This window comes from Sulfurimonas sp., assembly GCF_029027405.1.
Lineage (GTDB): Bacteria > Campylobacterota > Campylobacteria > Campylobacterales > Sulfurimonadaceae > Sulfurimonas.
Genome location: NZ_CP093396.1, coordinates 1,614,449 through 1,672,119 on the forward strand (window position 1 = coordinate 1,614,449; position 57,671 = coordinate 1,672,119).

Here is a 57,671-nt window from a genome sequence, read left to right on the forward strand (position 1 = left end):
TGCCCTCTCAAATTCAATCACATTAGTTCCTATATTTGATACTAATGGAAACATTGAAGCCAAACTATTTAGCTCAATTGAAGCTAGATATTCTAAGCAACTGCAAAATCTTTGTAGTAGTTTGATTTAGGATAGCTATATCTTTAATCTTAACTGATTTTAACTTTGATTTTCTTAAGCTATCATATCCTTGATAATTAATTTTTATTTAAGTTTATCTACTTATAAGTTTATTTTCGATATGTTACATTTAAATTTTACTAGATAAGGCAATTTATGCAAAATTCAGTTTTTATGACAATAAAAGGTACTACACAGGGCTTGATTTCAGAAGGTGCTTTTACCCCTGATTCAGTAGGGAATATTTATCAAAATGGACATGAAGATGAAATTTCAATTCAAAAATTTAATTATGGCTCTACTGTTCCTATAAATTTATCAACTGGTCAACCTATGGGTCAAAGAACACATTCTCCATTTACGATAGTTAAATTACTAGATAAAAGTTCACCTTTATTGTTTGAAGCAGCTAATAAGGGTGAAACTTTAAATAATGTTGATTTAAAAGTTTATAGAACCTCTTATTTGGGAAAGCAAGAGCATTTTTATACAATAGCTTTAGAAGATACAACTATTATCGATATTGGTGTTTCCAATTCTGAGGATGGACCTGTAGAACATGTGAGCTTTTCTTATAGAAAAATCGAGCTTAGACATGTTATTGCAAGCACATCTAGTTCAGATGATATTAGAACAGGTGTTGGTGCTTAAAGGAAATATATGGGCAATTTACCTCTTTGGGAAGTGTTGAGCTTTCATTATCCTGCACAAGAAGCTGGTTCAGTTTTTCAAGGTATTGGTGGAAAAGTTGAATTGAATTATGATATTGGCGTATTTAATAATGCTTGTGCAACTCGAGTATCAAAAGCATTAAATGGTTCATCAGGGACACATCTTATTCAATACTTTAAGGATATTGGCTCAAGTGGGAAAATGGAATCGCAGGTTTCATCTGGAAAAAATAAACATTGGTATATCTTTCGTGTGCAAATGCTAATTAAATATTTAACAAAAAGATATGCTAGACCGATAGAATTAGCTCCATCTAGTTATAAAGAAAAACTAAAAGGCAAAAAAGGCATTATTATATTTCAAGTACTTGGTTGGAATGATGCAACAGGACACGCCGATTTATGGGATGGTTCTCGTTGTCTTTGGAAAGGCTATGGTGGACTTTCTAACAAAGTTTTATTTTGGGAGGCATCGTAAATGCAAAAAATAAAATTATTAATTTTATTGTTAAGTATATTATCTATAACTGGATGTGTAAATAAAGAACCTTTAGCTAATAAGCAAAAAAAAGATGAATTATTACAGTTTGCTCAAGCAAACTGCATGCTATGGTATTTTAAAAAGAAAGGTTACGATACACAAGATATTAGAGCTATTTCAGGCGGAATTGTGGAACTGGGTTCTTACTCTGCAGAAAAATATCAGAATGTAGCTTTTTTAGTAAAAAAATATTCACCAAATCTTCATAGTAAAAATAATATAGATGTAGCCTTATGGAAATGTTATAAACTAGACTCTGACAAGTTGTTTTTAGAAAAGCTAGATAATATAAAAAAGTAACAACACGTTTTTTATATTTTTTGTAAATTAACGGCGAAGCTGAGCTCCTTTAATGAGTATATCAGAAAATTTGCTTGAGATTTTCTAGGATACACTTTGATGTGGGACTCCTGCCATTTGTTGTATGTGGAGTGGTAACCTAAATTCATACAAAGAATTAACAATTCTAAGTTAAAATAAAATGAATAAAGGCAAACCATGAGAAGAAGTAAATATAGTCAAGAATTGCGCGAAGCCTGCCCTTGGGGTATAAAGATTCAACCGTCCAGTTAATCATCAATAATAATGAAAGTGTTGTAAAAGTAGCCGAGGATTTAAATCTGAATCCCAAGACCTTATATCTCTGGGTAACAACATATAAAAAAGCTCATAATATTCCAACTAGATCATTAAATATTTTATCTTCCACTGAAACCTTAGATGAAGAGAATAAACGACTCCGCCGTGAGAACAAGTTACTCAAACAAGAGCGTGACATATTATACCCCAAGGGCAGGCTTCGCGCAAAAAGGCAACAGCGTACTTCACAATTATAGGTATGTGCCAAATTATGGATGTAGATATGTCTAGTTACTATCGTTGGGTAAGGAATGGTGCGGTAATTAATAAAGTAGATAAACAACTAAATGAAATTATAGAAGCTATATTTATTCAAGGCAGAAGTAAATATGGAACTCGTAGAATACAAGATAAACTAAAAGAGTTATATGGTCTTATTCTATCACGGAAGTGTATCTCAAGCATTATGAAAGACCTAAACTTAAAAGTTAAAATGAAAAGAAGATATAAAAATACTACAGATTCTAATCATAATTTACCAATAGCACCGAATATTCTTAATAGAGATTTTTATGCATCAGGTCCTGATGAAAAATATGTTGGCGATATTACGTATATTCGCACAGGTGAAGGTTGGTTATATCTGGCAACTGTAATTGATTTATACTCAAGAAAAGTTGTAGGCTGGTCTATGGATGACATAATGAAGGTATCACTTGTAAACGATGCTTTAAATATGGCAATAAGTCATAGAAATCCACCTAAAGGATTATTGTGGCACACAGATAGAGGATGATATGCTACGAAAAGAAACAAATATTATAAAAAGTTAAAAATGAAGTTTTAGTTTTTAAAAATTATTATCCTCAGTATAAGCTGAGGATAATGAAGGGAAAAAAGTTAATTTATTTAAGTAGAGATTTTGCTATACTTCTAGCAGCCTCTCGTCCATCGTAAGCAGCTGTTACAACTAAGTCTGCACCTCTATAACAATCACCACCAGCATAGATGCCAGAAGTAGTTGTTTCGTGAGTATCTTCATTTATAATTACTCCACCCCAACTATTTGTTTCTATACCATTTTCAGCTAAGAAAGCAGGCACTTCAGGGTTAAAACCTAAAGACATAATAACTATATCAGCTTGAATTCTAGTTTCACTGCCTTTTAGCTCTTCCATCCTTTGGCGACCACTTTCATCTTTCGCTCCAAGAGTTGTTTTTATAACTTCCACTGCGATAACATTAGAATTTTCATCTAAAATTATCTCTTTTGGAGATACAAAAAAAGTAAAGTCAACACCTTCTTCCATAGCATTTTTATACTCTTTTTTACTACCTGGCATATTATGTGCATCTCTACGATATAGACAGTTTACACTTTTTGCTTCTTCTCTTTTAGCAGTTCTAAGACAGTCCATAGCAGTATCACCACCACCTATAACAACAATATTTAAGTCCTTAAAATCAAACTTTTTGTCATATTCAAGTTTAAAGTTTTTTCTTTGCATTGCTGTTAAGTATTCCATAGCATCATAAACTGTTTTTGATTTTTCTCCTACCAAAGAAGCACTTTTAGCCTTTGTAGCACCAACTCCAATAAACATAGCATCATGAGAGTTTGCTAGCTCTTCAAAAGCAATATCTCTTCCAACTTCACAATTTAAAACTAGTTTTAAACCAGCTTCTTTAAGTAGTTTAACACGACGCTCTACTATCTTTTTATCTAGTTTAAAATTTGGAATACCATAAGTTAAAAGTCCACCTGCTCTATCGCTTCTCTCATACATAGTTACAGCAATTCCTGAACGAAGAAGGTAAGTTGCAACAGATAGTCCTGCTGGACCACTTCCTATAACAGCAACACTTTTATTTGTTATGATTCCTGGAAATTCTGGTTTATATCCAGCTTTAAAACCTTCTTCTGTTATGTGAGTTTCGATAGAACCTATGGTTATAGCACCATGACCATCATTTAAAGTACAATCCCCCTCGCAAAGCTTATCGTGAGGACAAACTCTTCCCATTACTTCTGGAAAAGGTGAAGGCTCATTTGAAAGCTTAAAAGCAAACTCTAAATCTTTTTGAGCAATAGATTTTAGCCATTGAGGAATATAATTATGAAGAGGACACTTATTTAAACAAAAAGGGTCTCCACATTGGATACATCTCTCACTTTGTGTCGAAGCATCATCACGATCAAATACTTCATAAATTTCACCAAAATCTTTTGTTCTTTCTACCACTAATCTTTTAGTAGGATTAAGTCTTTCAGTTGCTAAATATTCTCTCATTATTAATCTCCATTCTCTAGGTTTAAAGGCAGTTTAGTTAAATTTTTAGGTTTAACTAACCAAAAGTTTCTTACTTCTACTCTAAAGTTATCAAGTAATTCTTTTGCTTTTTTACTCTCTGTTTCAACTACATAGTCTTTCAATAATTTTTTTAGTAAATGTCTAGCATCTGCACTTTCATCAGTATCTATACGAACAGCATCTACTAATTCACGATTTACATTTTCAACAAAACTGTGATCAGCATCATATACGAAACTAATTCCACCTGTCATACCAGCACCAAAATTGATTCCTGTGCGACCAAGGATAACTACAATACCGCCTGTCATATATTCACAAGCATTATCTCCAGAACCTTCAACAATAGCCAATGCACCAGAGTTACGAACAGCAAATCTCTCCCCAACTGAACCAGAAATATAAAGTTTACCACCAGTAGCACCATAAAGACAAGTGTTACCACCAGCACTAAAAATTTCACCTTCATTTTTTGAAGCAATTATAATTTTACCGCCATGCATACCTTTACCAATATAATCATTTGCAACACCTTCTAAGTATATAGAAACACCGGGGATTAAAAATGCTCCTAGTGCTTGACCTGCTATACCTTTTAGCTTAATCTTGATAGTGTCTGCTTTAAGACCTTTATCTCCATAATATTGCGCAATTTCACCAGAAACTAATGCACCAAAGCTTCTATTTACATTGTTTATTTCTCTATTTATACGGATAGGATGCTCTGGATGTTTAATAGCTGTCATAGCTTCTCTTAAAACATCTTTTTCAAATGAGTTGTCATCAAAAGGATGATTAAATTTTTGTTTATGAGTGTTAACACCTTTTTCTTGATGTAGTATTGAAGAAAAATCAAATTTTTTCACAAACTCATCATTTTTAGGAACAAGAATATTTACTTGCCCTATCATCTCTTCCATAGTTGAATAACCCAGCTCAGCCATGATAGAACGAACATCTTCGGCTAAAAGAGTAAAGTAGTTGATGACTTGATCAACATGTCCTTTAAAAAATTCTTCACGAAGTTTGTCATTTTGAGTTGCAATACCAACTGAACATTTATTTACATGACAAATACGAAGCATTTTACAACCAACAATTGTAAGAACACCTGTACCAAAGGCATAAGACTCAGCACCTAGAAGTGCAGCTTTTACAACATCTAAGCCTGACTTAAGACCACCATCTGTTTGAAGTTCAACCAGTCCACGCAGATTGTTGGCCTTTAAAGCATTGTGAGCTTCACTTAAGCCAATTTCCCATGGATTACCAGCAAACTTGATAGATGTAAGTGGAGCAGCACCAGTACCACCATCACCACCAGAGATAATAATTTTGTCAGCGTATGCTTTTGTAACACCGGCGGCAATAGTACCAACACCGATAGTTGAAACAAGTTTAACTGCTACTCTTGCACTAGGATTTACTTGTTTAATATCAAAAATAAGTTGAGATAAATCCTCAATAGAGTAAATATCATGATGTGGAGGAGGAGAAATTAAAGTGACTCCTGGAACTGTATGACGAAGTTTACCGATTAGCGGTGTTACTTTATGCCCTGGAAGTTGTCCACCCTCACCAGGTTTTGCACCCTGAGCGACTTTAATCTGAATTTCTTCAGCACTTCTAAGATATGCAGGCGTAACACCAAATCTACCAGATGCAACTTGTTTGATTTTAGAAACTCTCTCAGTCCCAAATCTTTCCTTATCTTCTCCACCCTCGCCAGAGTTTGATTGAGCGCCGATTCTATTCATTGCGATTGCAATAGTTTCATGTGCTTCTGGAGATATAGAACCAAGACTCATAGCAGCAGATGCAAATCTTTTAAAGATTTCCTCTTTTGACTCTACTTCACTAATATCAATTGCTTTTTTAGGAGATTTTAAATCAAAGAAGTCACGAATAAATTTAAGCCCTCTGTTATTTATTAAATCAGTTAAAGCTTTAAAGTCTTCTTTTTTACCACTATTTGATACTTTATGAATTGCATGAATTACAGCAGGACCATAATCATGATGTTCTTGTTCATTATAAAATTTATAATACCCACCAATATTTAATGGGAAAATTTTCTTAAATCCATCTTCCGTAAATGCTTCTTTATGATATCTTGAAACTCTCTCATCAATATCTTCATAAGTAAGTCCACCCAACTCTGAGTTTGAGCTAAGAAAACAATCACTTACTATTTCATCATTTAAGCCTAGAACATCAAAAAGACCAGCATTTCTATAAGAAGCTATTGTTGCTATTCCCATTTTTGACATTATTTTTAAAAGACCGCTATTAAGTGCTGCGTGAACTGATTTGATACCTTCATTGCACTCCATTTTCAGAACTCTTGAGTTTTGAATTTTATCTATAACCGTTGCAAAAAGTAGATTTGGATAAATTGCACTTACTCCATAACCAATAAGAACGGCCGCACTATGAGAGTCAATAACCTCGCCGGTTACAGCAATCAGAGACGCTAAATGGCGAATTTTTTCTTTAATAAGAGCAAAGTTAATACGACCAACAACCATCGCCATTGGAATAATTTTATTTTTTAAACTAAATTCATAATCATCTAAGATAATAATTCTCGTTCCATTATTTTTAACGGAGTCAACAACTTTCAGAACTAAAGCATCTAGTGCTTCTTTTAAAGAACCTGTATATGCAGTTGAAAAAATAGTGTTATGGTAAAAAACTTGATAACGAGGTGACTTTTTATCTCCAAAAGATTTAAGAACATCTAATTTTTCAAGAGTAATAATAGGAGATATTGATTTAAGCCTATGTGCATGAGATGGAATTTCATCTAACATATTATGAATTTCACCAAAACCTGTGTTTAAACTCATAACAACTTTTTCACGAATTGGGTCAATTGGTGGGTTTGTAACTTGAGCAAACTTTTGCTTAAAATAATCAGTAAAGTTTCTTTGTTTAGAAGAAAATGCTGCCAGTGGAGTATCATCCCCCATACTTCCAACTGCTTCTTTAAAATCAATTATCATCGGTTCTATAACTTGTTCAACAACCTCTTGCGTAACATTGAAAAATCTTTGTCTTTTAACAAAACCATCTTCATCAAATTCACATTGTGTTTCATACTGAACTTCAACATGCTCTTGAAGATAAATCATATGCTCATTTAACCACTTCATATACGGATTAGAGCTTTTTAAATAGTCATTTATCTCATCGTTTTTAAGTAGTTTTCCAAATTTTAAATCAAGCCCTATCATCTCACCAGATTGAAGGCGTCCTCTTTCTTTTATATCTTCTTCTGCAATATCAACAACACCATATTCACTAGCAATTAGAAGGTTATTATCTTTGGTAACTATATATTTGGATGGGCGAAGACCATTCCTATCTAAAACACAGCCGATATAACGGCCATCAGTTACAGAAAAAGCGGCTGGTCCATCCCATGCTTCAAATACAGTTGAGTGATACTCATAATATGCACGAAGTTCAGGGTCCATGTGTGGAGCATTTTGCCAAGCTGATGGAATAACACCACGAACAGCTTTAAAAAAGTCCATACCATTAACTATAAGAAACTCAAAAAAGTTATCAGCAGATGCACTATCTGATGAGTTTAACTGAATGATAGGAAGAATTCTTTCAATCTCCTCAGGAGTAAAAACTTCACTTTTTATAGATTCAGACTTTATCTCTACATTTAAACGATTTCCTTCAACTGAGTTAATTTCTCCATTATGTGCAACAGCACGAAACGGTTGTGCCAATCTCCACTCTGGAAGTGTATTTGTTGAAAATCTTTGATGAAAAAGAGAAAAAGAAATTTTAAATTCTTCGCTTTGAAGGTCAATATAAAATTCTTTAATATGCGTTGGCATAACAAGACCTTTATATGATAGAACTTTTGAACTCATAGATGCTATGTAAAAATCTCTATCTTTTATGAGTTTATGCTCTGTTTCTTTACGAGAAAGATACAAAAGGGCATCAAATCTATTTGTTGCCATTATAGAGTTTGGAGTTATGAAAAGTTGTATAATATTTGGCAAAGATTCCATGGCTTGAGCACCAAGAGCATCTGTATTTATAGGAACTTCACGAGTTAGAACTACTTTTAAGTCATTATTTGCACAAATCTCTTCTAAGGTTTTTAAATGTTCTTTATCTTTTGTAAAGACAGAAGCAACAGCAAACTGTTTAGGAAGTTCTACACTATTTTGTGAAGCTACATTACGAAGAAATTCCTGAGGCATTGAAAGTAGTAAACCACTTCCATCTCCAGTTTTTCCATCTGCTGCAACTGCACCACGGTGCATCATTCTCTCTAGTGCTGTAACTGCGTCATTTAAAACTTTATGAGAAGCTTTATTTTTGATATTTGCTACAAGCCCAAAGCCACAGTTATCCTTAAATGATCTCAATAAATCATGATGTTTTGTCATAATCACTCCAAAATTTGTAAATTTACAACTAAATAATCTAAATTTAATCTCTTTTTAAAGAAACTTAGTATATTTAGAAAAAGTGTTTGAATTATACCGTTTAAAGGTTTAAAAAAGCATTATTATGTAAAAATTATCAAAATATAATTACAAATCGTGTATAAAAGAAGCTAAAAATGCAAGGCTACATCATAAATCTTAACAAAGTAAAAGATGAAGATTTAATAGTTACCATAATATCTAGGGGTAACTTAGATACTCTTTATAGGTTCTATGGAGCTAGGCATGGGACTATAAATATAGGATTTAAAATTGACTATGAAAAAGAAAGCTCAGCGAAATCAACAATTTCTAGACTAAAAGATGTTATTCATATTGGTTTTAAATGGATTAATGATTATAAACTTTTAAAATTATGGCAAGACTTTTTAAAACTTTTTCATAAACACTTACAAGATACAGAAGAACTCGGTGATTTTTATTTTGAACTTTTGGATAATGCTTCAAATATTTGGGGAACTCAAAATCCAAAAAGAGTAGCAATAGAATCTTATACGAAACTTTTAGAACAAGAAGGGAGACTACATAAAGAGATGGTATGCTTTTTATGCTCACAAGAGATACAAGAGAATGAAATATCTATAATTCGCGCTTTTTTGCCAACACATAAGCAATGCTCACACACGCTTGGTATAAATAAGCTGGCATTGCACGAACTATTTTTTAACAAATCCTCTCTTTTTTTAAATGATAAAGAAGTTGATAGACTCTGGTATGTTTTAATGGAAGGCTTATAATAATGGCTATATTATTGAAATATTTATATAACGATGATTACATCTCAGCTTTACTGAACTCACTTGAGTATCCACTTCTTAAGCATGAAGAGTTTAAAAAAAGTATCTTTGATAAAAATTGGGAAGATAGAGAACTAAAGCAAAGAATGCGACATATTAGTTTAACACTTGGTCTATTTTTACCAACAAATTATGTAGATGCTATAAAAATTTTAAAAAAAAGTTTTTTACAACTAAATCATGCATACCGCCTTGAAAATATGATATTTCAAGACTTTGTAGAAGTTTATGGACTAGAAAATTTTAAAGTTTCAATGGATGCTATAGAGTTTTTTACCATAGATTCATCTAGTGAATTTGCCATAAGAAAGTTTATATTAAAATACCCAGATGCTACAATGGCACAGATGCTAATCTGGGCAAAATCTGACAATCTTCATGTTAGAAGATTAGCATCTGAGGGTTGTAGACCTAGACTTCCTTGGGCAATATCACTACCTATATTTAAAAAAGAGCCTAGTAAAGTCTTAGAGATTCTTGAACTGCTAAAAGATGATAAGAGCGAATATGTAAGAAAAAGTGTCGCTAACAATATTAATGACATATCAAAAGACAATAAAAATATAGTAAAAAAGTTAGCATCTCTATGGATAGGAAAAAATTCTAATAGAGACGCTATGGTAAAACATGGATGTAGGACTTTACTAAAAAGTAGTGATAAAGAGGTACTAAGTCTTTTTGGTTTTAATTCCCCAGATGCTATAATTTTGAGTGAATTTAACTTAAATAAAGAAGTTGTGATGGGTGAAAAACTAGCATTTTCATTTAACCTAAATTCAAAAAAAGAACTAGGAAAATTAAGGATTGAATATATTATAGAATTTATAAGAAAAAATAAAAAATACAATGCAAAAGTTTTTAAAATTTCAGAGGGAGTTTTTCAACAAAAGAAAAAAAATATTCTTAGACAACACTCTTTTAAACCGATAAGTACGAGAGTTTATTACAAAGGACTGCATAAACTCTCTATCATCATAAATGGTAAAAATTTAATAAAAAAAGAATTCTTTTTAATTTAGTTTTTTTGAGCAACTATAGATGCTATTTTAACTCTTTCCCCTCTCAGGTTTGTATCTATTTTTTCTTCATAGTAAATAACATCTAAACCTATAAAAGAGTGTAAGAGTTCATTTTTACGAAGTAGATAATCTAAGTTCATTGTTGGTAACTTAAAGTCACCATGAGCGATTATGAAAGTCTCAAACATAACTACTCCACCCTGCTTTAAACCATCTTTCATTTGAGAAAGTAAACGGCGATTTAAATAGTTTGTATTTAATATCAAATCATACTTATTTGGAGCTATATTATACTTATCTAAATCAGCTTCTATTTTAGTTATTATAGGTGATTTTTTTATTTTACTTAAAGCATAATCTGAAATATCCACTGCATCTATATCAAAACCTTTACTTGCAAGAAAGTGTGTGTTTCTACCCATTCCACAAGCAATGTCAAGTGCTTGACCAATATTCACATTATCTACATACTTCTCAAGAATTTTACTAACATTATCAGGTATCGGGTGTTCTTGATATCTTTCGTTCCATCTTTGTTTATCTTCTAACATAATTTTTCCTAGTATTTTAATCTTTTAAGTATTCTAACAAATGCTCTTTTGTGAGTGGCTTAGAGTAATAATAACCTTGAAATATATCACAATTAGCTTCTTTTAAGTCTTGTACTTGCTTATCACTCTCAACACCCTCTGCTAAAGTTTTCATATTGAAATTTTTACCTATATTTATGATACTTTGAACTAGAGCTTTTTCATTATCATCATATAGTATTTTATCTATAAAACTTTTATCTATCTTTAACTCATCTATTGGTAACTCTCTTAAAATACTCAAAGAAGAGTATCCTGTTCCAAAGTCATCTAATGATATTTTAATATCATGCTCTTTAATATCATAAAGAATATTCAAAATATCATCCAGCTTTTCCATTGATACACTTTCTGTAATTTCTAATGTTATTGACGATTTATCAATCTTTGCTATTTCTATTTGTTTTAAAAAACTTACCAAGAAATTTGCTTCCATCAATTGTACCACTGATATATTTATAGATAAGCTAAAATCTAAGTTTAACTCTTTTTTAACACTAGCAATTTCAGCTAAAGAAGTTTCTATAATATATGCACCAAGTTCTCTTATAATGCCAGTATCTTCAGCTATTGGTATAAATTTATCCGGTCCAACAAATCCAAGTTTTTCATTTTTCCATCTAACAAGAGCCTCTACTCCATATAATTTTCCATCTGCTTTTATTTGTGGTTGATAAACCATCCAAAGTTCATCTTTTTCCACAGCACTACGCAACTCTTGCTCAATATCTGTTTTTACAATATTATTATGCCTCATAGTTTCTGAAAAAAAACAATATGAATTTTTTCGTTTTTTTGCTTCATACATAGCTGTATCTGCTATGCTAAGTAGTTCTTCAATATCTTCTGCATCTGCTGGATATTTAGCAATACCAACACTCACACCAATTCTAAACTCTTTTGTATCTATATGATAAACCTGTGAAATAAGACCTATAAGACTTTGTATCCTTTCCTCATTATTATTAGCATCTACACACTCTTTTAGAATTATAAACTCATCTCCACCTTGCCTAATAAGCATATCACCTTCATTAAAAAACATTCCTAATCTATGTGCAACCTCGATTAATATTTTATCTCCAACAGTATGTCCAAATTTATCATTTATATTTTTAAAATTATCCAAATCTAAATATAGAACGAAATATTCTTTGTTATATTCTATTTTCCATTCTTCTATATGAGCATACATAAAAGTTCTATTAGGAAGTTTTGTTAAACTATCATGTTGAGCTTGAAACACAAGTTCATCTTGTTTTTTTCTATCAGACATAGCTATTCTTTTAAATAAAAAATAAAAAACTATAAAACTAGCAACGAAAAGAGTGAAGTATATAAATAAAGTATTGAAAAATTCACTAATTATTAAAGAATCACTATCTTCTACTAAAATCCATAATTTGTACTCTTTGTTGTATGTAATACCAGCAATTATGTTTTTATTAAATGGTGATTTTAACTTTAGACTAATAGTTCGCTCACTATTCATTAAATCATCTAAAGACAAATCATATTTTTTTTTAAATTCTTTTTTTAAAATTTCTACAAAAATTTCAGGAACATTTGTATTGTAGATAGAGTTACTATGTTCTTTTGGTATTTTACTCATATATTGTCTGTACAGTTTATGTTCAGAGTTATAATCTTTTATAATTAAGATAGTTTTATCTTGGGATACTCCTAGTTCATTGATAATAGTTTTATTTCTTAAACCTATTGTCATAACAGCTATAATTTTTCCATCTTTATTTAAGATAGCTTTTCTTATTGGAATAATCCATTCATTTATATTTTTAAAATAATAGGTTCTACCAACTATCATTTTTTTAGTTTTTAATGCTTTTTTTAAACCATTTACTGTTTTTTTGTTTTCTAAAAAATTAAAATTTTCTGGCGCTTTTATATTTGAGCTTGTTGCCATAAAATTCCCTTCTATGTCTGCAAGACTTAAAGCAACATAATATTGGTTTTGCTCAAGTAATTCATCGAAGAGTTTTATTATTCTCTGTTTATCTTTATAATTATCATTATCTAAAAGTTGATTTCCAATAATAGTGAGTATCATATCATCTTGCAATAACTTAGAATGTATTGCATTTGATATTATTTTTGAGTAGTTTTCAAGCTCTGAATAATGTCTATTCTTTATATCAGAATAGCTAAAAGTCAAAAGAGTTAATATTAAAATAAAAGAGCCAAAAAACATTAAATAAAATGTTGTCCATATATCATTTATAGTTTTCATTTAATTATTATAGCGAAATAGTCTCATGAGAGCCTATTTTTATACTCTTTATATCCAAAGTTCTTTATAATTTTCAACTTATTTTCTTTATTTATTATTGCTAGAGATGGTAGTTTAATACCATTAAAGGTTGTACTTTTTACAAAAGTATAATGAATCTGGTCGAGGAAGATAACCTTATCTCCAATTTTTAAAGCTTCATCAAATGAATAATTACCCATAATATCACCTGCTAAACAAGTATTGCCAGTAAGTCTATAAGTATATTTTTTATCATTCGCTACAGATGCACCATCAACTTCTGCTCGATATGGCATAGCAAGAGTATCTGGCATATGAGCTTCTGCTGATGTATCTAAAATTGCTATCTTCATTTGATTGTCTACAATATCAAGAACACTACTAACTAAAACACCTGTTTGCCAACCAACTGCCTCACCTGGTTCTAAATATACTTCTACATCATATTTAATTTTAAATTTTTTTATAAGTTTTATTAGTTTATCTACATCATAACCTTCTTTAGTTATATGATGACCACCACCAAAATTAATATATTTTAAATTTTTAAAATACTTCGCGAAATTTTCTTCAAAAACTATTAAAACTTCTTCTAATTTGTCTGCACCCTGCTCACATAAAGCATGAAAATTTAGTCCATCTATATGCTCTAAAACTGCCTCATCAAAATTTTTAATAGTCGTACCTAAGCGGCTATAAATTCCACATGGATTATATATCTCTTCTGGGGAGACTGAATGTTCAGGATTGATACGCAAAGATATACTTATATTTGGATTTATATTTTTAACTCTTTGAGCATATTTTAAAAGTTGATTTGGTGAATTAAATACTATATGATTTGAGATTTTTGCTATTTCATCTATCTCTTCATCTTTAAAAGCGAGAGAATAAGTGTGAACTTCTTTTTTAAATTCTTCATGAGCTAGTCTAGCCTCATACAAACCACTAGCTGTACAACCATGAAGATACTTTGATACTAAAGGAAATGTACTCCACATAGCAAAACCCTTAAGTGCCAAAATAATCTTAGCTCCACTTTTTTTTTGAACATAATCTAAGAGTTTCAAATTATTTTCTAAAAGTTCCTCGTAACAAATATAACAAGGAGTTTTTATACTATTTAAGATATGATTTTCTAAGTTCAAGAGTAACTTCTTTAAAATAGTTCGCATCTAACCCAAGAGCTTGAACAAGCTTCATACTCTCTTTTATGGAATTATCTGTAAGTATCTCTTTTAAATTTATACACTTTCTAACAACTTTTATTTTTTCAATATATGCAATAATCTTTGCATCTATTTCTTTTAATTCATCTTGTGTAGCATCTATAAGGTTTAATATTTCTACATATTTTGATTCTAAATTCCAGTGAGAAAAAAGCATCGCAGTAAGCTCATAAGAAGTTCTTGTAATTAGACTTTTTTCATACTCTTGTATATCTTCACACTCGTTAAAACCCTTCCTAAATTCACCACTATAATCACTTCTTACAATCTCTTGTGCAAGAATTAACTTTCCAGATTCCATCATTAGAGCTAAGGGAGTTAAAAACTGTGCATCTTTTAAGTTTATTTTTGAGCACCACTTAAACATTAATCTACCTTGAAGCTGACAAACATCATTAAACTGAGCATTTGTAAATCCATAGATGCTAGGATCAGCTTTTAGTTTTTGACTAATTGCATAGTGAACTACAAGCATATAAATTTGTTGAACTCCCAGAAGTGAAACAGCCTGAGAAATAGAACTTATTTGTTTACTCATTCCATAATAAGGGGAGTTAATCATCTTTAAAATATTTATAGATAGCATTGCATCTGACTCTATAACTCTTACTAATTTAGATATATTTATGTGTTCAATACCACCCGCATATAGAGACTGTACTATATGAGCAGCATTTGATAGTGGAGGCAATGAGTCTATATGATTTATAATTTTCTCAAAAGTCATCTTAAACTCCTAACTCTTTTATTTGCCAAGGTAAGCCCTGCTTATTTAACTCATCCATAAATAAATCTGGGTTAAACTCTTCCATATTGTAAACTCCATTTGCGCTCCATTTTCCCTCAAGCATAAGTTTTGCACCTATCATAGCAGGAACTCCTGTTGTATATGAAACTCCTTGTGAGTTTACCTCTTTAAAACATTTTTCATGGTCACTCACCTGATAAATATAAATTTTTCTTTTTTTGCCATCTTTTAAACCTTCGGCTACTATACCGATATTTGTTTTACCTTTTGTTCTCTCGCCTAGTGTTGAAGGGTCAGGAAGAAGCGTTGCTAAAAACTCCATAGGAACTATTTTCATACCCTTATGCTCAACCTCTTTTATACCTAACAAACCAACATTTTGCAAACATTTCATATGAGTTAAATAACTCTCACCAAAGGTCATAAAAAATCTTATACGCTTAAGTCCTTTTATATTCTTAACTAAACTCTCCATCTCTTCATGGTAAAGTAAGTAAGAATCTTTTTCTCCAACTTCTGGATAATCCCAAACTATTTTAATTTCCATTGGTTTAGTTTCTATCCATTTTCCATTTTCCCAGTATCTTCCATTTGAAGAAACTTCACGAAGGTTTATCTCTGGATTAAAATTTGTTGCAAAAGCATAACCATGGTCACCATCATTACAATCAAGTATATCAATAGTGTGAATCTCATCAAAATAATGTTTCTTAGCATAAGCACAAAACACATTTGTCACACCAGGATCAAAACCACTTCCAAGAAGTCCCATAATTCCTGCTTCTTTAAACTCTTTATCTTTTGCCCACTGAAGTTTATACTCAAATTTTGCCTCATCTGGATGCTCGTAGTTTGCAGTATCAAGATAAGGTGTAGAAGTAGCTATACAAGCATCCATAATTGTTAAATCTTGATAAGGAAGTGCTACATTTATAAGTATATTCGGTTTATATTTGTTTATTAATTTTACTAATTCATCAGTATTATCAGCATCTATAGACGCCACTTCAATATTTGCATCTGGGAGTTCATTTTTTATATTTTGACATCTTTTTATAGTTCTACTGGCTAAAATTATGCGTCCAAAAGTATCCGCATTTTGTACACACTTATGCACAACTACTCGACTGACTCCACCTGCACCAATGATTAAAGTTGTTTTCAAAATTTTTCTCCTAAATATAAATAAAATGATTGCTCTCCATCTTGAGCAAAACCAAAGGCCAAATAAACTGGACCTAAAAAAGTATCTGCTGCACCATAAAAAGTACCAGATTTTTTGAAACTACTTAGTGTTTCTTTATCTCCATCATTCCAAGCATCTCCTATTTCTAAACTAAAACCAGCATAAAGTGGTGCGTTTAAAGAACCAAAAAATCCACCATCTTTTATGCGGTATCTATATTTTAAAACCCCTAAAGCCATATGATTTCCAATAAGAGAGTATGGTCGGTATCCCGACATATTAAACAAACCTCCTAAAACGAACTTATCATTTAACATCAATTTATCGCTATCATTATTATTTTTATAGACTGTACCTACTTGTAAGTATGCTGTAAAATTGTTATTATAAAAAGTAAGAGGTTTTTCTATGTCAAAGTAAATTTTTTCATGTTCATAATCACTTCCAAGCCCTTTCATCTCTTTTGTCCACTTTAAAGTTGACTTTACTCCAGTGTTTGGAAAGTTTAAATTGTCTAAGTTATCAACTAAAACAGAGGCATAAATAGGTCTAGCAGCATACTCATTGCTTGCACCATCTATAAGAGAAATATCTAAAAAATCCTTATACGCTGCAATACCAAGTTCAAATTCATAATTAGTTGTAAAATGAGCGCCAACAGCGAAAGAAGCGCCATATCTTTTACTCTCAAGTTCAATAGCAGAGTCATTCTTAAAAGGAAGTAAATCAATAATATTTTCATATAAAAATGCTGATTTCACATAATATCTTTGCATAGTATCAAGAGGCTGAAAAAACTCCGTATAAGCTCTTTGTCTTCTACCAATTTCAAAATCATTTTTCCACTCGGCACCTAACTTATTTATGCCAAAGTTTATAAATCCCACTTTAAGTGAATATGAGGAATGCCCTGTAAAATCATCTTCTATACCAAAAGCAAAATTCATCTCTCCATGGTTATTCCAACTAGGAGTTGTGATTATTATTAAAATATTTTTACCATCAACTTCTTTTAAAGCATACTCAACACTATCAAAAATTGTCATATTATAAATATGCATTAAGTTCTTTCTTAAAAGATTTTCATCAAGTCTATCGCCAACTTTAATTTTTATTCTTTTTAGTATAGACTCATCGCTAAGGTAGGTTGGATTAACTATTTCTATGGCATCTATGATTGGTGCTTCAAACTTTTTTAAAACTCTTTGTTGTTGCTTATACTTTTCATAATCTTGATCACTGATACTTAGATGCTTTAATTTTTTTTCATATATTTTGCTAGTTGCCTCTGCCCCTTTGCTAATTATTTGAGCATATTTATCAGCATCTAAGCCTCCAAAACCATTTAAATCAGGAGTTATTAAAATATCTGTATCGTTTAATTTTAAGATAGACTCATCAGCATTTTTTCTCATTAAGATATTTACCATTTGACCTAAAACAACAAAATATGAATTTACATCTATCGTATCTTCAAATTTTTCACTAACATCAACAGCTATAATAATATCTGCACCCATATCTTTAGCTAATTGTATCGGTAAATTATCACTAACTCCACCATCTACCCAGTCAATTCCATCTATGTTTATAGGCTGTAATCCACCAGGGATGGAACTAGATGCATATATAACTTTTGCTAAAGAACCTGACTTTAAAACAACAGCTTCCCCATTTAGTATATTTGTTGCAACTGCTCTAAAAGGTATAGGTAAGTTATCAAAATCTTTAATATTTTGAGAATTTTGAGTTTCTTGCATAAACTTCATAAGCAATGGTTGTCTTTTAAGGACACCTGTTGGAAGAACGATTTTGTTGTCTTTATTTACTCCTATCCCTAATCGACCTTGGTAAATATACTCAACTTCTTTAACTCGCATAGGAGTATCTTTTCTATCAAAATCAGTTCGTATATGCTTTTTCCAGTCAGTTGTTACTAACATCTCTTTTATGTCATCTGCTGAGACTCCAGATGCATATAAACCTCCAACAAAAGAACCCATACTTGTTCCAATTATCATGTCTATTGGTATCTTTTTTTCTTCTAAAACTTTAAGAACACCCACATGCGCGCCACCTCTAGCCCCACCACCGCTCAATACTAATGCTATTTTGACTCGTTTTGATGCAAAAGAAAAACTAAATGCTAAAAGTAAAATCAGTAATATTTTCATTATAACCCTAGACTAGCTCAAAGGCAACTGCTAAAACACTCAGCCAAATAAGGGAAGTTACTATAAGACTTAAAAGAACCATAGTTGCACCTACATCTTTTGCTTGTTTTGCAAGTATGTGGTAATCCGTAGTAACCAAATCAACAACTCTCTCTATCGCAGAGTTTGCCACTTCTGCTAAAACAGGAATAAAAAGAGATAAAAAAAGTATGCTTGAATGTGAAAAACTAATAGGAAGATTCCAAGCCACTATGCCCATAACAAAAAGCATAAGAAGTTGCCATTTAAAAGATGTTTCATTTTTTACAATATCTATAAAACCCTCCAGAGCATATCCACCATTACGAAATAGTGAGTGTTTCGGTTTATTTAGTTTCATATCTATCCTTTAGTTCTTGAATTATACTCTTTAAGTCATCGGCTTTTGTATCGTTTGGTATAGGTGGAGCAAAATAAACAGTTATTTCTCGTCTTTTAAAAAAACTTTTTTTATTTTTATTTTTATATTTTGAAAAGGAGCTTCCAAATACCCCATCTATAAAGTAAGGGACTATAACTCCTTTGTAATCACTTGAAATAAGCTCGTAGCCTCTATAAAATTTTCCTAATTTTCCATCTATACTAATTTCACCTTCTGGAAATATTCCTACTACTTTTGCATCTAAAAGTCGTTTATATGCTTCCTTAAAAGCATCTTTAGAAGCCTTAGGGGATACTGGGATAGCTTCACCTTTTTTAAAAAATGCATGAAAAAATTTCCAGTGGTATATATCTTTATCCATTAAAAAATTAATACGCCGACTAAGAGGAAGCTGAACAATAACCCAATCTAGCCAACTCACATGATTTCCTAAGAGAAGTACAGCACCTTTAGATGGTATATTTTGTAAACCAACATAAGTATATGAATGTCTAAAACTAGAAATCAACTCCATAAAAGCCCAAAAAGTCATAACAATATATCTTTTTAAAAGTAAAAAACTAAGCATAAGTCCAACAATTGCCATTGCATAAATGAGGATTCCACCACTAATGGAATGATAAGCAAAAATAGTTGTTAAAACTAAAAATGAAAACATAAAAATATTTTGTATAAAATTATTTCCAGCTAAGATAGTTCCAAGATGTACTCGAGGAGATAAAAACTGAATTTGTGCATTTAAAGGTACCATCAAAAAACCACTAAAAATCCCAAAAAGCATAAAAATTATTCCTAACTGAGTTAAAGAAGTTGAAGTTGGGATGAAAAAAACGACTAAGGTTAAACCAACAGCACCAAGAGCAGATAAGCCTGTATTTATAAAGTACTTTGAAAATTTTGCCGCCATTATAGAGCCTATAACTATACCTATTCCAGCTAGTGCCATCACACCTTGAACAAAAATAGTATTTGTAACTCCTAGTTTACTCTTTGCATATTCTCCAAAGACTGCTAGAACAACTTGAGATATAGACCAAAAAAGACTAAGAGCAAGTATAGCTTCAAAAATTTCTTTTTTTCTTTTTATAATTTTCATATTTTTATGCAGATAAGCACCTGTTAAATAACGCTTAACATTAAAACTTTTTTTACTACTTTCTATCATTTTATTTGGAAGTTTAGATGCTAAGAACCACTCAACAATAGAACCTATAACTAAAAGCCAACCAAGTGGAGCAACTATTTTTAATATATCTTCTTTTGTTTGGAAGCTATCACCAAGCATTCCCTCAAACAAAACTGTATAGAAAATAATTCCACCTAAAATAGCAACAGTTGTAACTGCTTGAATCGCTCCATTTCCTGCACTAATAAACTTTATGCCAACTAACTCCTTTATATAGCCATATTTTGCTGGCCCATAAATAGCACTTTGAAAAGCAATCATAAAAGTCATACCAAAAGCAGTATAAAAATGTCCATGATAGTAAGAATATGTTATCCCTAAAGTAATAAAAATGGCAAAAATAGAAGAATACTCCATAATTTTATTTTTAGGAAATCTATCTGCTAAGAAACCAGAAGGAGAGAAAATCAAGATAAAAGGTAAAAGAATCAGAGCATTTACAATGGCAGTTAAAACTATAAGTGTATCGCCATCATATATTTTAAATATAGTATTTTGTATGATTATCTTATGACCTAAGTCTGTAAAAGCATTTAAAAATATAACTATTAAATAGTTAATTAGCCCTACGATACCAAAAAGAGTATCTTTTTTTTGCATCTATTCTTCGTCCTTGTTTATTAATAGCGTACTCCAGCCTTCATAATAACCATTATCTATTTTTACTTTTTCAAATAGTGTATTAACTACTTTTTGCACTTCTTTCTCTGTAACATTATGATTTTTTACAAGAGCTACACCATGCTCAAAATCTTCAGTACTAATTTCATCTTTAAAACTAAAACCTTCTAAATCTAAAGTATTTACAAATCTATTTTTCCCAGTTGGAGTTTCAAAAGAAACATAATGCTCAACATCTCTTGGTATAGTCAAATCTTCGCCTTCTTCAGCAAGCAAAAAAATAATTTTTGCACTTTGGATATGACATAGTTCAAGTTCTGTAGGCTCTAGCTGTAACTCATAAAAGTCCCACTTTGTATCTCTTACGATATTGCTTTCATATATATATTCCGATGGTACTAAAATATTTTTTACAATTACATCTATCCTTTTTGAATCATAAGAATAAAAATAAAACTCACTCCAACCATCAACAAGCCTACTTCCTACATAAACAGCTCTTTGATTATGTTCTAGTGCAATAATTAAAGCTTCTTTAGTCTCTAAAAACTCTTCATAAGACTCTTCATTTGCTTCCATAGTATCACTTTTTATAAACACACTAAGTAACCAAGGGTTCATTTCTTTTGACTCTAAAGCTTCCAAGTTTACTTCTATATTTATCTCATCTATTTTTTCTAGGCAATCTTTGCTATAGCTTGCTTCACTCTGTAATCTAGTAAATATCTCTCTCATTAATTCTCTTATTTTTTATTTATTATATCAAATTTATGATTAAGCCTTAAATCTTGATAATGAAGATTGACAAAACATATATAATAATATACAATCTTCTAAATTTAACAAAAGAATTTTGATGAAAAAAACACTATTAACTCTACTTATAATTTTAGTACTTCCATTAAGTGCTAAAATTCTCATATCACCCATAGATGCAATGAAGCAAAGCTTTGGAGCTAGTGCAAAAATAGTTAAAAAAAACATAGTTCTTAAAAATAAAGAAGTAAAAATCATTCAAAAGACATCAAAAGTAAAACTAAAAACTAAAATTTTCAGAACTTATAAAGCCAGTAAAAATGGGAAAAATTTAGGTTATGGTATTCTAATAAATAAAAAAGTTCGTTCTAAAAATGGTGTAATTCTTTATATAATTTCAAAAAATAATATTTTAAAAAGTATAGAAATAATTGCCTTTAATGAACCACATGAATATATACCTTCTAAGAAGTGGATTTCTCAATTTAAAGATATTAAAACAGATGAACAACTTCGTGTAGGAAGACAAATTCCAACTATTACAGGGGCCACAATGAGTGCCAGAAGCATCACCGATGGCTCAAGAGTTGCTTTTGCTATATACCATGAGTTGTTGAAAAAGTGAAATTTACCCTTATAAAAAGTATCCAAAAAGATAAGGCTATGAGCCTTATCTTAAAAGGATTTTTAAGTTTTATACTACTCTTTCTAATTTCTGATATTTTAGTTAAATACTTTAGTTTTGGAATAACCCCAGATGCTATATATATAACACTATTTGGAAATGAAGAAGAGTTCATAGACCCCATAACAAAAAGTTATTTTCTAGAGTTTTGGCATACTGAAATATTTTTTATCATGATGAATTTACTAACTCTAAGTGCTATATTTATTCGTCTTTCAAACAAAAGTAAAATAGCTATGACAAATATTCTTATGATAAGTGCAATTATCTCACTTATTTCACTTCCTATGTCCTTTTTCATTTCATCAGACTTTGTATATATATATCTTTTAACATTTTTCATCTGGCATCTAAGTGCTATATATATGATACTTTATTCATTTTGGAAGTTAAATGACAAAAGCATATAAACTTTCTATACTTTATTATTTAGCTTTTTCTATACTCCTTATTTTGAGTGCTTATATGCTTTTTGAGCATAAAATTGGTTTTAGTTATCAGGGCGTTGTTGAGTACTATACAGGTAATGAAGACAAATTTATAATAGCAAAAAGTTTTAGTGGAATTTTAAAAATAGTCTTACCGCATATCTTTGTCTTTGGACTTTTATCTATGGTTTTGCTTCATTTTTTAGTTTTTACAAAACTTAGATATAAAAAAAGCACTCTTGTACTTATTTATCTAACCTTTTTCACTGCATTTACAGAGATTTTTTCTCCATTTTTAATCATTAGCGGTTTAGAGTTTTTTGCCTACTTGAAGCTTTTATCTTTTTTTGTCTTTAGTGCTTTAATTTTATATATATCATGGTTACTTCTTAAGAGCATAATCAGAGATATTTGAGCTAACTTTTAACTTCCCATCACTTTGTAAAATAACATAAGCCAATTCTAGGGAGTCTAAAAACTCATAAGCCTTTTTCATTGGCATTACACTTGAAGCAGTAGTATAAGCATCTAAAGCACTACTACTTAGCTCCGAAATCAAAGTGATTGACACAAATATCGTTTGTGATTTTTTTGTCTTAGGATTGATTAAATGATTGTTAGCTTTTGATTTTACAAATCTTACATAATTTCCACTGGTACTTATACCTAAATCTTTTTTTGTAGTTATAAATGAAGCCAAAGCACCATCACCAAATGGATTTCGAATATCAAAAGTACAAACATCTAAACACCGAATATCTCCACTCGCAGAGATTGTGGCTTCTACACTATTTGCTCTAAAATAAGCTGCTGCTTTGTCAACTCCAAAGCCTTTGCCCATTCCTCCAAGGTCTACTTTTATGCTTTTGCCCAACTTTGCTTCATCTTTTGTGAAATAAACTTCATCAAAATCAATTCTTGCCTCTTTAAGCTCATCCCTAGATGCAACTCTATCATCTTCACCAAAATGGTATAAATCCTTAGTAATCGAGCCAATACTAATGTTAAAGTAAGAATCTGTATCTTTATAAAACTTTTTACTTTGCACAAAAGCTTCATAAGTATAGTTATTTATCTTCGATTTTTTATCTCGGTTTAATCTATATATGGGGGAGTTTTTATTATAAGAGGAGAGCGAAAAATCTATATCTTTAAATATTTTAAATCCATGTTCAATGAAATCTTTATCTTTTTGTTGGACAGAAATTGTAATAAAAGTTGACATTATAACTTGAGTTCGAGAGAAAGTTTGAGCCTTTAAAACAAGACTCAAAAGTAGAAAAAAAGTTAATTTATATATTTATAATCTCTTTAACTTCTAATCCAAAACCACCAAGCCCTACAAAAGAAGTTTGCTTTATAGATGTTATAAGATTCATTTTTGATACACCTAAAGTTTGTAAAATCTGAGCTCCTGTTCCTATCTCTTTTATAGCTGCATTATCTTGGTGATTTGTCTTATTTATAAAAACTAATACACCACTATTTTGCTTTAAATACTCTATGGAATTTATAAGGTTGTTGTATTTTTTTTGATTTAAAAGAAGTTCTATATCTGGAATAACATTGTGAACCCTAACATTTGCAACTTCACCAGCACTATAAAATACAATTGCAGTATGTTTTATGCCGTCATGATCTTCAAAAGTATGCTCATTAACTTTTACACCAAAAAAATCTATCTCTTTGACCTCTATTTCATTTACAAGTCTTTCATTCGCTAAACGATACTCAACGATATCAGATATAAAAACAGTTTTTAGGCCATGCTCTTTTGCAAAAATATCTAAATCATCTCGTCTTGCCATGCTTCCATCTTCTTTAATGATTTCACAAATAACACCTGCCTCGCTAAGACCTGCTAAACGACATATATCAACGGAACCTTCTGTATGACCTGTTCTAACTAGCGTTCCACCATCTTTTGCTATTAAAGGAAAAATATGCCCTGGTTTAACAAGTTCTGTTTCATGAGAGATAGGATTTGCTAAGATTTTTATAGTATCATCTCTCTCCCCTGCTGATATACCAGTAAGAGCATCTTTAGCATCTACTGAAACCGTAAATGCTGTTTCATAAGAAGATGTGTTTGAGTTGACCATAGGATTTAAATCTAATCTTGTTGCAATCTGCTTACTAAGTGCCACACAAATTAAACCACGAGCGTGAGTTGCCATAAAGTTTACATTCTCTGGAGTAGAAAATGCGGCGGCATAAACTAAATCACCCTCATTTTCTCTATCTTCATCATCACACATAATAATCATGCGACCCTTTTTAATCTCTTGGATAGCTTCTAATACTCTTTGTGTAGGTGTCATATATTCTCTTTATATTTTTTTAGTATGAAATTATACATAAAAGTTATTTAAATATAAATTTAACTAAAATTCTTTGCTTAAACACTTGACATTAAAAAACTTTTTGTCTATAATTTCGGCTCACAAACACATTACAGAGTTTGTTTATACCGCGGAATAGAGCAGTTCGGTAGCTCGTCGGGCTCATAACCCGAAGGTCGCAAGTTCAAATCTTGCTTCCGCAACCAATTTTCTAAACTATAAATGATGGGGATTCGCCAAGTGGTAAGGCACTAGCTTTTGGTGCTAGCATTCATAGGTTCGAATCCTATATCCCCATCCACCTTTTTAAATATTTCCAAATAAAGATTTTATCATGAATGACACTTCTGACTTAACAACTTTGACATTCCGTATTGCAATTTTCATCATAATTGCTGGTATATTCTACTTCACATTAAAAAGTAAGAAAAAGAAATAATAATAACACCTCTTTATTTTGCCTTATAATATATACCTTTTTTTGGATTACTAATAACTCCTTTATGACTTATAAATTGTATAGGAATAGATTTTATACTATTTGCATTAACTACTTTATAGACTTGAAAATGCAAATGTGGTCCACTTGAGTAGCCAGTATTACCAGAGTATCCAACTATATCACCTCTGTTTATATTATCGCCAACTCTAACATAAGCACCACCTTTTCTTAAGTGATAGTAGGTTGCAAAAGTTCCATCTTTATGCTCTATTGTTACAAAATTTCCATGTTTTGCAAATTCTTTACTATATCCAACTTTATTTGAATCATCTTTTGTATCAACAACTACACCAGCTCTTGAAGCATATATTTTTGTACCAATATCCATAACAAAATCTATCGCATAAGAATTTATACCTTTATGAGTTGACTTGCCGTGAAATCCTTGTGAAACTACATGTGATGAACCTCTTGCATAGGGAAGTCTATATATGTAACTATCATCATGAACTGCATCCATAGAGCCCATTATCCAACTATAGGAAAAGTTATATGAGTAAGAACCCTTTTGCTTGTACAATTTTATATATTGTTTTGTTGAGTTTGCTGTTATAGAAAAAGTTTGTCTAACATTTCCATGGCTCAAATTTTTATACTTGCCTTTTATGTTTATAGTTATACTAAAAGGATTTTTATTACCAGCAAAAATTATTATATATTTATCATATTTTTTTACAAATATATAAACATTTTTAGTAGATATTTTCTTACTGCTTGAATTATAATTTGATTTGACAATTTTTGTATGAAATTCACTTTGAGTCATTGCTATTAGCTTTTTATGTCTTATCTTCTTATCTAAGACTTTACTTCTTTTTTTAGCTTTCACGCTATTATAGAATTCTATAGACTTCCTTTGTAAAGCCCTGCCTTTTAGAAGTCCATCAAACTCATAAGATATCAGTCTAAAAAACTTGTCATACTTTTTCTCTTTTATAGATACATCAATATTTTTATGTAGTTGATGCAAAAACTTATCATACTTCTTTTGTAGTTTTCTTAACTTAAAAAGATATTCTTTCTTTTTAAAATCATCATTTGAAGCATCTATTAAAAGACCTGTATGCATAGTTGTATTTGCAAATTTAATATAGTCGTCTGATACTACCTTTAAACTATCAATGTCTGATATTTTTGATATAGGTTTTATTGATTTAAAAAGAGGAGTTCCCATCTTTGCAAAAGTAATTGGATATTTGGAAGCATCTACATATGTAAATAATAGAAAAAACGAAAATAAATATCTAAGTAGCATCTATATATTTAGGTATTAAACTTTTTATTCTTTCATATATTATCTGGAAATCAGTAGAGTAAACCCTTGTATGAGCGATAGAAGTTATAAAGTTAGTATCTCTTTCCCATCTAGGCACTAGATGCATGTGTATATGCTCTGCTATCCCTGCTCCACCAGCCTTTCCTAAGTTCATACCAATATTTACACCTTGAGCATTTAAAGCCTCTTTTAAAAGTTTTACACCCTTTTGGGCTAAAGCACTCATATGTATCCAAGCTTCGCTATCTAAATCTTCAAGTTTGTCTGTATGAAAATGAGGGATAATCATAAAATGCCCAGGAGTATATGGATACTTATTCATCACTAAAAAACAATATTTATCTCTATAAAGAACATGCATCTCTTCATCATTACTTTCATTTGTGCTTATATGACAAAAAGTACACCCTTGTATATTTTTATTTGTAACATATTCATCTCTCCAAGGTGCATAAAGTATGTCTTGCATAAGAATCCTTTTATAAAAATTTCTGACTCGTAAAGGCTATCTTTAGTGCCTTAGCGGTTAGCGTAGTAAAATGGGATTTGCTCATTTTGCGTACAACTTACAAAAACGCAAAAACTAAATCTGGAAACAGTATAACCAAACCTAAGCCTAAAAGTTGTAAAAGTATAAAAGGGATGATGCCTTTATATATTTCTATGGTTTTTATACTATCTCCTGCTGCTCCTTTTAGGAAAAACAGAGATAAACCAAAAGGTGGTGTTAAAAAAGAGGCTTGAAGATTTAGAGCTATTAAAACCGCAAACCAGATGGGGTCGATGCCAAAACTTTCCATGATAGGAACTAAGATAGGGACTATGATAAATGAAATCTCTATAAAGTCTATAAAAAAACCAAGTATAAAGATACCAAGCATCGCAAAACCAATAAAAACCCAAACATCTCCTATGTCTTCACTAAAAAACTTTAGTATCAAGTCCGAACCACCAAGTTCGTTAAAAACAAGTGAAAATGCGGTCGCACCGATAAGAATCATAAAAATCATACCTGTAAGTTTTAAACTCTCCATAGAAGCATACTTTAGCATCTGTGTATTTAGTGATTTATTTAACTGACTTAATATTATAGCTCCAACAACACCAAAAGCAGCAGACTCAGTAGGTGATGCGATGCCAGCGAAAATACTTCCTAAAACAAAAAACATAAGAAGTAAAGGAGGGACAATAGAAATGATGATTTCTTTTAATGAAAAGTTTTTTATACCTTCTTTTTCTTGTTGTTTATGAGAATGCAGGGGTGCATCTAGTGGTCTAAAATATGCACGAGTAAGGATATAAGATATATAAAGACCTACTAAAAGAAGTCCTGGTAAAACAGCACCCATAAAAAGTTCGCCTACACTTACACTCATAACATCACCTAATATTATCAAGATAATAGAAGGAGGAATAATCTGACCAAGAGTTCCACTAGCTGCGATAGTTCCAGATGCTAAGCCTTTGTCATATCCAGCTTTTAACATAAGAGGGAGTGCTATAACACTCATCATCACAACAGATGCTGATACTATCCCAGTAGATGCAGCTAGCATCGCACCAACTAAAACAACACTAACAGCTAAACCACCACGAACATCACGAAACAAAGCACTCATAGACACCAACAATCTCTCTGCCATTTTTGACTTTTCTAAAATCAGACCCATTGTTATAAAAAGAGGAACTGCCATAAGAGTTGTGTTACTCATAATGCCATAGATGCGAAATGGTAATACTGCAAAAACATCTAAGCCTAACTCTGGCACTAAAAATGCAAAAGCAATAGCCACACTTCCAAAGACAAAAGCGACAGGAATTCCAACCATCAAAAGTATTAAAACCACCACAAACATAGACAAAGCTATCATAGTGACTTCCATTTTAAAAAATTATCTTTGGCATCTTTAAATGAAACAAGAGCTAAAAAAACAAAAGAGAGCGGTAAAAGTGCTTTTACTAAGTATCTATATTTCAATCCACCTGGATTTGATGACATCTCATTTTGAACAAAACTTAAGTGTACAAAATCAAGGCTTATATAAATGAGGAGAAAAGAAAAAGGTAGTATAAAAAAAAGTGAAGAAATTATGTTTATCAAAGATTTTGTTTTTTCACTATATGATGCATAAAATATATCTACTCTTACATGGGCATTTTCTTTTAAAGTATAAGCAATAGAAAAAAGAATAATAATATCAAATAGATGCCATTCTAGTTCCTGTAAAGCAATAGAACCCGTTGAAAACAGATACCTTGAAGTTGCGTCATACACAACAAGAAGAACTAATATACCAAGAGTTAAAGCTGTAAAATATCCTAAATACTTTATACTTTTATCTATCATCATTACATATCCATAATTTTACTTGAGTTGTGCTTTGAAGATATCTATTATATATCTTTTGAATATCTTTTATATATCTTATTATGCTATAATTAGTGCACTTAAAGTAAAGGTTAACATCATGAAAAAAACTATTGCTAATTCTAATAAGTACTTTTCTAGTGCTAAAAATAAAGAAAAAATGATTGTTAATTCTGTTTACACTTCTGCCAAAGTTGAAGGTTCTAAAATCACAAAGAAAGAACTCAAAGAACATTATAAACTTATTCACTCGTAATTTCCTCTTCTATTTTCATTTTCAACAAATCTTTCATAGGCTCGTAATCACAATCATATCCAGAGTGAACTCTTTGTATATAGTTATCCTCTTTTTTCAGCTTCAATCCTATCATAGGCAAACCATTTTTTGCTAAAATCATATCGCATAAAACTCTACTTATTCGCCCATTACCCTCTCGAAATGGATGTATGAATAAGAAATCACTTATTAGTTTAGATAAATCATGAGCAATGTTATCTATGTCTTCATATCTCTTCTTACTAACTTCTTTTATAAATTCATTTAACTCAGGAATAGCATTTAAAAAATCAACTCTCCAAACCCAAGCTTCTTCAGCATTTCCCTTACTCATATTAACACTTCTAAGTTCACCAGCAAATGGATAGATAGAACTAAAAACTTCTTTATGCCATTTTTTAACAGTGTTAAATCCAAAAGACCTAGATATATCAAAGTTATCTACCAAATAACTATAAAGCTCCAATAACTTCAGATCTTCTTGTTTTTGTATATAGTCATTGTCCGTAGATTTCAAATAATTTATACAAACACCTGCATCTGTAATTATTTTTTGAGTATTATTTGAATCCCATTCATTCCATGGATTTAATATGATATCATCAATACTTACAGCTTTTATTTCATCTATATTTTTATCTAAAATACTTTCAGGAGGTTTTTTAGCTTTAAAGTATTTGTTATCAGTTTCATACCAATAGCTATATTTTTGGTTTTTCTTACATTTAAAAGCATATAAAAGATATTTAGTTCGCGTTTGAGCTTCGTTCATTTAAGTACCTATATAAAATTCGGTGCGTCATTTGCAAATAAAATGATATCTCCAGACGCAGTTTGAGAGGCTAGAACATCTGTAATCTTTGACTTATCAGGTAAGATAATTTTATTTTTTACTTTTATGTTTTTATCAAAAAGTGCCGCATTTAAAGCACCTGTAATTATAACTATATCAAAGGTTTCATTTATAGCGTCGCACAGTTTTAGGTTTAACTCATCACTACTCTCAACTAAACCAGGGGTCACTATGACTTTTCTTCCTTCATGTAAAGAACAAAGTCTAACGCCCTCAAGCATTCCATCTATATTACCGTTATAACCATCATCGAGTATGATTTTCCCACCTGCAACTATCTTTTGAAGTCTATGTTCAACTGGAGTTAGTTTTGCAACTGCTTTTGTAATCTCTTCGCTACTCATATCAAAACTTTTTGCGACATGAACTGCTACTGCAATATTCATAGTTTGAAAAGAGCCTAAAATATTTGTACTTAGATGCATAACTTCACCTGAAATATTTAAATCAAATTTAGTTGACTCTAAAGTAGCATCTATGTTTGAAATATTATCTCCAAAAAAAGTTACTTTTTCATGTGGTTCATCTGTCACAGAGTTATGAATAAAAGCACGCTCTAATCTTGGTGACTGCATGATTTCTAGTTTTGCAGCTATGATATTTTTTAAAGATTTAAAATACTCAATATGTGCCTCTCCAACTTTCCCAACAACAACTGTTTGAGGTTCTAAGAAAGTTGTTATGTCATATATATCTCCGCTTTGCCTAGCCCCTGCTTCACAAATATATATCTGGGCATCACTAGGTAAAGACTCATTAACATCACGCATAATTCCGCCCAATGTATTTACACTTCTTGGAGTTGCATAAACATTGTACTTTTTACTTAGTATTTCATAGACAAAATTTTTGATACTTGTTTTACCGTAGCTTCCAGTTATACATACTATTTGTAAATTTTGGATACTTTGAAGTTTCTTCTTTGCCTCTTTTTTAAATGCTTCAAAAAGAAATTTCTCTATCATCACACTGCCAATATACGCAAGAGCTAAAGGCATAAAAACACCGTAAGTTTCACAAATACCTTTTAAAGTACAAAGTACATCTTGAAACAATACTAAAGAGATAAGAAGAATTAAAAAACGCTTAACACGCCAAGTAAGAACAAGCTTTTTATCTAACTTTTTATGCCAAACAAAAATGGCTGGTAAAACAGCAAAAAAGAAAAAGATAGGGAAAAATTTGCCTGTTGTATGATAAGCGATAAAGGGAATAAAAAAGTATAAAACATGCCATTGAGGTTTATGATGTTTTAAAATTACACGAGATAGTTTATAGTCATACCATTGAAGATTGGTAATTAGGTACCAACCAAGGAGAGTGACAAAAAGTACATTTGTTACAAAGGCTGTGAATATTTCAAAGTCAAACATTATAAGTTTCCTCTATCTCTTTTGAGATTTCTTTTGATTTGGACATAAAAAAATAATGATCGCCATCGTAAACTTTTAAAGTAGAGTTATTTATAAGTTTCTCTATCTTTATTGCTGAACTTAGAGGAGTTGCGGTGTCATCTTTACCCCACAAAAGAAGTGCCTTTCCTTTGTGTGATGCAAATTTTTCACTAAAATCTTCATCAACAACATTTTTAAATGTTTGATACATATGTTCACTCAAACTTTTTGCATCTTCTGCAACAAGTAAAGAGCGAAATTTTGCAAGACCAAACACTTTAAACATTTTAAACAGAGCTATTTTTGCTTTAATTTTAAATGGCTTAGGTATGAAAATCCCTGCACTACCTACTAAAACTAAGACTTTAGGTTTTAGTAAAGTAGCTACCTTACCACCAAAAGAGTGTCCAAGTATTATATCTTTTGAAGCATTTATTTGAGTCATAAAAAGTTCAATGATTTTTGCATAATCTTTTGTATATAAAGCAACATCACAACTGCTTGAACCAAAACCTGGTAAATCAATATAGATATGACGAAAATTATTCATAAATGGAGAAAACGATTTTTTCATAAGGCTTTTATTTGAACCCCAACCATGCAAAACAATCAAATCAACGCTAGCTTGAGGATTTATTATCTCATAGCTAATGTCAAATGTTTGTTGATTATATTGAATGGATTTTATTGCCATTATTTACCTTTTGCTTGGCTAATTGAATGGATATAATCATAAGTTACTTTTGTTCTTTTATTACTTGGTAGATTTGAGCTAAGAAGTTCTAAAGATAAATTAAAATCTTCAAAAAGATAATTTGCCATAGATCCTGGGATAGGATTTATTTCATTTAGTAAAACTTCTCCATCTACAACAAAAAAGTCACATCTAATCAGTGCACCCTCAAACATATTTTTATATATTTTAGTAAAGGTATTTTTTAGTTTTGCTTCTAAGGCTTCATCTATATCTGCTTTTAAAACTTGTTCTGAGCGTGAAAAATCTAAATATTTTTTTTCAAAATCTAAAAATTCATTTTTCTGAGGTTCTTCAACTATTGAAAAATGCATTTCGCCTTTTGCCATAAAACCAGCTAGATTATACTCTTTAACACCTTCTATAAATGGTTCAACTAAAACACTTTTATCATACTCAAAAGCAACATCAAGAGCATAATCAAGTTCACTCTCTTCTTTAACTATACTCACACCAATAGAGCTTCCAAGACGAGAAGGTTTTATAATAACAGGGTAAGAGCTATTTATACGATGATGTTCATCAGATGCTATCGTTTCATAATCAACACATTTAATATTTTTTGCCGCACAAAGCCACTTTGTATATCTCTTATCATAAGAAAATACACTAGCATCTACTCTTGGTCCAATATATTTTATAGAGAAGAAATCAAGCAAAGCTGCGATAGTTCCATCTTCTCCGTCTGCACCATGTATAAGATTTAAAACAGTGTCACTATATTGTGAGGAACTAAACATAGTTTTTTGATAAAATCCGCCATGTGATATACTCAATTCTGGCATATTTCTATGCTCACCTTTAGAAAAAGTCACTGCTTTCATCTTAGAGTCTTCTATCAAGTAAAACTTATGGTCTTGGTCACAAAATATATAATTTATATCAATTCCTAATAGCTTTTCTTTTAAAGTTATCGCACTTACTATACTAATTTCATGCTCAAAACTAGCACCACCAAACAATATTATTAATCTCAAATATAATCCCTTATTTTATAAATATTTTTTCGTATTTTTCTTCATCAAAGCCAACTACTACTTGACTTTCATACTCTACGATTGGTCTTTTAAAAAGCATATTTTCCCTGCAAAGCCACTCTCTTTTTCCACTTGCATCTAGGTTCAACTCTTTTAACTTTAAGATTCTGTACTTAGTTCCACGACTATTAAAAAGTAAGTTCATATCCACCTGTTCTAACCACTCATCAACCTTTTTGCAATCAACAGAAGTTTTTTTAAAGTCAATAAACTCTAAATCTATCTCATTTTCTTTAAAAAATTTTCTAGCTTTTCTAACACTATCACAAGTTGGTATTCCATATAGTTTCATATTATATTTACCTTTTAAATTTAAACACTCTGAAGAAGTTTCAAAGCTTCTTTTACAAGAGAAGCTGTATCGTCACTATTACAACTACTTAATGCTTTTGTAATTTTATCTTTTTTAAAGCCCAATGATTCTAGTGCTTCAGTTGCTTGTGAAAAAGCTATACTTTTTGGTGCATCTGTTGAACTTACTAACTCAACATCAAAACCATTTAATTCTACTAAAATTCGTCCTGCACTCTTAGGTCCGATGCCAGGGACTTTTTTCACACCATTCATATCTTTATTGTTTATCACTGTCGCAAATTGAGATGGCGTGTAAGTTGAGCAAATAGCCATAGCTACTTTTGGTCCAACTCCATTTATTTTTATAAGTCGTGCAAACATCTTTTTTTCACTCATTTCTAAAAAACCAAAAAGTAGTTGTGCATCTTCGCGGATTATTTGAGTTGTAAAAAGCTTTACCTCATCACTACCGATAGATGCAAAACTTTGAAGAGATATAAAAACCTCATACACTATACCCTGAACATCAACATGCACAAAACTTGGCTCTTTATATACTATATGGCCTTTTATTCCTACTATCATCTATAAAATACTTTCACTTATTCTTTCACTGCCTCTATTTTAAACCCGCCATCTACAAGCTCTACAACTGCGAAAATCATATCTATTGAGCCTTCTACAGGTTTATGACTCAACTCAATAGGTGGATCAACCAACTTAAATATTATCTCGTTATAACCTACCCACTTATCTCTATTTATTATTCTTGCATCAAAAATATTATCTTGAAAAGAAGCTGTTTGTGTTGTTAATAATTTTAGTTTATCAAGTTTTATATCATATTCTTGTTTTATTTTTTTTAAATGCTCTTGCATTTTTATAAACTGCTTATATTGTTTAATGAATGAAGAAGGCATTTTAACACCACTTTTTTTATAATGCAATAGTCGTTTTTTAACATCATTATGCGTAGCTAAATTTCCTTTTATAATTTTTGTATATTTTTTTATCTCTAAGTTTATATTATTTACATCCTTTTGTAATTTTTCAATTTTTTCATGATTTTCACCTAGGTCAACTTGTGTAGATTTTTTAAGTACAGGGTCAATGGTAAAAGTATTTTCACTTCCTTGTAACTTCTTAATCTCTATAAACCTTGAAGCAGTAGCTTCGACATGGGAAGTACATAACTCTATAACTATTTCTTTAGCTCTTATATTTCCACCAACAGCTTTAGAAATTTCTACTATATCTCCATCAACTTCTCCATGTTCAAGCCTTGAAATATTAATATTTCTTCCATACGCTACACCCCTGTGGACATTTATCTGTAATTTATCTGCTTTAATAACAGAATCTTTGTGAGTTTGCCCTGATACTGTTGCTTTTAATGCCACTACTTTAGCGTAAGCACCAATATTACCGTCTATGTCTATTTCAGATACTTCAACTTCCATTCCAGAACCAATAGCATCTTTTTGAGCATCTGGTTCTTTTACATTTAAATTTATACCTGAATCTACTCCAGCAGTTATATTACCAGTTGTTTTAAAACTTATTTCTCCTATATCAACTTCTGACTTTATTGTATAGTTTGTTCCCTCTAAGACAATATAACCATTTTCACAAGCACAATATTCTATGCAATCTTCACTATCAATGATTTTAATCGTATCATCTGTACTAAATGTAGGAATATTAGCCTCAATCGGTTCTTTAGGCTCCATAAATTCACCACGACAGTTTCTACCAGCTTTTCCTTCCTTAGGTTTTATATACTCTATAAGAAGTTCATCTTTATAAACATTTTGTATAAAATCTCTACTTGAATAATCGACCTTAGAGCTTTCAGTAATCTCTTCTTTTTTATCATAATGCAAAATAATTTCATCATCGGTAGTTAAAGTTGGCTCATAAGCCTTCGCTATAAGATATGTCTGATTTTTGTCATAAATAACTTCTTCTTCAACTCTAACATGTGCTACAATTTTTGATATAACATCATCTAGCATTTCATCAAAAATATTTATGAGTATATTTGCACGAACTTTACTTTTATTTATAAGAATGGCAAGTTCTTTTTCAAACCTTGGATTATAACTAACACTAGAACCAGCTTTAATACTCAGATAAACTTTACATTTTGTAGCATTTGCACCAATAGCTAAACTAAAATCAACATAATTATCATTTTGTACTTTTGAAAATATTTCTATCTCATACATCTGTTTAATTTGAAAATCTTTATTTAAAAAAGAACCTTTATCTTCTAATTCAGTAAGGTCTTCACTAGATATTTCGTCCCAATCTACCTCTGCCGATTCATTACTCATGCGAGTATATGTTTGAACTTCCAATATATTAAAATCAATTTTATTGACATTAACTTTGTAAAATTTAGCTACATCGATTAACTCCTTGGCAACATTTTGCGTGCGCACAATAGTTGGACGAATTTTTTTTGATGATTTTTTACTCTCTTTACCTGAACCAAATAATGCCATATATTCCTACAATATTTAAATTTTAAAAACTAAACCCTCTATTTTAATCAAATCTTTGTTAAACTTTCGTAAAACGAATAAAGAAGCCGAAAGAAGCCCATGTTTAAAGCTATATTTACCAACAGTTTTGGAATTTTATTTTCAAGAATTTTAGGATTTTTCAGAGATTTACTAACAGCATCTATCCTTGGTGCAAATATATATAGTGATATTTTCTTCATTGCTTTTAAACTACCAAATCTTTTTCGTAGAATCTTTGCAGAAGGTGCTTTTACACAAGTTTTTATGCCAGCTTTTGCAAGGTCAAAACATAAAGGTGTTTTTTCAGCTAATGTTTTTTTGATATTTATATCTATTGTTCTTTTAATAACTTTAATTGTAAATTTATTTCCATCCCTTTGGGCACAAGCCATAGCAGTAGGTTTTGATGAAAAAAGTATAGAGATTGCTGCACCTTTCGTAGCTATAAATTTTTGGTATTTACCACTTATATTTACTATTACTTTTTTAAGTGCTATACTTCAGTATAAACACCATTTTGCAACCTCTGCATTTTCTACTGCACTACTCAATCTTTCACTTATTTTAGCTTTATATTTTTCACAAGATAAATCACAAATTGAGATAGTTTACTATCTTAGTTGGGGTGTAGTTATTGGTGGTATTTTACAACTTTTAGTTCATCTTATTGCCATACAAAGACTAGGACTGCTAAAGCTAATAGTAGGAGGATTTAAATATTTACATAAAAAATCAAAATTTATCAAGAGTGATACTACAAAATTTAGAAACCAATTTTTTCCTGCAATGTGGGGAAATTCAACTGCACAAGTCAGTGCCTTTTTAGACACTTTTTTAGCTTCTTTTTTACTAACTGGTTCTATCTCTTACCTTTACTATGCAAACAGAATTTTTCAGCTTCCTTTAGCACTTTTTGCTATTGCAACTTCTATCGCTCTGTTTCCAAGAATAGCAAGGTACATAAAGAACAAAGATGAAAAAAAAGCTTTAGAATTTTTACAACATGCTTTTTGGTTTTTAGCATTTTTACTCACGGCTAGTGCCATTGGTGGACTTGTACTTTCTCGTGAGATAACTTCTCTTCTTTTCCAACGAGGTGCTTTTAGTGCAGATGATACTCAAAATACAACTCTAGTTCTACAAATGTACATGATAGGATTACTTCCTTTTGGACTTCAAAAATTATTTGTCCTATGGCTATATGCAAAAGAGATGCAAATGAAAGCCGCAAAAATAGCAACCTACTCTCTACTCACTTACATAATTTTTGCCCTATCACTAATATCACCTATGGGAGTAAGCGGTCTAGCCCTAGCATCTACGGTTGGTGGTTTTGTGAGTTTCACTCTAACGATCAGAGTCTTTGGAGTTAAAAACTTCTTTAATATTATTCATTCTAAAAATACTATTTATCTTTTTGTAAGTGCCATTTTATTTACTATTTTACTTTTGATTTTTAAGTTAATATTCTTTACTTTAAGAACAGTTTAAAAAAAAATTATAACTTTTTACAATGCTTTAATATTAATTTATGCTTAGCTTTGCAATAATTGAGATAACTTAAATATTAATTTATAATTATTTAAATAATTAGAATATCAATATTTATAAATACATTATTTGTGAAATATCACTAAATAATGAAAGGAGACTCATGGAATATTTTGATTTTGGTATCAATTTAGCTTTTTTACTCATAATTGTTAGTACTTTGGCAAGTGTTATCTACGGAGTAATAAATTGGAATAAAGATGGATATGTAAAACCACCTGCTCATGTTAAAGAGTGGAACAAAACTGAAAAAAATATAGAGGATGAACTATAATGGGTGCTTTTGAAAATATAATTATCATTCTATACTTAGCTGTTTTGGGCTACTTAGGCTTTAAAGGTTACAAAAACACTAAAAACTCAACTGATTATCTTATAGCTGGACGGGATACGCATCCTTTTATTATGGCGCTTAGTTATGGTGCTACTTTTATATCAACAGCAGCTATTGTTGGTTTTGGTGGAGTTGCAGCTTGGCTTGGCAACTCACTACTTTGGCTTACTGTTTTTAATATCTTTGTAGGTATTTTTATAGCTTTTGTATTTTTAGGAAACCCTACTAGAAAAATGGGTTATCGTTTAAATGCACACACTTTTCCAGAGTTACTTGCAAAAAGATTTGACTCTAAATTTATCCAAATCTTTGGAGCCGTAATCATTTTACTTTTTATGCCTCTTTACGCAACAGCGGTTCTTATTGGTGGAACACAATTTATAGCACTTTATTTTGGAGCAGATTATCATCTGTCTCTTTTAGTATTTTCTGTCATCATAACAGCTTATGTAATTGCAGGTGGTCTAAAAGGAGTTATGCTCACAGATGCTCTTCAAGGTAGCATAATGTTTGTAGCAATGGTAATTTTAATGGTCGTTACTTTTGACTCACTTGGTGGAGTAACTGCTGCATTTACAAAACTAGAGCATGTTTGGCAAGCAACAGTTATAGACCCTCTAGCACAAATTAGCATAAAAACTTTAAAACCTGGTTCACCTGATTTTATGATGAAATTATCCCTTCTTTGGGGATTTGAAGGTTGGAACTCTATGCCTGTATTTATGAGTAAGGGTTGGTTGTTTGTTATCACAACTATTACTATGGGTGTTGGTATTGGTGTTCTTGCTCAGCCTCAACTTATTGTAAGATTTATGACTGTTAAGAGTAAACAAGAGCTAAATCGTGCAGTTCTTATTGGTTCAGTCTTTATAGTTGCTATGACTGGAATTATCTTTGTCGTTGGAGCATTATCAAATGCTTGGTATTATGAGTTTAACGAAGGTAAAAATGCACTTCAAAGTGCTGGTTCTATTGGTAAGGTTATACCTCACTTTATAAACACTGCGATGCCAAAATGGTTCGCTTTTATCTTTTTGTTTGCTCTTGTATCTGCAGCTATGAGTACACTTTCTTCTCAGTTTCACACAATGGGAACAGCAGTCGGTCGTGACCTTTTTGAACAACTAAGCTCTAAAAATCACAACTCCATTACTGTTACAAGATTGGGCGTTGTTATGATGATTATCTTCTCTGTAAGTCTTGCTTATGCCTTTGACAATCAACCAGCGATTATTGCCCGTTCTACGGCTATATTTTTTGCTCTTTGTGCTAGTGTATTTTTACCTAGTTTTGTTGGTGGATTATTTTGGAGAGGAATGACAAAAGCAGGAGCTATTAGCTCTATGTTAGTTGGTTTATCAGTTTCAAGTTTTTGGCTTCTGTTTGTTCACTTTAAAGAAGCAAAATCTCTAGGAGTTAGTAAAGCTATTTTTGGTAAAGATTCACTCTTAAGCGGAGATATTATCTTTGTAGATGCTTTAATGATTGCCTTACCTCTATCTATATTAACCGCAATTATAGTGTCATTAATGACTAAAAAATTAAATAAAGCACATCTAGAGAAGTGCTTTAACGACTAAAAAAAGGAAAATAGATGAAAAAAATAAGTTTAGTATTAGCAACTCTATTAACTGCTAGTGTAAGTGTATCGGCAGATACTATAAAAGAAGCCTTTGAAAATGGAAAGGCAAGTGGTCAGTTAAAAGCTTTTTATATAAATCGTTCATATGACTGGGGAAGCGGCTTTGGTAAAAATCCATCTCAATATACTAGAGACGGTCTCTCAGTTGGTGGACATCTAGGCTATAAAACTGGAAAATATTATGGTTTTGACGCAGGGGCTACTTTTTATACTACAAACAAAGTAGACAAGAAGTCTGAAAATTCCTATGAAAATGATCCTACTCTTTTTGGTCAAGATGGTGGAGGTTATAGCGTATTAGGTGAGGCTTATCTTGGTTACACGGCAGGAAAAACTTCTGTACAGTTTGGGCAGTTAAGTATCAACACTCCTTTTGCCGCTCCAAATAACTTTAGAATGTTACCAAATACTTTTGAAGGTCTAGTTATCAAAAACAATGATATAAAAAGTCTTGGTTTTGAGTTAGGTCATATAAACAAAATCCAAACAAATGGATTTGCTAATTCTGTTCCTGTTGCAAACGGTGTACTTAATCCAAATAGTTCACTTACAAGATTAAGTCTTATTTATGGTTTTGGTTCAGGGTACAAAGTAGGAGAATTTGCAAAAATTAGTGATGTTTACTTAGGAACTACTAGCACAAAAAGCACTATGGGTATGACTTATGCAAACATAAACTACACAGGTGTAAAAGGCTTAACTATCTCTATTTGGGATCAATATATTCATGATATTATGAATATAGTAATGGCAAAAGTTACTTATAAAACTAAACTTGGAAGTGTAAAAACTTTAGCATCTGCTTTTTACACAAAACAAAATAGCGCTGGAGACAATCTTTTAGGAAAATCTTTTGCAGTTGGTGGTGTTTCAAAAGATGTAGATTCCTCGCAATATGGAGCGATACTAAAAGCTGGACTTTCAAATGGACTTGGACTTGATTTGCGTTATGTAAATACTCCTGCTAATGAGGGCACGGTTTTAGATGGTGCAATCATTAATGCTCTAGGTGGAGCAAATCCTTTTATCATCTCTCAGGGTGCATTACATGCCAACTTAGGAGATACGGCTTCTTATATGGTAGGAGTTGATTATCAGCTAAAACAACTAACAGGTTTAGACTTATTAGCAATGGTAAAATATTTTCAATATAACATCGGGAAATATAATGGTTATCAAAGTGGATATTCTTGGAAAACACAAGAAGTAGATTTAGACTTTATATATAAAGTAACTAAAAACTTCAAACTAAGAGCAAGAGCAAACTTTCCAAAAGACTGGCTAAATTTGGGTAACTCAAAAAATATGAGCTTTAGTGAATATCGTTTAATTGCATACTATAGCTTCTAATATTAATATTTTACAATAATTATATAAATTTACTTTGCTTTAAGCATATTTTATACAATTATTGTGTAAATTAACACAAATATATCTTTTATAGATAAATAATTATAAATGGGAAGATTTATGAAACAAACATTAATGGGAAATGATGCAATTGCATGGGGAATTGTCCATGCAAATATTGATATGGTTAGTGGCTATCCAGGAACTCCATCTAGTGAGATTCTAACTGAAGTACAAAAAATAAAACGCAAACTAAACTTAGATATTTATGCTGAGTGGGGAACAAATGAAAAAGTTGGTTTTGAAGTAGCTTATGCTGGAGCAATAGCTGGAAAAAGAACCTGTGCCACAATGAAGCAAGTTGGACTAAATGTAGCTAGTGATCCACTTATGAGTGCTTCATACATAGGAAACCTTGGTGGCTTTTTACTTATAGCTGCTGATGACCCTGGTTTTCACTCTTCACAAACAGAACAAGATTCTCGTGTATTTGCAAAATTTGCGCGTATTCCTGTTTTAGATCCAGCAACTCCTCAAGATGCTTATGACCTTACTAAGTATGGTGTAGAGTTATCAGAAAAATTTCAAATTCCAGTTATGCTTCGTCCTGTTATGCGTGTATGTCATGCTCGTGAAATTATCGAAATGGATGAAGAAACAAATTTTCAACCAAATAAGGGTGAATTTAAAAGAGATGTTCCTCGTTGGGGTGCAGTACCTAGAAAAGACAGACTTCCTCAAGGTATAGAGCAGTTAAATCGCATCGAAGTTATCAAAGAGTATAACTGGGATCATCTTTTAAAACCTGAGTTTGACAAATGTGAAGATAAAAAACTTCTTATCTTAACTGGTGGAACTGGTTATGGTTTTGCACTAGAAACATTAAGTGACCTTGGTTTAGAAGCTGATGTTGTAAAAGTTCTTATGCCGTACCCTCTTCCTGCTGATGAGATGAGAGATAGATTTAAGTCTTACGATAAAGTTTTAGTTGTTGAAGAGCCATACCCATGTATAGAAGAGCAAATTGCATCTCCTAATGTATATGGTAAAAATACAAACTCGATGCACCAAATAGATGAAATGACTAAAGAAGGAATTTTAAAAGCATTCCAAAATATTGGTTTTTATGATGGTGAAAATATCTATGCTACTCCACCTTCACTAAATTTTGATATAGAACCAAGACCACCAGCACTATGTCCAGGCTGTCCACATCGTGATGTTTACTATGCAATAACAAAAGTTTTTAAAAAGAAAAAGACTATCTATCCATCTGATATTGGCTGTTATACCTTAGCTCTAGCTCAAGGTGCTATTGATAGTATTCTTTGTATGGGAGCAAGTATATCTATGGCAAGTGGTTTTTCTATTAGTGACCCAGATAAAACTGTTGTTGCAACCATCGGAGATGGAACATTCTTTCACTCAGGAATACCTCCACTTATAAATGCTGTATATCAAAACCATAAATTTGTTCTTGTCATACTCGATAACTCAACCATCGCAATGACAGGTCGTCAAACTACACCAGCAAGAGCTAACAAAGAAATCGACATTAAAAAGATTGTTGAAGGTATGGGAATAGATTGTCTTGAACATCAGTACTCTTATGAGATGAATGATAATATTGAGTTTTTTAGAAAAGTTAAAGATATTCATAAAGACGCTACTGGGCCTACTGTTGTAATAGTAAGAGAGTTTTGTGTATTAGATAGAGAAAGAGTTGATGATTTTATACCAAATATTTTTGCTAAAGTAGATGCTGATCTTTGTGTAGCATGTGACCAATGTACAACTGTGTATAAATGCCCTCCTATGAAATACAATGATGATGGTGTTATAGAGATAGACCCTTTCCTTTGTGCAGGTTGTGGCGGTTGTTTAGACATCGTTTGTCCAACAGATGCATTTGTTCAAGATTTTGACTATTTAAAAAGAGGTAACTAAGATGAAGTATCAAGTTGTAATAGCTGGTTTTGGTGGTCAAGGGGTTGTATTTTTAGTAAAAGTTTTAGCTATCTGTGCTAGTAATCGTGATATAGCATTTTTAGGAACTGAAAATCATGGTATGAGTCAAAGAGGTGGCGCTGTTTCTTGTGATATTAAAATAGGGGATTTTACTAACCCTGTTATTGATAAAAATCAAGCTGATTTAATGATAGCACTAGAGAAAAATGAAGGTCTTAGAAATGTTGCATTTTTAAAACTAGCTGGTACAATGGTTACAAATGCAAGAAAAAAAGATGAGTACCCTGCTCTACCATTTGCAGGATTCGCAAAGGTAGATGCATTTGTAAAAGCTGAAAACGGGGAATTTCCTATTCAAGGCTTAAATGTATATATGCTTGGTATTGCACTGATGACAGATAAAACTTTCCCTTTTAGCATACAAGAAGTAAAGGATGCCATTGCTCAAATGAACGCTAAAGTTGCAGAGCAAAATATAAAAATACTAAACCAAGCAATGGAAGATGCAAAGGAGCTTTAATGTTATGGAATGAAATTGAAGGTGCTCCAAGAGAAAAAATTGAAGAAGTTCAGCTTTTTAGACTTCAAGAAACTTTAAAAAGAGTTTATGAACTAACCTCTTTTTATAAAGAAAAATTTGATGAACTTGAACTTACCCATAATGACATTACGAGCCTAAAAGATATAGAAAAATTACCATTTACAAAAAAACAAGATTTACGAAATCACTACCCGTTTGGACTTTTCACAGTTCCAATGAGTGAAGTAGTAAGAATCCATAGTTCAAGTGGAACAACAGGAAAACCGACTGTTGTAGGCTATACAAAGCATGATATGGATGTTTGGGATGAAGTAATGGCAAGAGTATATACAATGGCTGGAGCGACTGCTGAGGATGTAGTGCATAATGCTTATGGGTATGGACTCTTTACTGGTGGACTAGGTTTTCATAATGGTGCTGAAACTATTGGTGCTACAACTATACCTGCAAGTAGTGGTTTTACAGATAGACAAATTTTACTAATGAAAGATTTTAATGCGACTATATTAGCCGCGACTCCATCTTTTGCACTTCATATGTATGAAGCGGCTAAAAAAACAGGAAATGATTATCTTAAAGACTTTAAACTTAAGTCTGGAGTCTTTGGTGCAGAACCAACAAGTGATGGACTTAAAGAAGAAGTGAGTCGCGTTTGGGGAATTGACTATCACGAAGTTTATGGACTAAGTGAGATAATTGGGCCAGGGGTTAGTTCAAACTGTAAACATTCTAAACTTTTACATATAAATGAAGACCATTTTTATCCTGAGATTGTAGATCATAAAACAGGCGAAGTTTTAGCAGAAGGAGAGAGAGGTGAATTAGTTATAACTTCTCTTACAAAACAAGCTCTTCCTATCATTAGATATCGTACTGGGGACATTACTTCTCTTCATCGCTCCCCGTGTGAATGTGGAAGGACTTTAATTCGTATGGAGTCTATCGTTGGGCGAGTTGATGATATGATAATTGTAAATGGAGTAAATGTTTACCCTTCTCAAGTTGAACATGTCATAGCAAATGCAGAAGGTGTAACTCTTAACTATCAAATCATTGCCGATAAAAAAGGTCATCTTGATAAGATAGATATTTTAGTAGAAGTTAGTGAAGATGTTATGAGTGACTCAATCCCTGAAATGGAAAAAATAAAAAAAGATATTCAACAATCACTTACAAACAACTTATACATAAATGCAAATGTAAAACTAGTAGAGCCTCGCACAATAGAGCGAAGTATGGGTAAAGCAGTTAGAGTTATAGATAAAAGGGTATAAAATGTCAAAAATAATAAAACAATTATCTATATTTGTAGAAAACAAAAAAGGTGAATTAAGCGATATAACTACGCTTTTAGCTACAAATAATATATCAATTCATTCTATTAACCTTTCAGATGCCAGTGATTTTGGTATACTTAGGCTAATCGTAGATGACAACGAAAAAGCAAAAGCAGTTTTAGAAAAGGATGGGTTTTCTTCTCGTTTCACTGATGTTTTTGCAGTTGAAATAAGTGACCATGTTGGTAGTTTTAACAGTGTTATAAAAGCACTTGCAAAAGAAAACATAAATATTGAGTATACGTATACTTTGTCAAATGCCAAAATAGGTGCATTTATTTTTAAAGTTATAGACAAGGAACTAAACAAAGCTATAACGATACTTGAAAATAATGGTGTCAATCTAATTAACGAGGTATAATGAATACTAAAGACATTGATAAAGAAGAGATAGATTTTTTAAAATATATTGGTGGTGAAGTCCTTGACTTAGGCGAAGGATATGCTCAACTTGGATTTGACATAAAACAACATCATAAACAACATTTTGGAGTAGTCCACGGTGGAGCTATTGCAACTTTAGCTGATCACTGTGGCTGGTATGCTGCTGTTTCTGCTTTAGAAAAAGAACAAACTGCTGTAACGATTGAGCTAAAAATTAACTATTTAAAACCAGCAGATGGACAAATTTTAACTGCTGAAGCAAGAGTTGTTAACAAAAGTAAAAGAACTGTTTTTACAACTATTGAACTATTTGCCAAAGACACACTTGTAGCTTATTGTACTGCCACTTATCATATTTTGATAAAGAAAGACTAGATGCTAAATAACAGAGAAATAAGCCAAAAATTTGAAGTACAAGTAAATACTCTTTATAATTGGCAAAAAAGTAAACCAAATCTTTACTCATATCTAAAGCATGCCGACTACAACAAAGAGAGAAACCAAGAGATAAACTTACTTCTAGATTATTATGCTAAAACAATGTCTAAAGATTTTAGTGTTGAAGAAATTCACTACATAATAAACTCAGATATAAACCCTCATACAATAGAAGATATAGATAATTTTCATAAAATATTTATAACATTAGAGTCAAAAAATCTCTCTATAAAGAGTGACTTTTTATTAAATATATATGATAAGTTTCATACTATGAATATTATAGAAAAATATATTTTTTATAAAAAAGTTTACCGCATTAGAGAAAAAGAAAATTCTTACTCAAAAGATAAAATAGAACTATATTTTAAAAAATTTCTAGCATATAATTAGCACTTTTTTGATATAATCGCGAATAAATAATAATAAGGGGCTAACAAGATGAATATAGTAACAGGTTCTTCAACGGCACTAATTACTCCGTTTAAAAATGGAAAACTAGATGAGCAGTCTTATGCTGCTTTAATTACAAGACAAATAAACAATGGCATGGATGCAGTATGTCCTGTTGGTACGACAGGTGAGAGTGCAACTCTTACAAGTGATGAAGACATAAGATGCATGGAAATTGCGGTTGAAATTTGTAAAGGTACAAATACTAAAGTATTAGCAGGTGCTGGTAGTAATTCAACAGCAGAAGCGGTAACTATGGCAAAACGCGCTCAAAAATGTGGCGTAGATGCTATATTTTCTGTAAGTCCATACTATGTAAAACCATCTCAAGAAGGTCTTTATCAACACTATAAAACCATAGCAAATTCAGTTTCTGACTTACCTTTTATGCTTTATAATGTACCAGGAAGAACTAGTATAGATATATCAGCAGATACAACTATTCGTCTTTTTAATGATGTAAAAAACATTTATGGTGTTAAAGAAGCAACAGGCTCACTAGAGCGTACAGTTGAGCTTCTTTCTCGTTGTCCTGAGCTTAAAGTATTTTCTGGAGATGATGCTATTGACTTTCCTATTTTAGCAAATGGTGGAGCTGGAATCACTTCGGTAACATCAAATCTTATGCCTGATTTAAAAAGTGAGTTAGTAAGACTTGCACTGGCTGGAGATTTTGCAGGAGCAAAAGCGATTAATGATAAGCTATACCCTCTTAACTCTATAATGTTTTGTGAGTCAAATCCTGTTCCTATAAAAGCAGCTATGTACATAGCAGGTCTAATAGATACACTAGAATACAGACTTCCTCTTGTACCTCCAAGTGTTGAAAATATGAAAAGAATAGAAGAAGTTATGAAAAATTATGACATCAAAGGACTATAAAAATGGCTGAAAAAACAATGACAGGAAAAGTTTTATTTATTAGTGGTGGGACTCGTGGTATCGGTAAAGCTATGGTTTACGCCTTTGCAGCAAAAGGCTGTGATGTTGCTTTTACTTACGCATCAAACGCAGATATAGCAAATGAAATAATTGAAGATATTGAAAACAAATACGGTGTAAAATCAAAAGCATATAAGTTAGATATTTTAGAACCTTTAACTTACAAAGATGTTTACAAAGAATTTGATGAAGATTTTGATAGATTAGACTTTTTCATTTCAAATGCTATTATTTCTGGTCGTTCTGTTGTTGGTGGATTTGCTCCTTTTATGCGTCTTAAACCAAAAGGTTTAACAAATATATATACAGCAACTGTTAGTGCCTTTGTTGTTGGTGCGCAAGAAGCTGTAAAAAGAATGGAAAAAACTGGTGGCGGTTCTATAATCTCTATGAGTTCAACTGGTAATCTTGTTTATACTCCAAACTATTCAGGTCACGGAACAAACAAAGCAGCTATAGAAACAATGATAAAATATGCTGCTACTGAACTTGGTGAAAAAGGAATTCGTGTAAATGCTGTTAGTGGTGGTCCAATCGATACAGATGCACTAAAAGCATTTCCAAACTATGAAGAAGTAAAAGCAGAAGTTGTAAAACGCTCTCCACTTAGTCGCATGGGTAACCCAACAGACTTAACAGGTGCTTGTCTTTTTCTATGTAACAACGAAGCTTCTTCTTGGTTGACAGGACAAATCATCGTTGTAGATGGTGGAACTTCTTTTAAATAAACTATAAATTATTTTCACCTTACTTAAGGTGGAAATTTTTCTTTACAAATTACTTTCCGATTTTATCAGCAATTGCATTTATATCAGCTTCTGATAAACCTTTTGAATGTTCAACCATCATTGCTTTCATAGCTCCTCCGTATGTACCGTCTTGATAACCTTTCATAGATGCAACGATATCTGCTTTAGTCATATCTTTAATTACCTTACTTTTACCACCAAGAGCTGCTCTCTCCCCAGATTTACCATGACAAACTACACAGCCTTTATATGCATCTGCCATAAGTACTGAACTTAAAGATAATGCCATTAGAAATAAACTTAATTTTTTCATTTTTTCCCCTAGTATTAATTTATATATCTATTATACAAAAACAAAACTTTATTAATTAAATTTTTGTATAATCTCTAAAAAAGAGATAACTATGAGCGTATTACTAGAATTTTCGATGTTTCCGACTTCAGATGAATGTAGAGATGGTTCTTCTGTCTCTGCTCAAGTTAGCAAAATAATAGATGCTATAGATAAGTCAGGTGTATCTTACCAACTAACACCTATGGGAACTATTGTTGAGACTGACACAATGAAAGAAGCATTATCTATCATAGAACTTGCTTATGAGCAACTAAGTGACTGCGAAAGAGTATACTCTTCACTAAAGTTTGATATTCGCAAAAATACAAAAAACAGACTAAAAACCAAAATAGCATCTGTTGAGAATATTTTGAATCGAAAAATAAACCATTGATAAGCAAAAAAAAGCTAAAATCATATCATAATAAACTTAAGGACTTTTTTTGTTAAACCTTCCAAATGCTTTAGCATCACTTCGTATTCTTTTAGCACCGTTAATGTTTTGGGTTATTTTAAATCCAGAGATCTTCACAGATAATGGTTTTCATATTTCATGGAACTACTACTTTGCAACTCTTTTATTTGTTCTTGCATCTGCAACTGACTTTTTTGACGGTTTTATAGCACGAGAATGGAATCAAATGACAATGATGGGTGCAATACTTGACCCACTTGCAGACAAGATGTTAACTCTTGCCGCATTCTTAGGTCTAATGATGACAGGTGCAGCTTCTGCTTGGGCTATTTACATCATCATTGTTAGAGAATTATTTATAACAGGAATACGAACAGTAGCAGTTAGTGAAGGTTTAGAAGTAAAAGCTTCATGGGCTGGAAAAGTTAAAACTGTTGCACAAATGATAGCCATAGGATTTTTACTTATGCACTGGCCATTTGCAAATGAGCTACTTTGGTTTGCTGTATTTTTAACTCTTTACTCTGGGTTTGAATATCTTTGGGGATTTAAAAAAGCTATCATTAAGGATGAAAACAAATGAGTATATTAGTATCTATTTTAGTCCTTTCAGGACTTATATTTTTTCACGAACTTGGTCATTATGCAGCGGCAAAGTTTATGGGTGTTACTGTTGAAGTTTTTAGTATAGGTTTTGGAAAAAGACTATTTACATTTAGAAAGTGGGATACAGAGTGGAGCATCTCAGCTGTTCCACTTGGTGGATATGTTCGCATGAAAGGTCAAGATGACTCCGACCCAACTAAAAAAAGCCTAGATGCTGATAGCTACAATGTTAAAACTCCTATGCAAAAAATATTTATACTTTTAGCTGGTCCTGTTGCTAACTTTGTTTTAGCCTTTTTCTTATACTTTGGTATTGCTCTTGGTGGTCCAAATATTTTATCTCCTGTAATTGGCGAAGTAGTTAAAGATTTCCCTGCTTTTAAAGCTGGTTTACAAGAAAATGACATCATAAAGTCCATAGATGGAGTAAACATTATTACATGGGAAGAGATGGCAAAAATCATCAGTGATTCGGATGGAAGTTTAAATATAGAGATACAAAGAGATGGTTATTTAGAGTTTAAAACACTCACTCCTAGCATACAAGAAACCACAAATATGTTTAATGAAGTTATACAAAAAAAGATGATTGGCATCGCTAGTGCAGGAGTATTTCATAAGCTTGAGCTATCTCCATCTGACACACTATCTTACGCAACAGAAAAAACTATTTGGGCATCTACTATGATATTTACAGGACTTAAAAAACTCATAGTTGGAGAAGTTCCAGCAAAAGAGTTAGGCGGTGTCATAAGCATAGTAAAACTTACTTCAGATGCCACAGCACAAGGCTGGATGAGCGTTCTGTTTTTCGCAGCTCTTATCTCTGTAAACTTAGGTGTTTTAAACCTACTACCTATCCCCGCACTAGATGGCGGGCATATCATGTTTAATCTTTATGAGTTTATATTTAGACGAGAAGCTAGTGAATCAGTCATCATAAAACTAACAATAGCAGGTTGGGTAATACTCTTTTCACTAATGGGCTTAGGTCTTTTTAACGATATTAATAGATTGATGGGTTAATATATTTATAACTAACTCAATTAACTTACAAACCCTTTACCTATAAGGTTTTGTAAGCTTTATCATTTTTCAACTAACTTCCTTTCGTTAATATTCCATTAAACTTAAATTAATACTTCGTTAAATCTAGTATCTTATACTTTTATTATCAAACAAAAGGAGTTCATTATGAACAAAACAATAATTATAAGTTTAGGTACTTCAGTACTTTTAGTGTCATCTCTTTTAGCAATATCTGCACAATCAAATATGAAACAAGGAAATGGTTTTACTTGTAAACAACATAAGATGATGAAGCAAGGTATGAATCATAAGAGAGGACATGGTTTAGTCAAGATGTTTATGAAACTTGATTTGAGTGATAAACAAAGAACACAAATAAGAAGTATCATAAAAGATAACATGAAAAGTATGCCAAACCCTAAAACAGCATTTAGTAATACTGGTTTTAATAAAGAGCAGTTTGTAAAACTTGCAAATCAAAAACGAGACAATAAGGTTGAGCGTAAAGCAGAACTTATAGAAAAAGTGTACAATGTTCTAAATAGTTCTCAGAAAAAAGATTTTAAAACGATGTTAGATATGCGAGACATTATGAAAAAAAATTATATAATGCAAAAATCTAACAACTAATTATAGATAAAATAATTAAAAGGAAAGTAGTGATAAATATTTTAATGATTGAAGATGACACAGAATTTGCTCAAATACTAATTCAATATCTTAGTCAATTTAATATTTCTATCACAAACTATGAAGATCCTTTTTTAGCTCTTAGTGCTATTTCCTTAAAAACATACGACTTAGTTATTTTGGACTTAACACTACCTGGCATGGATGGTTTAGAGGTCTGTAAAGAGTTGGTTGAAAAACATGATATTCCTATCATCATATCAAGTGCAAGAAGTGATATTACCGATAAGGTTATTGCTTTAGAACTTGGTGCTGATGACTACCTACCAAAACCATACGACCCTAGAGAGTTAGAAGTACGCATAAAAACTATACTTAGACGCTTCAACAAAAGTTTAGAATCTACAAATAAACTAAATACAGAAATTTTTCATTTAAACAAAGAGAAAAAGGAGATTACTAAAAATACAATTCCTTTAGAGTTAACCTTTGCCGAATATCAAATTTTTTCTCTTCTTTGTGAAAATAAAGCCTCTATAATCTCAAGATATGATATTTTAGAGAGCATGGAAGCTGACTCTGATGGAACGGGAGGAAGTATAGCAGTTCTCATAAATAGAATTAGATCCAAAATAGAAGAAAATCCAAAAAAACCTCACTATCTTCTCACGGTCAGAGGAATGGGTTACAAGTTAGTAGAATGAATAAAAGTTCAATATTTTTCTCAATTACCATTACTTTTATCGCCCTTTTTATCTTTATTGTTATCAGCTTTGGTATTTTATATAAAGGAAGTCAAAAAAGAGAAGAACATTTTAATAAAAAAAGAGCTTTTGATATCGCACATAACATAAAAAATGAGATGCGAAGAGAAGGAATTATTACAAAAGATTTAAAAAAATATCTTAAACTTAGAGATTTTAAAATTGTAAAAAATAAATATAAAATCTTAGAAAATAATAACAAGCAGATAAAATGGAAGAAAAAGAGAAAAAATAATCAATTAAGCAGTTTTGAACTTAATTCTAAGAACTACCTTTATATGAAAAATCATAGAACTGATATTTTACTTTTAGATAATTATAAACCTGATAACTTCAAAACAATTATAATTTTTTTATTTATATCTATACTTTTTGCTTTTAGCCTTTTATATTATACCACTATACGAAAACTAAAACCATTAAAAAGATTAAAAGAAAATGTAAAAAACATAGGTGATGAAGATTTTGACATACGATGTTCAACTACAAAAAAAGATGAGATTTCACAACTAGCAAATGAATTTTATAAATCAGCAAAAAAATTAAAAGCTCTTAAAGAATCTAGAAATGTATTTATCCGTAATATTATGCATGAACTTAAAACACCCATTGCTAAAGGACAGTTTTTAACACAGCTTCCAAGCACAGATGAAAATCAAAATAGTATGCAAAAAGTTTTTTATAGACTAGAATCCTTGATAAATGAGTTTGCTTCAATAGAAGAACTTATATCTACAAAAGAAAAAATAGAAAAAAAAGAATATCTTTTATCTGACATTATTGACAATGCGAGTGACTTACTTATGAACGATGAAGAAAATATAAATCAAGAATTTCAAGAGACAACTCTAAAGGTTGATTTTAAACTCTTTAGCATCGCGGTTAAAAATCTGATGGATAATGGTATAAAATATTCTAGCAACAAGCAAGTAACTATAAAAACAGAAAACTCTTCCATAGTTTTTGAAAATATAGGAGAGCAACTAACTTATCCTTTAGATGAGTATTTTAAAGCATTTTTCAAAGCAGATAACACCAGTTCAAACCAAAGCTTTGGACTAGGTCTATATATAGTAAAACATATCTTAGATGCCAATGAACTCACTCTTAAGTATGAATATGTAAATGGTGTAAATAGATTTATTATTTAATTTTATTATTATTCTGATAAAATCATGCCCATAAATTAAAATCCATATAAAGACCTTAGAATGAATAATGAAGAATACAAAATATATATAGATAAAGTTATAAGACGCGTTGAGGCGGCTAGACTTAAAGTTAGTGATTATCATATCGTTAAAATAGTAGCTATTAGCAAATACTCTAAATCCAAAGATATCCAAAAACTATATCAAATCGGGCAAAGAGCTTTTGGAGAAAATAAAGTTCAAGATTTAAAATTAAAGATTAAAGATTTAGATGAGTTACCATTAGAATGGCATTTTGTTGGCAATCTGCAAAAAAATAAAATTAATAATTTAATAGATATGGAACCTACTCTTTTTCATGCTCTTGACTCTTTAGAACTTGCAAATGAACTTCAAAAAAAACTTCTTGCAAAAGACAAAACTCTAGATGCCCTACTTCAAATTAATTCTGCAAAAGAAGAGTCTAAATACGGGGTTATGCCAGAAGATGCAAAAAATATTTATGAGAAAATTTTTGAAAGTTGTCCAAACATAAACTTAAAAGGTGTAATGAGTATAGGTGCTCATAGTGATGATAAAGAAGTTATTAAAAAAAGTTTTGATACAACTTACGAGATTTACAAGTCATTAAATGGAGCAACAGTCTGTTCTATGGGTATGAGTGGAGACTTTGAGTTAGCGATAGAATGTGGGTCTAACTTAGTTAGACTTGGCACAGTTATGTTTGATAAATAATATTTCCAGCTTTAAACAGTAAGTACGAGCACTCTAAAGTTGGCACTTTAGAGTTAATTTATGTCATAAGTAAGAAGCTTACCAGCCTCTTATAATCTTATGACAAGCGATACAGTTTGTTAAAACTTTTCCATACTGTTTTGTAGCATCTGTATAGTTTTCAGATTTTAAAGCTTTTTTAAATGCTTTTAAATCAGCGGTTAAATGCTTATTTATATTATTAGTAACTTGTATTTTAGAATTATTTTTAATAAAAGTAGATACATCAACTTTTGTAAAAATAGAATTTGCACTTTCTATTGTTTTAATTCCCTCAGCAATTGCTTTCTTATCACTGTATAAAAATCCATTTTGCACTTGATTCATACCTTGTGTCATTAAACTCATCGTTGCGTTAACAGTAGTTTCACTTGCAAAAGCGAATACAGAACTTACAGCCAGTGCTAAAATAATTTTTTTCATTCATTTCTTCCTTTTATGTTATCTTATATATTACACTTTTTTTTATTAAAAATCTATAAATTAATTTTTTTTGTTTTGTTATATTTTAGATATTGATTTATTTACCCTATATCTTAGTGACTTTTTTACAAAATCATTCGCCATTTTTTGCTGATACTCGACCATTTTATGAAAGGGGTTTAAAAAAGCACATAAATCCTCTTGTTTTGTACTTTCTATATTCCATTTTGTTAGCAGTTCTAAAACACTCAAAGTAGACTCAATAGTTGAAAGGCAGTAGTCTGCAGGCTGTTCCTTTATTTTAAACTGCGATAGTTTTGTACTATCAAAACTTATATGTTTTAATAGTTTTAAATTTTTAGAATCTCGAAACATTTTTACAGAACAAGACCAAGTGGAATCAATAATAAAAATTGCTATATTATTTTTAGCTTTAATACTTTCATGTGATATGTTTATGGTTTCTTTTGAAGGATAAAGGATATAACTATCATAATCCTTAATAATTTCATTTACGCGTCTATGATTAGTAAAATCAACTCCAATAAATAATTCTGAATTTTTTAAAGATAGATGTGTAAAATGTCCTGTACCATTTTTAACTTTTTTGAACTCTTTGGGATGCATAAGAATAACAAACTTTGTTTTTGTCTTGAAACTTTTTATATACCTACACATACAAGAGCTTTGTGGTCTATAACACTTGTAACATTTCGCTCTTGTGCCAGAAGATGTTTTCAACGCCCAATAACACCACGAAGAGGAGTAATCAAAGGAGTGAAAAAAACTAGAGTATCATTCCAATTACTAGGTGATTTTGATTCTTTAGTAAAAACCATACCTTCATCTTCTAGTTTTAAAATCTTATCTTCTTCTTTAACTTTGATTTTGTTTGCTATATCCATAAATTCTTCATTTGAAAAACCATAAGTAAATGTATAGTTTTGTGTATCACTCGCTTGAATCATAACATTTAGATACCTTTTGTCTTGAAGCCTTAACTGTACAAGTCTCAGGTTATTTATTCTATACACTTCTTCATATTTAACTCTATCATCAAAAACATACATGACAGTATATAAACCACCATACTTAAACTCAAAATTTTGCTCAGTTTGTGCTTTTTCATAAAAAAGAATTCTACCTTGTTCATTTTGAAGTTTGTATATAGTTACAAAAAGGTCTTTAAAGTTTAAAAATCTACTCTCTTTAATCTTGTTTGTTAAAGTAATTTTTTCAGAATTATACTTCAAAACAAGTTCTTCATTTTTATTTAATTTCAAAGAACTAGTTACACATCCACTAAACATAAGCATAGCAAGTAAAATCATTATCATATTTTTCATACTTTAATTATACTAAAATCGAGATATAATACACCTATGAAAAAAAATGAGTATGACCTTATAGTTATCGGTGCTGGAGCGGCAGGAATGATAGCATCTATAAGAGCGGCTAGAGATAAAAAAAGTGTTCTATTACTAGAAAAGTTACCTCAAATTGGTGCAAAATTAAAAGCTACTGGCGGAGGTAGATGCAACCTTACAAATACTCTAGCAAATGAAGATTTTATGAGTCGTTTTGGTAGAGATGGACGCTTTATGCAAGATGCCTTAAAAGATTTTAACCACAATGATTTGATAGAATTTTTTAAAGAGATTGGTGTTGATACTCATGCTCCTGATGGATTTAGAGTTTTTCCAACTTCGCATAGTTCTGTTACAATTATTTCAGCTTTAAAAGAAGAGATGCAAAAACTAAATATTGAAGTTTTAACTTCACAAAGAGTTGAAAAAATTCTTCATAATAAAAAGAATATCCAAGGTGTAAAGACTTCAACTCATACTTTTTTAGCACCAAATGTCATCATATCTACTGGTGGTTTAGGATATCCAACTTTAGGGGCAGAGGGAGATGGCTATTCTTTAGCATCTACACTTAATCATACTACGACTGAACTTCATCCAGCTATGATGCCTTTAAAAACTAAAGAAGATTGGGTTAAAAACTGTCGTGCAGATACCATTGCAAAAGTTGAACTTCGAGTCGATATGAAAAAACATAAAAAACTACGAGCAAAAGGTGATTTGATTTTTACAAAAACTGGCATACGAGGTCCTGTTGTTTTAGACTTTGCAAGAGAGATTACACCTCTTCTTAGCAAGTATAAAGAAGTTCCTATACTGTTAAATCTAACAAAAGGTAAGAATGAAGAACAGATAAATCAACATTTAAAAGAAGAGGTCTTAAAACGAGTAGATGCAACAGTTGTCCAACTTATCTCTACCCTACTTCCACACGCTCTTGCACAAGAGTTATGTTTATTATGTGATATAGATGCAAATTCTACTCTAAAAGTAGTTGTTGGAAAATCAAAAGCAAAACTTATAAATTATTTGGCTTGGATGCCGTTGACAATTACAGGGCATGATGGTTTTAAGATGGCGATGATTACAAGAGGTGGTATAAATCTAAAAGAGATAAATCCTAAAACAATGCAAAGTAAACTTATAAATGGACTATATTTTTGTGGAGAGGTTATGAATTTAGATGGACCATGCGGAGGCTATAACCTCCAATGGTCATTTTCTAGCGGTTACCTTACAGGTAAACTACTTTGAAGATTTTTTAGCTACTTTTCTTGTCGCTTTTTTCTTTTTAGAAACTTTCTTTGCTTTTTGCTTTTTAGCTAACTTTTTTTCAATTTTCTTTTTCTCTGCTTTTTTAGCTGCTTTTTTCTTTTTAGCTTTCTTAGCCTCTTTCTTTTTTAGTAACTTTTTTTCTACTTTTTTTGTAGAAACTTTTTTTTCTTTATCTTTTGCCATTTAGATATCCTTTTGTATTTGAGTTAATACTATTATATAACTTTTAAACTTAATAAAAATACCTAATAGATGCAAAACCATAAACTTTTGTATTTTTGATTTTTTCTATTTGTTTTTGTTCAACTATTCCACCAAGAGCGAAGATATTTATATCGCATTCATTTACTAATTTTTTTAAATCTTCTACACCCTTTGGCTTTCCTTTATTTGGAGAAGTAAATATCGGACTATATGTAACAGCATCTGCTCCTAATTGTTTTGCCTTGAAAACTTCCGCATGAGTATGCGTACTAATAATGACTTCTAAACCTAACTCTTTCGCATATTTTATTTTATCAAACTGCGAAGAAGTAAGATGAACGCCTGTAGCATTTAACTCTTTAGCTAACTCAACATTTTGATGTATAAAACTTTTTATGTTTTCAAACTGCGAACAAACTTCTATAAAATGAGATGCTTGCTTATCATAATTTGGATTTGACTTATCACGATATAAAGCATATGTAGGTAGATGTTCTTTAAATTGTTCATGTAAAATATTACGAAATATTGCTGGAGTATCTGTATAAAACTCTCTAGAAGTTATAAGATAT

Annotated in this window: 61 protein-coding genes and 2 tRNA genes (1 of these 63 cut by a window edge); 33 read left to right on the top strand and 30 right to left on the bottom strand. The window is 31.1% G+C overall.

Features of this window, described 5'->3' with window-relative positions:
• Nucleotides 1-276 precede the first annotated feature (276 nt).
• The 5 genes from MOV42_RS07640 to MOV42_RS07655 all read left to right on the top strand — a co-directional run bounded on the left by MOV42_RS07640 (nt 277) and on the right by MOV42_RS07655 (nt 2,707).
• Nucleotides 277-771 carry an Hcp family type VI secretion system effector gene (locus MOV42_RS07640; RefSeq protein WP_324170599.1) on the top strand — a complete coding sequence of 165 codons (495 nt, stop codon included), beginning with the start codon at nt 277-279 and terminating at the stop codon, nt 769-771.
• 9 nt (nt 772-780) lie between these two features.
• Nucleotides 781-1,269 carry a type VI secretion system amidase effector protein Tae4 gene (locus MOV42_RS07645; protein ID WP_324170600.1) on the top strand — a complete coding sequence of 163 codons (489 nt, stop codon included), beginning with the start codon at nt 781-783 and terminating at the stop codon, nt 1,267-1,269.
• Nucleotides 1,270-1,632 (top strand): hypothetical protein, encoded by a 363-nt coding sequence (locus tag MOV42_RS07650; RefSeq protein WP_324170601.1) that lies wholly within the window; start codon nt 1,270-1,272, stop codon nt 1,630-1,632. It begins immediately after the preceding gene.
• Nucleotides 1,633-1,874: 242 nt separating this feature from the next.
• Complete coding sequence (locus MOV42_RS14010) at nt 1,875-2,168, top strand: transposase (RefSeq protein WP_416385435.1); 294 nt, start codon at nt 1,875-1,877, stop codon at nt 2,166-2,168.
• Nucleotides 2,165-2,707, top strand: a complete 543-nt coding sequence (locus MOV42_RS07655; protein ID WP_324173013.1) for an IS3 family transposase — start codon at nt 2,165-2,167, stop codon at nt 2,705-2,707. The genes MOV42_RS14010 and MOV42_RS07655 overlap by 4 nt, the downstream gene beginning before the upstream one ends.
• A 109-nt stretch (nt 2,708-2,816) precedes the next feature.
• Here MOV42_RS07655 and MOV42_RS07660 read toward each other — a convergent pair whose 3' ends face one another.
• Together MOV42_RS07660 and gltB are read right to left on the bottom strand one after the other, a co-directional pair.
• Complete coding sequence (locus MOV42_RS07660) at nt 2,817-4,202, bottom strand: glutamate synthase subunit beta (protein WP_324170602.1); 1,386 nt, start codon at nt 4,200-4,202, stop codon at nt 2,817-2,819.
• A 2-nt stretch (nt 4,203-4,204) separates the two neighbouring features.
• A complete protein-coding gene (gltB, locus tag MOV42_RS07665) occupies nt 4,205-8,644 on the bottom strand; it encodes a glutamate synthase large subunit (protein ID WP_324170603.1) in 4,440 nt (1,479 codons plus the stop codon).
• Nucleotides 8,645-8,820: 176 nt separating this feature from the next.
• On the opposite strand from gltB, the gene recO reads away from it, so the two are divergent.
• Together recO and MOV42_RS07675 are read left to right on the top strand one after the other, a co-directional pair.
• Nucleotides 8,821-9,441: a recombination protein RecO gene (gene recO, locus MOV42_RS07670; RefSeq protein WP_324170604.1), complete on the top strand. Its 621-nt coding sequence runs from the start codon at nt 8,821-8,823 to the stop codon at nt 9,439-9,441.
• Between the two features lie 2 nt (nt 9,442-9,443).
• Nucleotides 9,444-10,520: a DNA alkylation repair protein gene (locus MOV42_RS07675; RefSeq protein WP_324170605.1), complete on the top strand. Its 1,077-nt coding sequence runs from the start codon at nt 9,444-9,446 to the stop codon at nt 10,518-10,520.
• On the opposite strand, the gene MOV42_RS07680 is transcribed toward MOV42_RS07675, so the two are convergent.
• The 9 genes from MOV42_RS07680 to MOV42_RS07720 are packed head-to-tail and all read right to left on the bottom strand — an operon-like array spanning nt 10,517 to nt 21,679.
• Nucleotides 10,517-11,071 carry a class I SAM-dependent methyltransferase gene (locus MOV42_RS07680; RefSeq protein ID WP_324170606.1) on the bottom strand — a complete coding sequence of 185 codons (555 nt, stop codon included), beginning with the start codon at nt 11,069-11,071 and terminating at the stop codon, nt 10,517-10,519. The genes MOV42_RS07675 and MOV42_RS07680 overlap by 4 nt on opposite strands.
• Before the next feature lie 16 nt (nt 11,072-11,087).
• Nucleotides 11,088-13,358: an EAL domain-containing protein gene (locus tag MOV42_RS07685; RefSeq protein ID WP_324170607.1), complete on the bottom strand. Its 2,271-nt coding sequence runs from the start codon at nt 13,356-13,358 to the stop codon at nt 11,088-11,090.
• A 23-nt stretch (nt 13,359-13,381) separates the two neighbouring features.
• Nucleotides 13,382-14,554, bottom strand: a complete 1,173-nt coding sequence (gene nspC / locus MOV42_RS07690) for a carboxynorspermidine decarboxylase (RefSeq protein WP_324170608.1) — start codon at nt 14,552-14,554, stop codon at nt 13,382-13,384.
• Nucleotides 14,499-15,335, bottom strand: coding sequence for an HDOD domain-containing protein (locus MOV42_RS07695; protein ID WP_324170609.1), 837 nt, complete (start codon nt 15,333-15,335; stop codon nt 14,499-14,501). The genes nspC and MOV42_RS07695 overlap by 56 nt, the downstream gene beginning before the upstream one ends.
• Before the next feature lies 1 nt (nt 15,336).
• Complete coding sequence (locus MOV42_RS07700) at nt 15,337-16,521, bottom strand: saccharopine dehydrogenase family protein (RefSeq protein WP_324170610.1); 1,185 nt, start codon at nt 16,519-16,521, stop codon at nt 15,337-15,339.
• Nucleotides 16,518-18,716 (bottom strand): patatin-like phospholipase family protein, encoded by a 2,199-nt coding sequence (locus MOV42_RS07705; protein WP_324170611.1) that lies wholly within the window; start codon nt 18,714-18,716, stop codon nt 16,518-16,520. Before MOV42_RS07705 ends, MOV42_RS07700 begins: the two co-directional genes overlap by 4 nt.
• Nucleotides 18,717-18,723: 7 nt before the next feature.
• Entirely contained in the window at nt 18,724-19,095 is a 372-nt protein-coding gene (locus tag MOV42_RS07710) for a diacylglycerol kinase (RefSeq protein WP_324170612.1), read from the bottom strand.
• A complete protein-coding gene (locus MOV42_RS07715) occupies nt 19,082-20,923 on the bottom strand; it encodes an MFS transporter (protein ID WP_324170613.1) in 1,842 nt (613 codons plus the stop codon). The genes MOV42_RS07710 and MOV42_RS07715 overlap by 14 nt, the downstream gene beginning before the upstream one ends.
• Nucleotides 20,924-21,679, bottom strand: a complete 756-nt coding sequence (locus tag MOV42_RS07720; protein ID WP_324170614.1) for a DUF695 domain-containing protein — start codon at nt 21,677-21,679, stop codon at nt 20,924-20,926. It lies immediately after the preceding gene.
• A 121-nt stretch (nt 21,680-21,800) separates the two neighbouring features.
• On the opposite strand from MOV42_RS07720, the gene MOV42_RS07725 reads away from it, so the two are divergent.
• Genes MOV42_RS07725 through MOV42_RS07735 form a run of 3 tightly spaced genes read left to right on the top strand, consistent with a single transcriptional unit; the run spans nt 21,801 to nt 23,228 of the window.
• Nucleotides 21,801-22,325: an FMN-binding protein gene (locus MOV42_RS07725; RefSeq protein WP_324170615.1), complete on the top strand. Its 525-nt coding sequence runs from the start codon at nt 21,801-21,803 to the stop codon at nt 22,323-22,325.
• 38 nt (nt 22,326-22,363) lie between these two features.
• Nucleotides 22,364-22,795: a hypothetical protein gene (locus MOV42_RS07730; protein WP_324170616.1), complete on the top strand. Its 432-nt coding sequence runs from the start codon at nt 22,364-22,366 to the stop codon at nt 22,793-22,795.
• Nucleotides 22,779-23,228, top strand: a complete 450-nt coding sequence (locus MOV42_RS07735; RefSeq protein ID WP_324170617.1) for a hypothetical protein — start codon at nt 22,779-22,781, stop codon at nt 23,226-23,228. Before MOV42_RS07730 ends, MOV42_RS07735 begins: the two co-directional genes overlap by 17 nt.
• Here MOV42_RS07735 and MOV42_RS07740 read toward each other — a convergent pair.
• Both MOV42_RS07740 and MOV42_RS07745 read right to left on the bottom strand, forming a co-directional pair.
• Nucleotides 23,196-24,038: an FAD:protein FMN transferase gene (locus MOV42_RS07740; RefSeq protein ID WP_324170618.1), complete on the bottom strand. Its 843-nt coding sequence runs from the start codon at nt 24,036-24,038 to the stop codon at nt 23,196-23,198. The genes MOV42_RS07735 and MOV42_RS07740 overlap by 33 nt on opposite strands.
• 67 nt (nt 24,039-24,105) lie before the next feature.
• Nucleotides 24,106-25,134, bottom strand: coding sequence for a bifunctional 3,4-dihydroxy-2-butanone 4-phosphate synthase/GTP cyclohydrolase II (locus MOV42_RS07745; protein WP_324170619.1), 1,029 nt, complete (start codon nt 25,132-25,134; stop codon nt 24,106-24,108).
• Between the two features lie 150 nt (nt 25,135-25,284).
• Here MOV42_RS07745 and MOV42_RS07750 point away from each other — a divergent pair.
• Nucleotides 25,285-25,361: transfer RNA gene (locus tag MOV42_RS07750), tRNA-Met, on the top strand.
• A 20-nt stretch (nt 25,362-25,381) separates the two neighbouring features.
• Nucleotides 25,382-25,456: transfer RNA gene (locus tag MOV42_RS07755), tRNA-Gln, on the top strand.
• A gap of 151 nt (nt 25,457-25,607) precedes the next feature.
• On the opposite strand, the gene MOV42_RS07760 is transcribed toward MOV42_RS07755, so the two are convergent.
• The 4 genes from MOV42_RS07760 to MOV42_RS07775 form a co-directional block, all read right to left on the bottom strand.
• Nucleotides 25,608-26,912 carry a M23 family metallopeptidase gene (locus MOV42_RS07760; RefSeq protein ID WP_324170620.1) on the bottom strand — a complete coding sequence of 435 codons (1,305 nt, stop codon included), beginning with the start codon at nt 26,910-26,912 and terminating at the stop codon, nt 25,608-25,610.
• Nucleotides 26,902-27,402, bottom strand: coding sequence for an HIT domain-containing protein (locus MOV42_RS07765; protein WP_324170621.1), 501 nt, complete (start codon nt 27,400-27,402; stop codon nt 26,902-26,904). Before MOV42_RS07765 ends, MOV42_RS07760 begins: the two co-directional genes overlap by 11 nt.
• Nucleotides 27,403-27,499: 97 nt before the next feature.
• The gene (locus tag MOV42_RS07770; protein ID WP_324170622.1) at nt 27,500-28,804 is read right to left on the bottom strand and encodes a TRAP transporter large permease subunit; all 1,305 of its coding nucleotides are present in this window, start codon (nt 28,802-28,804) and stop codon (nt 27,500-27,502) included.
• Entirely contained in the window at nt 28,801-29,283 is a 483-nt protein-coding gene (locus MOV42_RS07775) for a TRAP transporter small permease subunit (protein WP_324170623.1), read from the bottom strand. The genes MOV42_RS07770 and MOV42_RS07775 overlap by 4 nt, the downstream gene beginning before the upstream one ends.
• A 118-nt stretch (nt 29,284-29,401) precedes the next feature.
• Between MOV42_RS07775 and MOV42_RS07780 the strand changes: the two genes are divergently transcribed.
• The gene (locus MOV42_RS07780; protein WP_324170624.1) at nt 29,402-29,557 is read left to right on the top strand and encodes a hypothetical protein; all 156 of its coding nucleotides are present in this window, start codon (nt 29,402-29,404) and stop codon (nt 29,555-29,557) included.
• On the opposite strand, the gene MOV42_RS07785 is transcribed toward MOV42_RS07780, so the two are convergent.
• From MOV42_RS07785 to MOV42_RS07815, 7 genes are read right to left on the bottom strand one after another with little or no spacing between them, the layout of a single operon-like run.
• Nucleotides 29,544-30,350 (bottom strand): Fic/DOC family protein, encoded by an 807-nt coding sequence (locus MOV42_RS07785; RefSeq protein ID WP_324170625.1) that lies wholly within the window; start codon nt 30,348-30,350, stop codon nt 29,544-29,546. The two genes, MOV42_RS07780 and MOV42_RS07785, sit on opposite strands and share 14 nt — an antisense overlap.
• Before the next feature lie 8 nt (nt 30,351-30,358).
• Nucleotides 30,359-31,804 carry a UDP-N-acetylmuramoyl-tripeptide--D-alanyl-D-alanine ligase gene (locus MOV42_RS07790; RefSeq protein WP_324170626.1) on the bottom strand — a complete coding sequence of 482 codons (1,446 nt, stop codon included), beginning with the start codon at nt 31,802-31,804 and terminating at the stop codon, nt 30,359-30,361.
• On the bottom strand, nt 31,797-32,519 hold the full coding sequence (locus tag MOV42_RS07795; RefSeq protein ID WP_324170627.1) for an alpha/beta hydrolase: 723 nt from the start codon (nt 32,517-32,519) through the stop codon (nt 31,797-31,799). Before MOV42_RS07795 ends, MOV42_RS07790 begins: the two co-directional genes overlap by 8 nt.
• On the bottom strand, nt 32,519-33,556 hold the full coding sequence (locus MOV42_RS07800) for a D-alanine--D-alanine ligase (RefSeq protein WP_324170628.1): 1,038 nt from the start codon (nt 33,554-33,556) through the stop codon (nt 32,519-32,521). Before MOV42_RS07800 ends, MOV42_RS07795 begins: the two co-directional genes overlap by 1 nt.
• 10 nt (nt 33,557-33,566) lie before the next feature.
• Nucleotides 33,567-33,908, bottom strand: a complete 342-nt coding sequence (locus MOV42_RS07805) for an arsenate reductase family protein (protein ID WP_324170629.1) — start codon at nt 33,906-33,908, stop codon at nt 33,567-33,569.
• A gap of 20 nt (nt 33,909-33,928) precedes the next feature.
• Nucleotides 33,929-34,495 (bottom strand): Holliday junction branch migration protein RuvA, encoded by a 567-nt coding sequence (gene ruvA / locus MOV42_RS07810; protein WP_324170630.1) that lies wholly within the window; start codon nt 34,493-34,495, stop codon nt 33,929-33,931.
• A gap of 17 nt (nt 34,496-34,512) precedes the next feature.
• The gene (locus tag MOV42_RS07815; RefSeq protein WP_324170631.1) at nt 34,513-36,417 is read right to left on the bottom strand and encodes a flagellar assembly protein A; all 1,905 of its coding nucleotides are present in this window, start codon (nt 36,415-36,417) and stop codon (nt 34,513-34,515) included.
• A 99-nt stretch (nt 36,418-36,516) separates the two neighbouring features.
• On the opposite strand from MOV42_RS07815, the gene murJ reads away from it, so the two are divergent.
• From murJ to MOV42_RS07875, 12 genes are all read left to right on the top strand, one after another.
• Nucleotides 36,517-37,929, top strand: a complete 1,413-nt coding sequence (gene murJ / locus MOV42_RS07820) for a murein biosynthesis integral membrane protein MurJ (RefSeq protein ID WP_324170632.1) — start codon at nt 36,517-36,519, stop codon at nt 37,927-37,929.
• 163 nt (nt 37,930-38,092) lie between these two features.
• Nucleotides 38,093-38,263, top strand: coding sequence for a symporter small accessory protein (locus MOV42_RS07825; protein WP_321778138.1), 171 nt, complete (start codon nt 38,093-38,095; stop codon nt 38,261-38,263).
• Entirely contained in the window at nt 38,263-39,903 is a 1,641-nt protein-coding gene (locus MOV42_RS07830) for a sodium:solute symporter family protein (RefSeq protein ID WP_324170633.1), read from the top strand. The genes MOV42_RS07825 and MOV42_RS07830 overlap by 1 nt, the downstream gene beginning before the upstream one ends.
• A gap of 14 nt (nt 39,904-39,917) precedes the next feature.
• Nucleotides 39,918-41,315: an OprD family outer membrane porin gene (locus tag MOV42_RS07835; RefSeq protein ID WP_324170634.1), complete on the top strand. Its 1,398-nt coding sequence runs from the start codon at nt 39,918-39,920 to the stop codon at nt 41,313-41,315.
• A gap of 120 nt (nt 41,316-41,435) precedes the next feature.
• Nucleotides 41,436-43,262, top strand: coding sequence for a thiamine pyrophosphate-dependent enzyme (locus MOV42_RS07840; RefSeq protein WP_324170635.1), 1,827 nt, complete (start codon nt 41,436-41,438; stop codon nt 43,260-43,262).
• 1 nt (nt 43,263) lies between these two features.
• Nucleotides 43,264-43,803, top strand: coding sequence for a 2-oxoacid:acceptor oxidoreductase family protein (locus MOV42_RS07845; RefSeq protein ID WP_324170636.1), 540 nt, complete (start codon nt 43,264-43,266; stop codon nt 43,801-43,803).
• On the top strand, nt 43,803-45,098 hold the full coding sequence (locus MOV42_RS07850) for a phenylacetate--CoA ligase (protein WP_324170637.1): 1,296 nt from the start codon (nt 43,803-43,805) through the stop codon (nt 45,096-45,098). The genes MOV42_RS07845 and MOV42_RS07850 overlap by 1 nt, the downstream gene beginning before the upstream one ends.
• Before the next feature lies 1 nt (nt 45,099).
• A complete protein-coding gene (locus MOV42_RS07855) occupies nt 45,100-45,522 on the top strand; it encodes an ACT domain-containing protein (protein WP_324170638.1) in 423 nt (140 codons plus the stop codon).
• Nucleotides 45,522-45,920, top strand: a complete 399-nt coding sequence (locus MOV42_RS07860; protein ID WP_324170639.1) for a PaaI family thioesterase — start codon at nt 45,522-45,524, stop codon at nt 45,918-45,920. Before MOV42_RS07855 ends, MOV42_RS07860 begins: the two co-directional genes overlap by 1 nt.
• A complete protein-coding gene (locus tag MOV42_RS07865; RefSeq protein ID WP_324170640.1) occupies nt 45,921-46,376 on the top strand; it encodes a hypothetical protein in 456 nt (151 codons plus the stop codon). It begins immediately after the preceding gene.
• Between the two features lie 48 nt (nt 46,377-46,424).
• Entirely contained in the window at nt 46,425-47,318 is an 894-nt protein-coding gene (dapA, locus tag MOV42_RS07870; protein WP_324170641.1) for a 4-hydroxy-tetrahydrodipicolinate synthase, read from the top strand.
• 2 nt (nt 47,319-47,320) lie between these two features.
• The gene (locus MOV42_RS07875; protein WP_324170642.1) at nt 47,321-48,106 is read left to right on the top strand and encodes an enoyl-ACP reductase; all 786 of its coding nucleotides are present in this window, start codon (nt 47,321-47,323) and stop codon (nt 48,104-48,106) included.
• A gap of 49 nt (nt 48,107-48,155) precedes the next feature.
• On the opposite strand, the gene MOV42_RS07880 is transcribed toward MOV42_RS07875, so the two are convergent.
• Nucleotides 48,156-48,440 carry a c-type cytochrome gene (locus MOV42_RS07880; RefSeq protein WP_324170643.1) on the bottom strand — a complete coding sequence of 95 codons (285 nt, stop codon included), beginning with the start codon at nt 48,438-48,440 and terminating at the stop codon, nt 48,156-48,158.
• A gap of 91 nt (nt 48,441-48,531) precedes the next feature.
• Between MOV42_RS07880 and MOV42_RS07885 the strand changes: the two genes are divergently transcribed.
• The 7 genes from MOV42_RS07885 to MOV42_RS07915 all read left to right on the top strand — a co-directional run bounded on the left by MOV42_RS07885 (nt 48,532) and on the right by MOV42_RS07915 (nt 53,791).
• Nucleotides 48,532-48,855 carry an MTH1187 family thiamine-binding protein gene (locus tag MOV42_RS07885; RefSeq protein ID WP_324170644.1) on the top strand — a complete coding sequence of 108 codons (324 nt, stop codon included), beginning with the start codon at nt 48,532-48,534 and terminating at the stop codon, nt 48,853-48,855.
• Nucleotides 48,856-48,904: 49 nt separating this feature from the next.
• Nucleotides 48,905-49,459 carry a CDP-diacylglycerol--glycerol-3-phosphate 3-phosphatidyltransferase gene (gene pgsA, locus MOV42_RS07890; protein ID WP_324170645.1) on the top strand — a complete coding sequence of 185 codons (555 nt, stop codon included), beginning with the start codon at nt 48,905-48,907 and terminating at the stop codon, nt 49,457-49,459.
• On the top strand, nt 49,456-50,508 hold the full coding sequence (gene rseP, locus MOV42_RS07895; RefSeq protein ID WP_324170646.1) for an RIP metalloprotease RseP: 1,053 nt from the start codon (nt 49,456-49,458) through the stop codon (nt 50,506-50,508). The genes pgsA and rseP overlap by 4 nt, the downstream gene beginning before the upstream one ends.
• A 168-nt stretch (nt 50,509-50,676) precedes the next feature.
• A complete protein-coding gene (locus MOV42_RS07900; protein ID WP_324170647.1) occupies nt 50,677-51,141 on the top strand; it encodes a Spy/CpxP family protein refolding chaperone in 465 nt (154 codons plus the stop codon).
• Between the two features lie 29 nt (nt 51,142-51,170).
• The gene (locus MOV42_RS07905; protein ID WP_324170648.1) at nt 51,171-51,845 is read left to right on the top strand and encodes a response regulator transcription factor; all 675 of its coding nucleotides are present in this window, start codon (nt 51,171-51,173) and stop codon (nt 51,843-51,845) included.
• Nucleotides 51,842-53,056, top strand: coding sequence for an ArsS family sensor histidine kinase (locus tag MOV42_RS07910; RefSeq protein WP_324170649.1), 1,215 nt, complete (start codon nt 51,842-51,844; stop codon nt 53,054-53,056). The genes MOV42_RS07905 and MOV42_RS07910 overlap by 4 nt, the downstream gene beginning before the upstream one ends.
• A gap of 60 nt (nt 53,057-53,116) precedes the next feature.
• The gene (locus MOV42_RS07915; protein WP_324170650.1) at nt 53,117-53,791 is read left to right on the top strand and encodes a YggS family pyridoxal phosphate-dependent enzyme; all 675 of its coding nucleotides are present in this window, start codon (nt 53,117-53,119) and stop codon (nt 53,789-53,791) included.
• A gap of 78 nt (nt 53,792-53,869) precedes the next feature.
• Here the strand turns inward: MOV42_RS07915 and MOV42_RS07920 are convergent, their stop codons facing one another.
• From MOV42_RS07920 to MOV42_RS07930, 3 genes are all read right to left on the bottom strand, one after another.
• Nucleotides 53,870-54,253, bottom strand: a complete 384-nt coding sequence (locus MOV42_RS07920) for a cytochrome C (RefSeq protein WP_324170651.1) — start codon at nt 54,251-54,253, stop codon at nt 53,870-53,872.
• A gap of 78 nt (nt 54,254-54,331) precedes the next feature.
• The gene (locus tag MOV42_RS07925) at nt 54,332-54,994 is read right to left on the bottom strand and encodes a tRNA-uridine aminocarboxypropyltransferase (protein ID WP_324170652.1); all 663 of its coding nucleotides are present in this window, start codon (nt 54,992-54,994) and stop codon (nt 54,332-54,334) included.
• A complete protein-coding gene (locus MOV42_RS07930) occupies nt 54,991-55,599 on the bottom strand; it encodes a hypothetical protein (RefSeq protein WP_324170653.1) in 609 nt (202 codons plus the stop codon). The genes MOV42_RS07925 and MOV42_RS07930 overlap by 4 nt, the downstream gene beginning before the upstream one ends.
• 36 nt (nt 55,600-55,635) lie before the next feature.
• Between MOV42_RS07930 and MOV42_RS07935 the strand changes: the two genes are divergently transcribed.
• A complete protein-coding gene (locus tag MOV42_RS07935; RefSeq protein ID WP_324170654.1) occupies nt 55,636-56,874 on the top strand; it encodes an NAD(P)/FAD-dependent oxidoreductase in 1,239 nt (412 codons plus the stop codon).
• Here the strand turns inward: MOV42_RS07935 and MOV42_RS07940 are convergent.
• Nucleotides 56,866-57,078, bottom strand: a complete 213-nt coding sequence (locus MOV42_RS07940; protein ID WP_324170655.1) for a hypothetical protein — start codon at nt 57,076-57,078, stop codon at nt 56,866-56,868. The genes MOV42_RS07935 and MOV42_RS07940 overlap by 9 nt on opposite strands.
• A 49-nt stretch (nt 57,079-57,127) precedes the next feature.
• Nucleotides 57,128-57,671 carry the 3' portion of a thiamine phosphate synthase gene (locus tag MOV42_RS07945; RefSeq protein ID WP_324170656.1) on the bottom strand. It continues 8 nt past the right edge of the window, so the window shows 544 of its 552 coding nt (coding positions 9-552); its start codon lies off the right edge, out of view — the gene reads right to left on this strand; its stop codon occupies nt 57,128-57,130.

Bases quoted from the DNA above. Each gene is read 5' to 3' on its own strand.
- MOV42_RS07650 (WP_324170601.1), top strand. From the start codon at position 1,270: ATGCAAAAAATAAAATTATTAATTTTATTGTTAAGTATATTATCTATA.
- MOV42_RS07940 (WP_324170655.1), bottom strand. From the start codon at position 57,078: ATGGCAAAAGATAAAGAAAAAAAAGTTTCTACAAAAAAAGTAGAAAAA.
- MOV42_RS07845 (WP_324170636.1), top strand. From the start codon at position 43,264: ATGAAGTATCAAGTTGTAATAGCTGGTTTTGGTGGTCAAGGGGTTGTA.
- MOV42_RS07695 (WP_324170609.1), bottom strand. From the start codon at position 15,335: ATGACTTTTGAGAAAATTATAAATCATATAGACTCATTGCCTCCACTA.
- MOV42_RS07830 (WP_324170633.1), top strand. From the start codon at position 38,263: ATGGGTGCTTTTGAAAATATAATTATCATTCTATACTTAGCTGTTTTG.
- MOV42_RS07740 (WP_324170618.1), bottom strand. From the start codon at position 24,038: ATGTCAACTTTTATTACAATTTCTGTCCAACAAAAAGATAAAGATTTC.
- MOV42_RS07885 (WP_324170644.1), top strand. From the start codon at position 48,532: ATGAGCGTATTACTAGAATTTTCGATGTTTCCGACTTCAGATGAATGT.
- MOV42_RS07910 (WP_324170649.1), top strand. From the start codon at position 51,842: ATGAATAAAAGTTCAATATTTTTCTCAATTACCATTACTTTTATCGCC.
- MOV42_RS07920 (WP_324170651.1), bottom strand. From the start codon at position 54,253: ATGAAAAAAATTATTTTAGCACTGGCTGTAAGTTCTGTATTCGCTTTT.
- MOV42_RS07680 (WP_324170606.1), bottom strand. From the start codon at position 11,071: ATGTTAGAAGATAAACAAAGATGGAACGAAAGATATCAAGAACACCCG.
- gltB (WP_324170603.1), bottom strand. From the start codon at position 8,644: ATGACAAAACATCATGATTTATTGAGATCATTTAAGGATAACTGTGGC.
- MOV42_RS07860 (WP_324170639.1), top strand. From the start codon at position 45,522: ATGAATACTAAAGACATTGATAAAGAAGAGATAGATTTTTTAAAATAT.
- MOV42_RS07645 (WP_324170600.1), top strand. From the start codon at position 781: ATGGGCAATTTACCTCTTTGGGAAGTGTTGAGCTTTCATTATCCTGCA.
- recO (WP_324170604.1), top strand. From the start codon at position 8,821: ATGCAAGGCTACATCATAAATCTTAACAAAGTAAAAGATGAAGATTTA.
- MOV42_RS07785 (WP_324170625.1), bottom strand. From the start codon at position 30,350: ATGAACGAAGCTCAAACGCGAACTAAATATCTTTTATATGCTTTTAAA.
- MOV42_RS07815 (WP_324170631.1), bottom strand. From the start codon at position 36,417: ATGGCATTATTTGGTTCAGGTAAAGAGAGTAAAAAATCATCAAAAAAA.
- MOV42_RS07720 (WP_324170614.1), bottom strand. From the start codon at position 21,679: ATGAGAGAGATATTTACTAGATTACAGAGTGAAGCAAGCTATAGCAAA.
- MOV42_RS07775 (WP_324170623.1), bottom strand. From the start codon at position 29,283: ATGATGATAGATAAAAGTATAAAGTATTTAGGATATTTTACAGCTTTA.
- MOV42_RS07745 (WP_324170619.1), bottom strand. From the start codon at position 25,134: ATGACACCTACACAAAGAGTATTAGAAGCTATCCAAGAGATTAAAAAG.
- MOV42_RS07935 (WP_324170654.1), top strand. From the start codon at position 55,636: ATGAAAAAAAATGAGTATGACCTTATAGTTATCGGTGCTGGAGCGGCA.
- MOV42_RS07640 (WP_324170599.1), top strand. From the start codon at position 277: ATGCAAAATTCAGTTTTTATGACAATAAAAGGTACTACACAGGGCTTG.
- MOV42_RS07930 (WP_324170653.1), bottom strand. From the start codon at position 55,599: ATGAAAAATATGATAATGATTTTACTTGCTATGCTTATGTTTAGTGGA.
- MOV42_RS07880 (WP_324170643.1), bottom strand. From the start codon at position 48,440: ATGAAAAAATTAAGTTTATTTCTAATGGCATTATCTTTAAGTTCAGTA.
- MOV42_RS07705 (WP_324170611.1), bottom strand. From the start codon at position 18,716: ATGAAAATATTACTGATTTTACTTTTAGCATTTAGTTTTTCTTTTGCA.
- MOV42_RS07730 (WP_324170616.1), top strand. From the start codon at position 22,364: ATGAGCCTTATCTTAAAAGGATTTTTAAGTTTTATACTACTCTTTCTA.
- MOV42_RS07685 (WP_324170607.1), bottom strand. From the start codon at position 13,358: ATGAAAACTATAAATGATATATGGACAACATTTTATTTAATGTTTTTT.
- rseP (WP_324170646.1), top strand. From the start codon at position 49,456: ATGAGTATATTAGTATCTATTTTAGTCCTTTCAGGACTTATATTTTTT.
- MOV42_RS07710 (WP_324170612.1), bottom strand. From the start codon at position 19,095: ATGAAACTAAATAAACCGAAACACTCACTATTTCGTAATGGTGGATAT.
- MOV42_RS07805 (WP_324170629.1), bottom strand. From the start codon at position 33,908: ATGAAACTATATGGAATACCAACTTGTGATAGTGTTAGAAAAGCTAGA.
- MOV42_RS07715 (WP_324170613.1), bottom strand. From the start codon at position 20,923: ATGCAAAAAAAAGATACTCTTTTTGGTATCGTAGGGCTAATTAACTAT.
- nspC (WP_324170608.1), bottom strand. From the start codon at position 14,554: ATGCGAACTATTTTAAAGAAGTTACTCTTGAACTTAGAAAATCATATC.
- MOV42_RS07840 (WP_324170635.1), top strand. From the start codon at position 41,436: ATGAAACAAACATTAATGGGAAATGATGCAATTGCATGGGGAATTGTC.
- MOV42_RS07660 (WP_324170602.1), bottom strand. From the start codon at position 4,202: ATGAGAGAATATTTAGCAACTGAAAGACTTAATCCTACTAAAAGATTA.
- MOV42_RS07875 (WP_324170642.1), top strand. From the start codon at position 47,321: ATGGCTGAAAAAACAATGACAGGAAAAGTTTTATTTATTAGTGGTGGG.
- ruvA (WP_324170630.1), bottom strand. From the start codon at position 34,495: ATGATAGTAGGAATAAAAGGCCATATAGTATATAAAGAGCCAAGTTTT.
- MOV42_RS07850 (WP_324170637.1), top strand. From the start codon at position 43,803: ATGTTATGGAATGAAATTGAAGGTGCTCCAAGAGAAAAAATTGAAGAA.
- MOV42_RS07675 (WP_324170605.1), top strand. From the start codon at position 9,444: ATGGCTATATTATTGAAATATTTATATAACGATGATTACATCTCAGCT.
- dapA (WP_324170641.1), top strand. From the start codon at position 46,425: ATGAATATAGTAACAGGTTCTTCAACGGCACTAATTACTCCGTTTAAA.
- MOV42_RS07900 (WP_324170647.1), top strand. From the start codon at position 50,677: ATGAACAAAACAATAATTATAAGTTTAGGTACTTCAGTACTTTTAGTG.
- MOV42_RS07770 (WP_324170622.1), bottom strand. From the start codon at position 28,804: ATGATAGCTTTGTCTATGTTTGTGGTGGTTTTAATACTTTTGATGGTT.
- MOV42_RS07760 (WP_324170620.1), bottom strand. From the start codon at position 26,912: ATGCTACTTAGATATTTATTTTCGTTTTTTCTATTATTTACATATGTA.
- MOV42_RS07790 (WP_324170626.1), bottom strand. From the start codon at position 31,804: ATGTTTGACTTTGAAATATTCACAGCCTTTGTAACAAATGTACTTTTT.
- MOV42_RS07825 (WP_321778138.1), top strand. From the start codon at position 38,093: ATGGAATATTTTGATTTTGGTATCAATTTAGCTTTTTTACTCATAATT.
- MOV42_RS07855 (WP_324170638.1), top strand. From the start codon at position 45,100: ATGTCAAAAATAATAAAACAATTATCTATATTTGTAGAAAACAAAAAA.
- MOV42_RS07915 (WP_324170650.1), top strand. From the start codon at position 53,117: ATGAATAATGAAGAATACAAAATATATATAGATAAAGTTATAAGACGC.
- MOV42_RS07865 (WP_324170640.1), top strand. From the start codon at position 45,921: ATGCTAAATAACAGAGAAATAAGCCAAAAATTTGAAGTACAAGTAAAT.
- murJ (WP_324170632.1), top strand. From the start codon at position 36,517: ATGTTTAAAGCTATATTTACCAACAGTTTTGGAATTTTATTTTCAAGA.
- MOV42_RS07765 (WP_324170621.1), bottom strand. From the start codon at position 27,402: ATGCAAGACATACTTTATGCACCTTGGAGAGATGAATATGTTACAAAT.
- MOV42_RS07735 (WP_324170617.1), top strand. From the start codon at position 22,779: ATGACAAAAGCATATAAACTTTCTATACTTTATTATTTAGCTTTTTCT.
- MOV42_RS07725 (WP_324170615.1), top strand. From the start codon at position 21,801: ATGAAAAAAACACTATTAACTCTACTTATAATTTTAGTACTTCCATTA.
- MOV42_RS07780 (WP_324170624.1), top strand. From the start codon at position 29,402: ATGAAAAAAACTATTGCTAATTCTAATAAGTACTTTTCTAGTGCTAAA.
- MOV42_RS07795 (WP_324170627.1), bottom strand. From the start codon at position 32,519: ATGGCAATAAAATCCATTCAATATAATCAACAAACATTTGACATTAGC.
- MOV42_RS07835 (WP_324170634.1), top strand. From the start codon at position 39,918: ATGAAAAAAATAAGTTTAGTATTAGCAACTCTATTAACTGCTAGTGTA.